The sequence below is a fragment of the Brevundimonas sp. genome, assembly GCF_031412435.1.
GTDB lineage: Bacteria > Pseudomonadota > Alphaproteobacteria > Caulobacterales > Caulobacteraceae > Brevundimonas.
Genome location: NZ_JANODA010000080.1, coordinates 1 through 56085 on the forward strand (window position 1 = coordinate 1; position 56085 = coordinate 56085).

Consider the following 56085-nt stretch of genomic DNA (forward strand, 5'->3'; position numbering starts at 1 on the left):
TCGAAGTCCGGCGTCCGCACCGGCACGCCGCGGGAGCCTTGGAACCGGTGCCCCTCGGTCATGTCCCCGGACGCCAGCCCGTCGATCTCGAACGGCGCGACCTCGCCGTCGAAGGTGCAGAGGATGCGCCGCAGCGGCCGCACCCAGCGCAGGCTGCCCGCGCCGGAGCGCATGGACTTGGGCCAGGGGAAGGCGCGGACGACCGCGGGCACGATCTCCGCGACGATCTCGGCGGTGGGCCGTCCGGGCCGGTGCAGCGTGGCGAAGAACACGCCGTCGCGCTCGGTCAACTGCTCGCGCGTCAGGCCGGTGGACCGCAGGAACCCCTGCAGCGCCTGCTCCGGCGCAGAGGCGCGCGGCCCCTTGCGCTCCTCGCTCCGGTCCGCCTGCGCGACGGGCAGCCCCTCGGCCACGAACGTCAACCGCCGCGGCCCCGCAAACGCCTTGGTCGCCTCCGGCAGCAGCCCCTGCTCCGCGAGCCGATCGAGCATCAGCCGCTCAAGATCCCGCCCCGCCTGCTGCTGCATGCGCGCGGGGATCTCTTCGGACAGCAGTTCGAGGAGAAGCTGGGGCAAAGCCTAGTGCTCCCCGCCTGGCTGCTCAAAAAACACTTGGAAACGCCAAGACGCAAAGAACGCCAAGGGCGCACCAAGACTTCGAGACTCCTTGGCGTTCTTTGCGCCTTGCCGTTTCAAAGTCCTTTTGAGCGGTTGGACAATCACAGCGCCGCCTCCGCCGAAACCCACGCTTCGGCGCACGCCTTACACAGGTCCCTGATCCGGCCGATGTAGCTTGCGCGCTCCGCCACCGCGATGGCGCCGCGGGCGTCGAGCAGGTTGAAGAGGTGCGACGCCTTCAGCACCTGATCGTAGGCGGGCAGCGCCAGCGGCTGGCCCTGCGGCCCGCGCAGAGCCAGCAGGCGCCCGACCTCCGCCTCCATGTCCGCGAACCGCCGCTGCAGACCCGCCACGTCGTAGCCGTCGAAGTTCGCCGCGGACTGCTGCCGCTCGTTCTCCAGGAACACCTCGCCGTAGGTCACGCCCGCGGCGTTGTAGGGCATGTCGTACACCCGGTCGTAGCCCAGCACGTACATCGCGAGGCGCTCCAGCCCGTAGGTCAGCTCCCCCGCCACGGGAGAGCAGTCCAGCCCGCCGACCTGCTGCATGTAGGTGTACTGGCTGATCTCCATGCCGTCGCACCAGACCTCCCAGCCCAGCCCCCAGGCGCCCACGGTGGGGTTCTCCCAGTCGTCCTCGACGAAGCGGATGTCGTGCAGTTTGGGATCAATGCCGATGGCCCGCAGCGAGCCCAGGTAGAGGTCTTGAAGGTCGTCTGGGTTCGGCTTCAGGATGACCTGAAACTGGTAATAGTGCTGGAGCCGGTTGGGGTTCTCGCCGTAGCGACCATCGCCGGGGCGGCGGCTGGGCTGGACATAGGCAGCCTTCCACGGGCGCGGGCCCAGGGCGCGCAGCACCGTGGCGGGGTGCAGGGTCCCGGCCCCGACCTGTTCGTCATAGGGCTGCAGGATCGCGCAGCCCCGGTCGCCCCAGTATTTCTGGAGGGTCAGGATCAGGTCCTGGAAGGCCAGGGGGCTGTCAGGCTTCTTGAACGGTGTGGCCACGGGGAGGTCAGTCTTTGGGCAAAGAGAAAGGCGGCGGACCCTAGGGTCTGCCGCCTCTCAACTCAACACGCGTGGGCCGCGATTACGACTGCGGCGTGGGCGTCGGCGTTTCGTCGGCGTCCTCCTCATCGACCTGGCCGTCGGTCGGGTTCGGGACCGTCGGCGAGGCTACGGTTGTGGTGGTCGCAGCCGGCTGGCCGTTCGGCGCATTCACCCCGGTCGCCGGACGCGTCGTGCCCGTCGTGCCCGTGGTGCTCGTCGGCGACGTCACCGCCGGAGTGGTCGGTTCCGCGGTGGTCGAAGCCGCAGGCGTGGTCGGCGGCGGGGCGACGGCGCCCTCGTCGGCGGCGCTGTCGGCGTCCATGGATTCGGCGGTGGCCGAATCGTCCGTGGTTACGGCGTCATCGGCGGGGGGCGGACCTTCAACAGCCTCATCGACGGGCGGGGTCTCGGTTGCGGTGTCGTCAGCGGCCGGGGCGGTGGCAGCCTCGGCGTCACCGGTGGCGACCAGCGACTCGGCCGGGTTCAGCACGCGGTCGATGATGAAGATCGCGCCGTTGCCCGCATCGACGTCGGCCGTCGTGACCGTGGCGTTGTCGACCTTGATGGCGTCGCCCGTGCCGTCCAGCTGGACTTCGGTCGTCGCGGCGGTCTGCACGCCGCCCTTGGCGCCTTCGAGCTGGCTCGAATCCACGTCGGCGACGATCACATGGTACAGCAGCACCTGACGCAGCTCATTGACGTTGGCCGGGTCCATCAAGCGCGTGCGATCCGCTTCCGGCAGGGCGGCGAAGGCCGCATCAGTCGGTGCGAAAATCGAGATCGCCGGCTGAGTGCTGAGCGTCTCGGTCAGCTGGGCCGCATCGAGCGCGGTCAGCAGGGTCGTGAACTGACCGTTGGCGCGCAGGACATCAACGACATTGTTTTCCACGACAGGGGCGCTCTGCGTCGGAGGGGCGGCGTTGGTCGCGGCCTGTGCCGCTGCGGCAGCCGGCGCCTCGACCGGATCTTCGGCGGCGACAGGCGGAGTCGTAGCGGGACCCACGGGGGCCGTCGGGGCGGTCTGTGCGAAGGCGGAGCCGGCGGCGAACAGGGCCACAGCGGCGGTTGCGGTCAGAAGACGAGTGCGAAGCATGACAGTATCCTTTTCAATGCTGCAGAGGCCGCCGGTGAGGATACGCTCGCGGCCCGTTACTCAGTGTTACGAAGCCAATGAAAGCGTCTGACACCGCACAGGTTCCACATCGTGTCGTTATTTACAGGGACAAGGTAAAACTTCGGGCAATCTCTGGGCCGTCTCTGGGCCTGCGACACTCCAGCGCCGTTACTTGGCCTTATTGTTTCGCATTCGCCGCATCGTCGCCCAACACCGCCGCCTCGACCCACCAATTGCCGTGGTTGCTGCGCAGGTTAGCGGCGGCGCCGGCCGCGGCCTCAGCGTCGTCGAACAGGCCGAAAACGGTCGCGCCCGATCCCGACATCCGCGTGAGGCGGGCGCCGGTCGCCGCCATGGCGGACATGGCCGCGCCGATCTCAGGCTCCAGAGACACGGCGGGCGCCTGAAGGTCGTTCCGCTGGCGAGCCAGCCAGTCGGTCACTGTCGCGGGCGACCAGTCTCGAGGCGGCGCGGGACGGTCGGCGGACTTCGACGCTCCGGCGTCATAGGCCCGGTAGACCGCCCCGGTCGGCGACGGGCGCGCGGGATTGGCGAGAACCGCATTCAGCGGCGGAAGCGCCGGCTCGAAGGTCACCCGGTCGCCGACGCCCTCCGCCCATGCGGAGCGGGCCGCGAGACACATGGGGCCGTCGGCGCCGACCACCCGCGAAATCCGCGCCAGCTCGGTGTCGGGCAGGGCGAGGCCCAACGCCCTGGCGGCCAGCCGCAAGGCGACCCCGGCGTCCGATGAACCGCCGCCCAGACCGGCAGCGATCGGAAGGGTCTTCTCCAGGGTGATCGCCAGAGACGGCTCGCCGATCCCCGCCACATGTCCGAGTTCGCGCACGACTCGCAGGATCAGGTTATCGTCCTCCCCTGCCAGCGCGCCCGCGAACAGGCCGGTGACCGTCAGGGACAGGCGATCCGCATGGGTCACCCAGACGCGGTCGCCGACGTCGGCGAAGGCCACGAGGCTGGACAGCGGGTGGTAGCCGTCGGAGGCGACCGCGCCGACATGGAGGAACAGATTGACCTTTGCCGGAGCGAGCGCCGAGAGCGTGTCGGGCCAGGGCGCGTTCAGAGCTCGAGCCCCTCGGTCAGCTTGCGCTCGACCTTGGCACGGCGTTCGTCGTCGGGATCGAGGGTCAGGACGCGGGTCCACTGGAAGCCTGCCTCGCGCCGACGCCCGACCTGCCAATAGGCATCGCCGAGGTGGTCGTTGATCTCGGCGTTGGCCGGTTCCTTGGCCACGGCCTGCTCCAGGGTCTCGACGGCGGTGTCGTACTGGCCCTGCCGATACTGGGCCCATCCGAGGCTGTCCTGGATGTTGCCGTCGCCGGGATCGGCGGCATGGGCGCGGGCGATCATCTCAGCCCCCTCCGCCACCCGCGTGCCGCTGTCGACCCAGAGGTAGCCGAGGTAGTTCAGGTAGGAGGGTTCGTTGGGTTGCGCCTGCAAGGCAGCCCACAACTGCGCCTCCGCCTCAGGGATACGGCCGAGTGACTCATAGGCGGCGCCGCGCAGGAAGCGGACGTTGGAGCCCTGTTCCACAGTGTCGAGAAGCGGGCTGTTCAGCAGGGTCAGCGCCTCTTCGTACCGCTCCATCTGCAGCAACTGGCCGGCCGTGACGAAGGCGATGGCCGGATCGGCGGGGCTGGCCTCACGGGCGGCCTGGAAGGCGGCAAGGGCTTCGTCCTGCCGCTGTTCGCCGGCCAGGCTGAGACCAATGGCGACCTGGGCGCCGGCATACAGGGGCGCGTCGCTTCGCGGCACCTGGGCCATGGCGGCCCGCGAGGCTGTATTCAGGTTCGCCTGGGCGAGGGTCTGGCCCAGCAGATACCGGGCTTCAGGCTCGGGTTTCAGGTTCAGCGACAGGCGCAGATAGACGACCGCGAACTCGTTTGCGTTCTCGCTCGACGCCTGACGCGCGGCGATGATCAGGGCGCGGGCCGCGCCGTCGCGGTAGTCGGCCAGCGCCGGGGGCCGGACCCGGGCGACGACACGCGCCCTTGCCGAGACGATGCCCGGGTCCTGCGACCCGGAGGCCAGGGTCGTGTCGTAGAAGGCGAGGGCCTCGGCGCGCTTGCCGCGACGTTCCAGAAACTCGCCATAGGCGGCACGGAACAGGGGCGCGGCCCGGGCGTCGAAGGCGAGGGCCTGAAGTTTGGCCTCCGCCTCGTCGAACCGACGGCGATGCTCCAGAAGCTGGGCATGGTGATATCGGCCGAACAGGACGGTCACCGGATCGCCAGTCGGATCGGGTTCGGCCAGGGCCGTGTCCCAGTCTCCGGCGGCGGCCGCGATCCACGGCCCGATCAGAGCGGCGGCGCGGGCGTGTGGGGCCAGGACGGGGCGGACCTTCAGAACCTCGTTGGCCGCGCGCGCCTCACCCCGGACGAAGGTCTGGACCACCGTCACGAGGGCTCCCGCCTCCGCGATCCCCGGCGAGGCCGTTGCGGGATCGGGCGCGATCCGGGCCACGAGGTCGAGGTCGCCGGCCAGCAGGGCGGCGATCAAGGCCTGCTCCCGGACCGTCGGCTGTTCCGGAGTCAGGCTCTCGACGGCGCTCAGATAGGCGGCGCCGGTCTCGGCTTCGCCCCGGCTCAGCGCGGATCGGCCGGAGAGATAGAGGCCGTAGGCCGTGCGCCCCTCTTCATCGCGGGGTGCGGGAGACCAGACCCGGGGGATGGCCTCGATGGTCGGCGCAGGCGCGTCCGCGTTCTCACCCACCACGATCAGAGGAGCGAGGGGCGGCGACAAGCTTGGAGGCGGCGAGAACACCGGTTCTGGCAGGACGTCCTGAATCCGCGGCGCGGGGTCGGCCACCGGAGGGGCCTCCTGCGCGAAGACAGGCGCCGCCGTCAGGGCGGTGAAGGCGACGAGGATCGAGCGGAGGGAAGCATGACGCATTCCCCAACATTCACCGGCTTATGCGGCCGGGACAAGGCCCAATCCTCCCCCGTCGGGCGAGGTGGATCGAGCGCAGCGAGAGACGGAGTGGGCCCGCTGAGAGCGATGGCATGTGCGGCTGGCCCCTCCACCACTTCGTGGCCCCCTCCTCCATGGGGGAGGACTCACATGTTCGGATAGTTCGGGCCGCCGCCGCCCTCCGGGGTGGTCCAGACGATGTTCTGCGATGGATCCTTGATGTCGCAGGTTTTGCAGTGGACGCAGTTCTGGGCGTTGATGACGAACTTCGGATCGGTCCGGGCGACCTCGTCGGCATAGACGACCTCGTAGACCCCGGCCGGGCAGTAGAGCCGCGCCGGCTCCCCGTATTTGGGCAGGTTGACCCGGATCGGAACGGTGGGATCCAGCAGCTTCAGATGCGCGGGCTGTTCCTCGGCATGGTTGGTGTTGGAGATGAACACCGACGACAGCTTGTCGAACGACAGCTTCCCGTCCGGCTTCGGATAGGCGATCGGCTTGTGCTTCGACGCCAGTTCGGTCGATTGAGCGTCGGTCTTGCCGTGCTTTTGGGTGCCGAACAGCGACAGGCCGGTCAGGTGGTTGGTCCACAGGTCGAACAGACCGGCGGCTCCACCCAGTGTCGTGCCCAGTTTCGACAGCAAGGGCTTGGCGTTGCGGACGGCCTTCAGCTCCTTGAATACCCAACTGGCCTCATAGGCGGCCTGATACTCGACCAGTTCGTCCCCGGACCGGCCGGCCATGACCGCCTCATAGGCTGCGTCGGCGGCCAGCATGCCGGTCTTCATGGCGTTGTGGCTGCCCTTGATGCGCGGCACATTCACGAACCCGGCCGAACAGCCGATCAGGGCCCCGCCGGGGAAGCTGAGTTTCGGCACCGACTGGAAGCCGCCCTCGGTGATCGCCCGGGCCCCGTAGGAGATGCGGGTGCCGCCCTCCAGATGTTCGGCGATGGCGGGGTGGTGCTTGAAGCGCTGGAACTCGTCGAACGGCGACAGGAACGGGTTCTTGTAGTTCAGGTGCACGACGTAGCCGATGGCCACGTAGTTGTCCCCAAAGTGGTACATGAAGGAGCCGCCGCCGGTGTGCTCGTCCAGCGGCCAGCCGGTGGTGTGCTGGGCCAGGCCCGGCTGGTGCTTTTCGGGCGGGACCTGCCACAGCTCCTTCAGCCCGATACCGTATTTCTGGGGTTGCTTGCCATCCTGCAGCTTGTGTCGGGCGGTGATGGTCTTGGCCAGCGAGCCGCGCACGCCCTCGGCGATGAAGACGTATTTGCCATGCAGCTCGATCCCGGGCTGGAAGTCGCCGGTCGGGGCGCCGTGCTTGTCGATGCCGAAGACGCCGGCGACGACGCCCTTCACCCGGCCTGACGGTTCGTCCCAGACGACATGGCTGGCGGCCATGCCGGGATAGACCTCGACGCCCATGCCCTCGGCCTGTTCGCCCAGCCAGCGCGTGACGTTGCCCAAGGAGGCGATGTAGCAGCCGTCGTTGTGCATCATGGGCGGCAGCATCGCCATCGGCAGGCTGATCTGGCCCATCGGCCCCAGAACCATGAACCGATCCTTCGTCACCGGCGTCTCCAGCGGCGCGCCCATTGCCTTCCAGTCCGGGAAGAGTTCGTTCAGCGCCTTGGGGTCGATCACGGCGCCCGACAGGATGTGGCCGCCGACCTCGGCGGACTTCTCCAGCACGGCGACACTGATGTCCTTGCCGTCCTTTTCCGCCCGCTGCTTCAGGCGGATGGCGGCGGCGAGGCCGGCCGGGCCGCCGCCGACGATCAGGACATCATACTCCATGACCTCGCGCTCGACGCCCTGAAGCGCCTCCAGCGGCGGCAGGTTGTCCAGGATGGCCTCCTGGGCCGCTGTTTCAACGCCGCCTTCGATCGCTTCCTCAGCCATGTCGTTTCTTGTTCCTCGCGCGTCGGATGGGCTTTGTTGTTTATGGACACTTATCGGAAGGTGACGCGAGGGCGGTCAAGGCCTATCCCTGCGAGCCACACGCATGAACGCCCAGCCCCCAGACATCGCCGCGATCGAAAGCCTGCTCGCCTTCTGGGCGGACGCAGGGGTGGACGCCTGTTTCGAAGAGGCGGCGGTCGATCGGACCCTCGTCGTCGCCCCTGCCCTCAAGGCCGTGACCAGGGCGACGGCGTCCGTGACGCCGGTCGTGGACATGGTCGATGCGACCTCAGACGCGCGCAGACTGGCGAACGGCGCGGACACCATGGAGGCGCTGGCCGAGGCGGCGGCGACCTTCAAGGGCTGCGAACTGGTCGGGATGGGAGCCAGGGGCTGCGTGTTCGGACGCGGTGATCCGCACGCCCCGATCCTGATCATCGGCGAGGCGCCCGGCGCTGAAGAAGACGCGGTGGGCGAACCGTTCGTCGGCCAGGCGGGCAAGCTGCTGGACAGGATGATCGCGGCGGCGGGGCTGACGGACCGGATCTACATCACCAACACCGTCTTCTGGCGTCCGCCGGGCAACCGGACCCCGACGCCCCAGGAACAGGCGGTCTGCGCCCCCTTCGTGGAGCGAGCCTTCTTTCTGATGAAGCCGAAAGCCGTACTGCTGCTGGGCGCGGCGGCGGCCAAGGGCGTGCTGAAGACCGACGAAGGCATCATGCGGATGCGCGGCCAGTGGCGCGAATGGCGGCTGGCCGAAGGCGACGTCTCGGCCCCGGTCATGCCGACGCTGCACCCCGCCTTCCTGCTGAGGCAGCCCCAGGCCAAGCGCCAGGTGTGGGCGGACCTGCTGGAACTGGCCGTCAAACTGGACGGACAGGAAAAGGCCCAGAACCAAAGTTAGAGGGTTCCATGCCGCTGATGTGATTGAGGGATTCACCGCATTACGGCATACTTATTGTTTGACGACCGATCGCAGAGCACGCGTCTCCTGAATCGAGACGGGAACGCGCAGCACGAGGGGGCCGCCGCCTTGTACAGTATCCGCCGCCGCGCCTTCCGGGCGCCGACGTTCGCCCTGGTGTTGGCCGGCCTGTCGGCCGCCGCCCTGCCCGCCCTCGCTGCGCCCGAACCCTACCTGTCGGTGGTCGCCTCAGAAGCTGAGGCTGACGGCGAACAGGGAATTCGCATCAGCACCAACGCCCTCTCGAATGCCGACCGGCTGAGCTACACCAGCGCCTTCGACGCCCTGCGTCGCGGCGATCTGGAAACGGCCCGCAACTCGGCGCGTCAGGCCGGCGACCGCGTCCTGCTGGGACAGGTCGAGTTCGAACGCCTGTTCCACCCCGACCACACCGCCACCTATGACGAGCTGGCGGCCTGGCTTCAGGACTATGCCGACCTGCCCAGCGCGCAAAGAGTCCATGCACTGGCGATGCGCCGTCGCCCCGACGGCGCCGAAGAGCCTCGCCGTCCGACCGGGACCTTCTTCAGCCGCGCCTGGGATCAGGTGGCGGCGGCCGGCGGCAACTCCGAGGCCGATCCCGCCAAGGCCGCCCGCGTCGCCCTGAACCGCGACGACCTGCAGGGCGCCGTGATGCAGGGCGAACAGATCGGCGACTGGTGGGTCGTGGGCCTGGCCGCCTGGCGGATGGGCGACTTCCCCCGCGCCTTCACGGCCTTTGAGCGCGTCGCCGTGGATCCGACGGAGGACGGCTGGACCCGAGCCGGGGCCGGCGTCTGGGCCGCCCGCGCCGCCGGTCAGATCGGTCGTCAGGACAAGATCCAGGAGTTCCTGAGCCTGTCCGCCCGCTGGCCCGCCACCTTCTACGGCCAGATCGCCCTGCGTCAGCTGGGCCAGGAGCCGACCATCGTCAACAGCGGCGGCCCGACCCCCTATGAGGCGGTGGCCCGCACGTCTTCGGTCAGCGACGGGCCCGTCGGGGTCAACCAGCGCGAGATGGACGAGTTCCTGAACAGCGACGCCCGCGCCCGCCGCACCGTCGCCTTCTTCGAGATCGGTCGCGCCGGCGACGCGCGCGACGAACTGAGAAATGGGCTGCGCACCGCCAGCGACCGGACACGCCGGCTTTGGACCGGTCTCGCCCGCGTGCTGGGTCCGCGCCTGGGCGGCGGCAACGGCGATGGGACGCGGATCGATGCGGCCAACTATCCGATGCCGGAGATCACGCCCGAGGGCGGCTGGACCCTTGAACGGTCGCTGGTCTATGCGATCGCCCGCAAGGAGAGCGCCTTCAACGCCTCCGCCCGTTCGCCGGTCGGCGCCTATGGCCTGATGCAGGTGATGCCATCGACGGCCGCCGAAATGACCGGCGACCGGGGCTTCGTCTCCAACCCGCAGCGCCTGTTCCAGCCGGCGACCAATGTCCGCCTGGGTCAGAACTATGTGAACCGCATGCTGGCCCGGCCCGAGTTCCAGGGCGACCTGCTGCGCGCCGTGGCCAGCTACAACGCCGGGCCGGGTCCGATGCTGGGCGCCCTGCGTCGGCTGGGTCCGAACCCCGATCCCTTGCTGCTGATCGAGACGATCGACGTGCCCCAGGCCCGCGAATACGTGGAGAAGGTCGTGGCCGCCTACTGGATCTATCAGCGGATGACCGGCGGGCCGCTGAACACTCTGGACGCGGTGGCGGCGGGGCAGACGCTGGCGCCGATCAGCCTGGACTATGTCGCCCCGCCGCCCGGACAACTGCCGACGCCGACCGAGCCGGTTCAGGTGGCGTCGATGCTGCCGGTCGGGACGCGCTGAGCCCCAAGCCGCTGGACCCGAATGGACTCGGTTTTTCCGAGTCCAGAGAGTGCAAGTCTTGGCTGCCCACGCCAGACAACGCCGACAAGTAGCTGATTTCCTGAGTATTTTAGGTATCGACCGCCTGCACGACCGCCGAACACCCTAGAGGATGCTGCCGACCAGCGAGGCGCAGAGGCAGCAACCGACCAGAATGAACACGCCATAGGTCATCAGCGTCGGGCGGCGCTGGGCCTCCGGCGGGGCGATGTTCGGAGCATTTGTCGGCTGTGCGGACATGGCGGCGCGGTCTCAGGTTCAATCGGGACCGTAACGCCGTTCCCTTAAGGGCTCGTTCGCAGGTCTCGTTAATCGGCTCTGATGCTCACCTGAGGCCGAACCGTGACGGCCAGTTGCACCCATTCGAGGAAGTCCGGCTGCTGTAGCAGCTCGGCAACATATGTAGCCGCCACGCCATCGACGTCGCCATGGTCCGCCAGGTCGATCTGATAGTGGCGGATGCGGGTGGCCAGGGGGGTGAAGAAGGCGTCCGGCATCGACCATTCACCGAACAGGTAAGGCCCGTCGGCTCCGAAGCGGGCCCGCATCTCGGTGACGATGGCGACGAACCGGCGGACGTCCGAAGCGACGGTCTCGCTGGTCGGGGTCGGAGCGCGGTCGGGGCCGACCATGGTGTGAATGACGCCGGCGGCGTCCGGGCCCATGGCGCATTCGTTGCGCATCGCGCCGAAGCCGGAATGCATCTCGCAGGCGACCGAGCGGGCCAGCCAACGGGCATGAGCGTCGGTCGGCCACAGCTTCGCGTCCGGGAACCGCTCCGTGGCGAAGACCGAGATCGCCATCGAATCCCAGATGGTCACGCCGTCGACCTTCAGCACAGGAACCTTGCCCGAGGGCGAGTGCTCGGCGAGGGCGGGAGCCGATTCGGGGCCGTAAAGAGGGATCTCCCGCACGGTGAACTCGGCCCCGCAGCGCTTGAGCACCAGCCAGGGCCGCAGCGACCAGGTCGAGAAGGCGATGTTGCCGACGATGAGTTCCACGGTCGCTCTCCCAGTGATGACGCCGACTTTCCTTGACAGATTCGGCCCGGAAAGCCTTTACCCGCGCCCATGATCAGCCGCTATTCCCGCCCCGAAGCCGTCGCCATCTGGTCCAGCGAGACCAAATACAAGATCTGGTTCGAGATCGAGGCCCATGCCGCCACGAAGATGGCCGAGCTGGGCGTGATCCCGACCGAGGCCGCCGAGGCCATCTGGGCCAAGGGCGAGAACGCCGCCTGGGACTCGGACCGGATCGACGAGATCGAGCGCACGACCAAGCATGATGTCATCGCCTTCCTGACCCATGTGTCGGAGACGGTCGGCGAGGAAGCCCGCTTCCTGCACCAGGGCATGACGTCCTCGGACGTGCTGGACACCTGTTTCGCCGTGCAGCTGGCGCGGGCCTCGGACCTGCTGATCGCGGGCGTCGACCGGGTGCTGGCCGCCCTCGAAGCGCGGGCCAAGGAGCACAAATACACCCCGACCGTCGGCCGCAGCCACGGAATCCATGCCGAGCCGGTGACGTTCGGCCTGAAGCTGGCCGGCTATCACGCCGAGTTCCAGCGGGCGAAACGCCGCCTGATCACGGCCAAGGAAGAGATCGCCACCTGCGCCATCTCGGGCGCCGTGGGGACCTTCGCCAATGTCGATCCGGCGGTTGAGGAATACGTGGCCCAGAAGATGGGCCTGCAGGTCGAGCCGGTCTCGACCCAGGTGATCCCGCGCGACCGCCATGCGGCCTTCTTCGCGGCCCTCGGGGTCGTCGCCTCCTCGATCGAGCGGCTGGCGGTCGAGATCCGCCACCTGCAGCGCACCGAGGTCCTCGAAGCCGAGGAGTTCTTCGACAAGGGGCAGAAGGGCTCGTCGGCCATGCCGCACAAGCGCAACCCCATCCTGACCGAGAACCTGACCGGCCTGGCCCGTCTGGTCCGCTCGTCGGTCGTGCCGGCGATGGAGAACGTCGCCCTGTGGCACGAGCGTGACATCAGCCATTCCTCGGTCGAGCGCGGCATCGGCCCGGATGCCACCATCCACCTCGACTTCGCCCTGAACCGTCTGGCCGGGGTGATGGAGCGGCTGTTGGTCTATCCCGAGAACATGCAGAAGAATCTCGACAAGCTGGGTGGCCTGGTTCACTCGCAGCGCGTGCTGCTGGCCCTGACCCAGCTGGGCCAGTCGCGCGAGGACAGCTATGCGGCCGTTCAACGCAACGCGATGAAGGTCTGGCGCGGCGAGGGGAACTTCCTCGACTTCCTCAAGGAAGACCCCGAGGTCATCGTGCCCGACGCCGAACTCGAGGCCCTGTTCGACCTCGGCTACCACACCAAGCATGTGGACACGGTGTTCAGGCGCGTGTTCGGATAGGGCGTGCCTGAATCCATCCGCCTGAACCCCGCACTGGACGCCCGCGAGTTCGCCGGGGCGTTCCAGCGCGACGGCATGGTTCAGGTGTCTGACTTCCTGACGCCAGACAGCGCCGACCGGCTGGAAGCGGCGCTGAAGACCGGGACGCCCTGGGGCCTTTCGCTGACCAATGCGGCCGGCAAGGGCGAATGGCTGTCGCCCGAGGCGATCCGGACCCTGGGTCGCGAGGGCGTGGCGGCGAAAGCGCGCGACGCGATGACCGGCGCGCGGACGGGGTTTGGCTTCTGCTTCCTGTCCTATCCGATCATCGACGCCCTGCTGGCCGGGAAAGAGCCGGGGCATCCGACACATGAACTGGTTCAGCTGTTGAACAGCCCGGAGGCGCGGGACTTCTGCGCCGCTGTGGCCGGCGAGACCGGGATCACCAAGATCGATGCACAGGCGACCCTGTTCCGGCCCGGCGACTATCTGACCCTGCACAACGACACCGGCGTCGGCGAACGGCGAGCGGCCTATACGCTGGGCCTGACGCGCGACTGGAGGACCGACTGGGGCGGCCAGCTGCTGTTCCACGACGAGGCCGGAGACGTGCCGCGAGGACTGATGCCGAGGTTCAATGTCCTGACCCTGTTCAGGACGCCGCAATGGCATACGGTCGCGACCGTGGCCCCCTACGCCGGGGCGCCGCGGCTGTCGATCACGGGCTGGCTGCGCGACGACAAGCCCTACGCCGAACAGGGGCGGTGACGGTCAAACGGGCCTTCGCGCCCCTCGCCGACGACCGGACCCGCGTCCTCGTCCTGGGCAGCCTCCCCGGCGACGCCTCGCTGAAGGCCGCCCAGTACTATGCCCATCCTCAGAACGGCTTCTGGCGGCTGATCGGCGTGGCCATCGGTCGAGACCTTCACGCCATGGCCTATTCCGATCGCGTCGAGGCCCTGAGGGTCGCCGGGGTCGGGCTGTGGGACGTGATCGCCTCGGCGGAACGGACGGGAAGTCTGGACGCCGCCATCCGGTCGCCCCAGGCGGCCGACCTGCGCGGCCTGATTTCCGGACTGCCGAATCTGAAGGTCGTCGCCTTCAACGGCGCGACGGCGGCGAAGGGCGGGCGCAAGATTCTGGCCGGCGTCGAGGGGCTGACCCTGATCGACCTGCCGTCGTCCAGCCCGGCCCATGCATCCCGGACCCTCGCGGAAAAAGCGGAAAACTGGGCCAGGCTGAAAGCCTTCCTCGCCGAAGACGCCTGAAGGCGCCTGCGGCGTATTGGTCACCGTGCATCCTTTCGCGCTCCCACCCGTCTTTGCTCAGACGCCGCCGATCACAGGCGGGTCCTCAGGAGAGACGACATGAACACCCGCATGCTCACCCTTACCGTCGCCTCGGCCGCCCTGCTGGGTCTGGCCGCGTGCAACAACGGAGCCGAAACCGAAGCCCCCGCCGCCGAAGCGACCCCGGCCCAGGCCGCGCCGGTCACGACCGATCCGATGGTCGGCGGCGCCTCGATGAGCCCCAACGAGACGATCGTCGCCAACGCCGCCAAGGCCTCGAACCTGACCACTCTGGTCAGCGCCGTCCAGGCCGCGGGTCTGGCCGAGACCCTGTCCGGACCCGGCCCGTTCACGGTCTTCGCGCCCGACAACGCTGCCTTCGAGAAGGTGCCGGTCGCCACACGCGAAGCCCTGATGGCGCCAGCCGGCAAGGCGGACCTGACCGAGATCCTGACCTATCACGTCGTCCCGGGCCGCCTGACCGCCGCCGATCTGGCCACACAGGCCCAGGCCAACGCCGGCAAGGTCGAGCTGACCACGGTCGAAGGCGATACCCTGACGGTCAATGTGAACCCGGACGGTTCGGTCACCCTGACCGACCAGAAGGGCGGAACCTCACGCGTGACCCAGGCCGACGTCCTGCAATCGAACGGCGTGGTTCACGTCATCGACACCGTCGTTATGCCGGGCTGAATTTTTCGGTGAACCTTTTGCGGAGTGCTGCATTTTTCAGATGCGCAAGACGCAAAAACATCGGGTGAGGCTATCCCCCCCAGCCCCCGATCAAGGAAGGGCCGCAGACCCCCCGCTGCGGCCCTTTTTCTTGCCCGATAGGCAACAGCCGTCACCCCCGGGACCTGGCCCAGGGGGACGGCCGACTCGAAGAAGCGGCTTTATTCGCCTGCGCGGACCTGGTCGCGGGCCATGGAGGCCAGTTCGTCCATCTTGGAGCGGATCTCGCCCTCGGAGACGGTCAGGCCGGAGCCTTTGAAATCGCCGGCGATCTTGCGGAAGACGTCTTCCTCGCCCGGCTGTTCGAAGTCGGCACGAACGACGGCCTTGCCGTACTCCTCGGCCGAATCGGGGCTCAGGCCCATTTTCTCGGCCGCCCACAGTCCCAGCAGCTTGTTGCGGCGGGCCATGGCCTTGAACTCTTGCTCCTGATCGAGCGCGAACTTGGACTCGTAGCCCTTTTCCCGATCATTGAAGGTCGTCATCAGTCGTCAGTCCATCCGTCGCGGGCCAGAGAAATGTGGCGGCGCCGCCGGGGAGGTCTATGACCCGGCGTCAACGAACGCAACGGATAACGCTCGCAGTGCGCCTCCCGTCCACGGACTTTTCGTCGCTGTGGCCTTGGACGGTCATTTGTGTCGCAGGGCGCATTCCGCTAAGGAGAGCTCGACCTATTTCCCGCTCAGCTCGAGACCGGATCGCGCCGCCCAGACGACACTCTGGCCGCGCGATTTTCGTTTTCAGGCGACAGCGCATCCCCGTCCGGGACCCAAGATGATGAATTCGAAGCGCAAGAAGATCTACGAAGGCAAGGCCAAGATCCTCTACGAGGGCCCGGAGCCCGGCACCCTGATCCAGTATTTCAAGGACGACGCCACGGCCTTCAACGCCCAGAAGAAGGCGACGCTGGAAGGCAAGGGCGTCATCAACAACCGCATCAGCGAGTTCGTGATGACCCGCCTGAACGGCATCGGCGTCACCAACCACTTCATCAAGCGGCTGAACCTGCGCGAGCAGTTGATCCGCGAGGTCGAGATCATTCCGCTGGAAGTCGTGTGCCGCAACATCGTGGCCGGCTCGCTGGCGACGCGCCTGGGCCAGGAAGAGGGCACGCCCCTGCCCCGCTCGATCATCGAATTCTACTACAAGAAGGATGAGCTCAACGACCCGATGGTCACCGAAGAGCACATCACGGCGTTCAACTGGGCCTCGACTCAGGAAATCGACGACATGCTGGCCATGACATTGCGCGTGAACGACTATCTGTCGGGCATGTTCGGCGCGGTCGGCATCACCCTGGTGGACTTCAAGATCGAGTTCGGCCGGGTGTGGGAGAACGACTTCGCCCGCGTCATCCTGGCCGACGAGATCAGTCCGGACAGCTGCCGCCTGTGGGACACGGCGACGGGCGAGAAGATGGACAAGGACCGGTTCCGTCGCGACCTGGGCAATGTCATCGAAAGCTATACCGAGGTCGCCAAACGCCTCGGCATCATGAAGGACATGCCGACCGTGATTCAGGGGGGACTGCACTGATGGCCAGGGTCAAGGTTCACGTCTTCCTGAAGCCCGGCGTGCTGGACGTTCAGGGCAAGGCCGTCGAAGGCGCCCTGAAGGGGCTGGGCTGGGCCGGCGTCGCCGACGCCCGGGTCGGCAAGCTGATCGAGTTCGATCTCGAAGGCGCGGAAGATCCCGCCGCCGAGGCGAAGAAGATGTGCGAGACCCTGCTGGCCAACACCGTGATCGAGAGCTACCGGGTCGAGGTCGCCTAGCAACCGTTTCCGCGGGGCGGTCGTTTCGGACGCCGAACGTAAGGGAGCGCACCATGGCCTTCACCCTGACCTCCAACGACTTCAAGGACGGCGACGTCCTGCCGGACGCCCAGGTCCAGGCGAGGGGGAACACCTCCCCGCATCTCACCTGGTCGGGCGCGCCGGCGGGGACGAAGTCGTTCGCCATTACCGTGTTCGATCCCGACGCGCCGACAGGTTCCGGGTTCTGGCACTGGACCGTGGCCAACATCCCCGCTGACGTCAGCGAGCTCCCTGCGGGCGGCCCCTTGCCTCAAGGCGTGGTCGAGGGTCGCACCGACTACGGCCATCCGGGATTCGGGGGAGCCGCGCCGCCTCCCGGCCACGGCCCGCATCGTTACATCTTCACCGTCTTCGCCGTGGATACGGAGGCGCTGGACGTGACGCCCGAAAACTCCGGCGCCGTGTTCGGCTTCAACCTGCACTTCCATACCCTGGCGCGGGCCTCGATCACGGCGACCTACGAGAACAGGGGCTGAGTTGGAGGCCATTGCGAACTCCGAGAGGTTTCGCCTCATGGCGATGCGACAAACGCCTTGATCAATGAGGTGCTCAAGGCCGTGCAAACGGATGTATCCGCCGTCCGCTCCGACATGTCCGATCTGAAGCAGCAGATGACCGCCGTTCGAGGCCACCTTGTCGCGATCCAGCAGGATGTGGGCAATATCTACAATCGTTTGGGCCATATGGACGACCGCGTGGATCGCATAGAGGTGCGTCTCGGACTCGTCGAACCCGCGCACTGACAAGCCGGACAAACCCTGCTAAACGCCCGCGCCATGAGCGCAGCCGTCATCGTCTTCCCCGGATCCAACTGTGACCGCGACTGCAAGGTCGCGATCGAGCGGTCGACGAACGAGCGGGTCGAGATGGTCTGGCACCAGGAGACCGAACTGCCTTCGGGCCTCGACCTGATCGTCCTGCCGGGCGGCTTTTCCTACGGCGACTACCTGCGCTGCGGCGCGATGGCGGCGCAGTCGCCGGTCATGCAGGCTGTGAAGAAGGCGGCCGACGACGGCGTCGCCGTGGTCGGTATCTGCAACGGCTTCCAGATTCTGTGCGAGGCCGGAATGCTGCCGGGCGCCTTGTTGCGAAACGCGGGCCTCAAATACGTCTGCAAGCCGATCACGCTCGAAGTGACCAACGGCCAGACCCGCTTCACCGCCGGCTATCAGGGCCAGCGCGAGGTCGTCATGACCCAGGGCAATGGCGACGGAAACTATTTCGCCGACGCCGAGACCCTCGCCCGGATCGAGGGCGAGGGCCAGGTCGTGTTCCGTTATGTCGACAATCCGAACGGCTCGGTCGCCGATATCGCCGGCATCCAGAACGCGCGCGGCAATGTTCTGGGCCTGATGCCCCACCCCGATCGCGCCTTCGAGGCCGAGCTGGGCTCCGCAGACGGCGCAACCCTGTTCCGGTCTATCTACGCGGCCGCCTAGGTTTCGTCGGACTCCTCGTCGCGTTCCAGGGTGCCCTCGGCGCCGGATTCGCCGATCGATGCGAGTTCCTTGGCGCCTACGCCGAGCCCCTGCTCCAGCGCAAGATTGGTCTCGACCTCTGCGGTGTCCGGATCGGGCATGTCGGCGGGAATTTTGGGATCGACCATGGTCGGTTCTCCTGTTCGGGGCTGTGACAACGATAGCGTATCCCGGAACGGCCGGTTCCGGCTGAACTTTGATACGTGATGTGCGTAGTGTCGGGTATGAGCACCTTGCCCCCCACGACTCTCGCTCCTGCCGACCCGTCCCGGCAGACCCGCAGGCTGGCTGTGTTCGCCAGCATGGTCTTCGCGCTGGCTACCGGCCAACTGCAACAACTGGTGAACCTCGGGCAATCGCCGGCCGAGTTCGCCGCTGACAGCGATGCGACCCTGAGGGTCGTCGGCTGGGCCTTCGCCATCTGGGGGCCGATCTATCTGGGTCTGATCATCTATGCCGTCCGCCAGTTGCTGCCGAAGACACGTGAGACCGAGATACTCCGCGCATTCGGCTGGCCGTCGGTGCTCGCGCTGCTCGGTATCGGCTGGTGGATCCTTGCGGCAGCGTGGGATCAGGAAGTCGCCACGATCGTACTGATCTTCGGGTCGCTGATCGTTCTGCTCATTGCGCTGTTGCAGAAAGCGGACGCCATCCGAAGCCTGGCGAAGGGCGACCGGGATCGATGGATGACGATCTGGCCGCTCGCTGCGCTGGCGGGATGGCTGACCGTGGCGGCGCCGGTGAACCTCTTGACCGTCGCCACAGGGAACGGCGACCTGCCGGCCATCCTTCCTCCGACCGCGTGGGCCCTGGTCGCTGTTGTCGTCGCGGCGGCGCTGGGCCTGTTCGTCACCTGGCGGACCCGACTGCTGGCCTATCCCCTGCCGATCGCCTGGGGATTGCTGGGCGTATTCGTCGCGGAGCAGGAGAAGGGCAATGCCGTCCTGGCGTTCGGGTCCCTGGCGGCGTCACTGGTGGTGCTGGGCGGCGGGCTGGTGATCGTGCTGGGGATACGGCGTGCCGCCTGATCCGTCGCGGAGGCGCCGGCGGCGATCTGACGCGCGTGGGTCTTGCGGATAGCGGTCCTTGTTCCGCCCGATCAGACGATCCAGTCGTGCGTTCCCGGATCGACAAGTGCAGAAAGCCGATCGGCGGCCCAGGAGTATACGCCCTCATCGACGGCGCGGAACGCGCCGTCGAAGCTGGCATACCCGTTGTCCGAAGCCCCGGGCAGCCAGTTGTCCAGATCGAAACCGTCTTCCCAGTCCGGCAAGATCAGGGGATGGCTATCCTTGCTTTCGGTGACCGGTGACGCCGTCGTCGGCAGTGGGTCGCTAAGCGAAACGCCGCCAATCCACGATGCGCGGGTCAAACTGACATGCTCGGCGCTTTCCGAGAAATTCAGCAGCATCTGGGCGCGACTGGTCCCTGCGCTAAGCTGCTCCGTCCAGGTTGCGAGCCCTGCAGCGTCCGGTTCCCGATTCAGGCAGAACTGATACATCTGACGGATAAATTGCTCGTTGGTGACCGCTCCGTAGCGTTGCTGAAACTCTGCAGAGCCTGCGAAGGCCGTAGCGATGTCGATCATGGACATTCCACCCTTGAGGGTCGAGGTCCAGACGCCGAGGCCGCCCGCATCCGGCAAACGGTCGAAGGTGGCGTCATACATCCGCGCGATCTTCAGGGCAGCCTCATCCGCCACCCACAGCCCCTGGGCCAGGGCCCCCTGCGTCAGGTTACGATGCTCAACGCTCTCGGAGAAGGTCACCAGCATCTCGGTGCGGCCAACACCGGAGTTCAGGACATTGACCCAGTTTTGAATGCCGGCGGCGTCCCCTTCGCGATTCAGACAGAAGCGGTAGAGCTGTTCGATGAACTGCTGATTGTTCAGCGCGCCGTAGCGCGACTGAAACTCCGGTGAAGCCAGAAAGATCGCGGCGACCTGCTGGAGAGACTGGCCGCTCTCAAGCCGATCCAGCACGGATTCGAACCCGTCCTGATCCGGCGCACGATCAAGGGCGGCGTCATACAGGCGCATGATCTGGGCGGCCTGGGAGTTGACGTCGAAAGTACGGACGCCGTCGACGAACCGAACCTCCTCGATGGCCGTGAGGGTGTCAGCCCCGCCCTCAGGTCCGCCAATGACTGTGTTGCCCACAATATTGTACCGCCGCGAGGCGCTGGAATAGGCAGCGGCATCGATGCCTTCGCCTCCGTTCAGAAAGTCCGAGCCCGCGCCTCCCATGAGGATGTCGTTGCCCGCTCCGCCGATGACATTGTCGGCTCCCGCGCCATTGGCCAGGGTGTCCGCCCCGGCCGTGCCGTTGACGAACCGTGCGGCCATCAGCCGGCCGTCGACGCCGACTTCAACGATCTGATCTGCAAACCGGACCGCCTCAATCCCGGAGTTGATCGTCGTGCGTATCCCGGCCGCAGTGATGATGATCTGGGAGCCTTGATAGGTCACCGCCACATCCGACTGACGCAGCCCGATCAGAAGCGTATCCAGACCCGCCCCGCCAACGACGAAATCCGTGCCTGAACCCGCATCGAGCGCGTCGTCGTTAGCGCCGCCGTCGATATAATCGTCGCCGGTCCCGCCCTCGACATAGTCATATCCCGCATCCCCCAGCAGGTAGTCGTTCCCGGCCCCCGCCAGGAGGATGTCATTGCCTCCATAGGCGTAGATGAAGTCGCGTTCTGCCGAACCGGTCAGCCGGTCGCCGCCCGAACTGCCGACCAGCAAAATCGTTTCCACATTGCGATAGGTCGAGCCTCCGGCCAGCGCTGCTTCAAGCGAGAAGGTCACTCCGCCGTTTGAATCCGCCGAGAACTGCAAAGTGTCTGAACCGGCACCCCCGTCAGCCGCGAAGGTGGACCCCATGGTGACGACGATGAAATCGTTTCCCTCTCCGCCGTCCATAATGTTGTGGCCCCGGCCTCCGTAAAGCGTGTCATTGCCTCCAAGACCTGTCAGTACATCATTGCCGTCATTGCCAAAGAGAACATCCGCGGTATCCGCCCCGGTCAGCCTGTCGTCGGCGCTGTTCCCGTTGATGGTGACGAACTCGACTCCCGTCAGCACCGATCCGGACGCGATCGCGGCAGCAAGCGAGAAAATCACCGGCTGATTGAAGACACCACCGGAAATGGTGAGCCGGTCGCTTCCCGCCCCGCCGTCGATGTTGAAGCCGTCGCCGAAGGAGTCGTTGAAGACGTCGTCGCCATCCCCACCGTCCATGACGTCCAGCCCGGCGCCTCCGTTCAGAATGTCCGCCCCGGCGCCGCCGCGCAGGATGTCCGCGCCGTCATTGCCGAACAACTGATCCGCCCCTTCGCCGCCTGTCAGGGTGTCCGCCTCGCCCGCGCCCGTAAGGCGATCGTCGCCCGCGCCGCCGTCGATGATGTTGCGAGCACCCATGCCTCGGATCGCATCCGCACCAGCGCCGCCACCTTGCGTCAGTGTGTAGGTCGCCGCATCTCAGGACCAGCTCGCGACCTGGGTGCCGTCCTGATCCGGACCGCCGTAAATGTAGCGGATTGCTTCAATGTCGATCGTGCCCAGGACGTTGCCCGGGTTCCCGCCCGACGTGTAGCTCATGACCGTGCTGGCCCAGTTGTCCAAAGCCCTCGGCAACACGGAAGCTCCGTCGAAGGAATGCCTGAGGCCGAGCGAATGTCCGATTTCGTGCAGGAACAGCTGGACCGAGGTGAAGTTCGTGCTGCCCACGAAAACGTCCCCGCCGAGCCCCGCCCCCGGGTAGTAGGCGTAGGCCGCAGCCCCGGACGGCGGATTGGGGCCTCCGAGGCTGAAATCGAAGTTGGCGAACCGGATATCGCCCATGCCGGAGGGAACCTCAAAGAAGGTAATGCCGCTCGCCTCGCCCCAGAGCCGCAGCGCGGTCCGGGCTGCTTCCGTCTGGGTCAGGGTCAGGGGCTGGAAGCTGTTGATGAACGCGGCGTTGAAAGTCGAGAACGCGCCGCCTTCCAGCACGCTGTTCTGCACGCTGGTCTGGAACGAGAAGCTGATGAAGGCGCCGCGCCCGTAGAGCGGCTGGAAGTTGCTCCCGATGTTCCAGCTGGACGACACGATAGCCCGATAGTCGTTGACCTCCGTCGCACCGAGGGGGCCGACCACGGGGGCGCCGTCCGCCGTATGGTCCAGCCAGCCCTGAGCGACAAACCCGCGGGGACCAGCCTGCAGGCCAGACGCGCAAACGATGCACATGATGAACTCCCCTCAGTCCGCCACCGTATCGCCGTTCTCCGGGCGACGTTACAACCTTTGATCGATAACATTCGCGCGAGCGCTCGCACAGGCGTAGGCGATACGGCGTGGGCTGACAGTGAGACGGATCACCGCTAGAAGCGCGCCCCATGAGCGCTTCCGAAAAGACCATGGCCGAGCTGGCCGCCGAATACGGCCTCAACCCCGCTGAATATCAGGTCGTCCTCGACCGGCTCGGTCGCGAGCCCAACCAGCTGGAGCTGGGGGTCTTCTCGGTCATGTGGTCCGAGCACTGCTCCTACAAGTCGTCGAAGATTCATCTGGGCAAGTTCCCGACCAAGGGCCCGCGCGTGATCTGCGGGCCGGGCGAGAACGCGGGTGTCATCGACATAGACGACGGCGACGCCTGCATCTTCAAGATGGAGAGCCACAACCACCCCTCCTACATCGAACCCTATCAGGGCGCGGCGACGGGCGTGGGCGGGATCATGCGCGACGTCTTCACCATGGGCGCGCGCCCGGTGGCCCTGCTCAACGCGCTGCGGTTCGGCGATATCGGGCACGAGAAGACGAAGCGTCTGGTCAAGGGGGTGGTGTCGGGCATCGGCGGATACGGCAACTGCGTCGGCGTGCCGACGGTGGCGGGCGAGACCAATTTTCACGCCGGCTACAACGGCAACATCCTGGTCAACGCCATGTGCGTGGGCCTGGCCAAGGCGGACGCCATCTTCTACTCGGCCGCGCCGGGGCCGAACATGTCGGTGGTCTATTTCGGCTCCAAGACCGGGCGCGACGGCATCCACGGCGCGACGATGTCTTCGACCGAATTCGACGACGAATCGGAATCCAAGCGCCCCACGGTCCAGGTCGGCGATCCCTTCGCGGAAAAGCTGCTGATTGAGGCGACCCTGGAGCTGATGGCCTCGGGCGCCGTGGCGGCGATCCAGGACATGGGCGCGGCGGGCCTGACCTCGTCGTCGGTCGAGATGGCCGGCAAGGGCGGCGTCGGCATCGAGCTCAACATGGACATGGTGCCCCAGCGGGAAACCGGCATGTCCGCCTATGAGATGATGCTGTCGGAAAGCCAGGAGCGGATGCTGGCCGTGCTGAAGCCGGGCCGCGAACAGGACGGCTACCGCATCTTCGAAAAATGGGGTCTGGACGCCGCCGTGATCGGCATGACCACCGAGACCGGCCGCCTGATCCTGAACCACCACGGCGAGGTCGTGTGCGACGTGCCGCTCGCGCCGCTGTTCGACGACGCCCCCCTGTACGACCGCCCGTGGGTCCAGCCTGAGCTGCATCCGCGTCTGTCGCCCGGCGAGGTGCCGGCGCCGACGGTCTGGGAAGACGCGGTGCTGAAGGTGCTGACCTGTCCCGACATGGCGTCCAAGCGCTGGATCTGGGAGCAGTACGACCGCCACGTGATGGCCGACACCCTGCAGGATTCGGCCACCGGCGCGGACGCCGGCGTGGTGCGGGTGCATGGGACGGACAAGGGTCTGGCGGTCACCTCGGACTGCACGCCGCGCTATGTCCAGAACGACCCCTACGAGGGCGGAAAACAGTGCGTCGCCGAGGCCTGGCGGAACCTGACGGCCGTCGGCTCCCTGCCCATCGCCATCACCGACAACCTGAACTTCGGCAACCCGCAACGGCCCGAGATCATGGGGCAGATCGTTCGCGCCATCGACGGCATGGCCGAGGCTTGCCGCGAGCTGGACTTCCCCGTCGTGAGCGGGAACGTCAGCCTCTACAACGAGACCAATGGCGTCGCGATCCCGCCGACCCCGACTGTCGGGGCCGTGGGCCTGCTGACCAACTACGACGTGGTGACCGGGTTCTCGACCATGGAGACGGGAGACTCGCTGGTGCTGATCGGCGAGACCAACGGCGAGCTGGGCGCGTCGATCTATCTGCGCGAGGTTCTGGGCCGCGAGGACGGTGCGCCGCCGGCGGTGGACCTGAAGCTGGAACGCAAGACTGGCGACTTCGTGCGCGGAATGATCGAGAGCGGCCGCCTGACCTGCGTGCACGACCTGTCGGATGGCGGTCTGATCGGTGCGGCGGCGGACCTGGCCCTGGCGTCGGATTGCGGCGTGGTGCTGGACGCGTCGAGCGCCACCCACGCCCATGTCCTGCTGTTCGCCGAGGACCAGGCCCGCTACCTGGTCGCAGTCCCGAACCCGCAGGAGGTGCTGGCGGCGGCGCGCGATGCGGGTCTGCACGCCTCGGTCGTCGGTCAGGCCAAGGGCGACGCCTTCGCCTCGACGGATCTCTTCAGCATCCCGCTGAAACACCTGAGGGAAATCCACGAGGGGTGGATGCCCGGCTGGATCGAGGGCTGAGCCCTACTCCATGAATGCGACGACGACCGGGACACCCTGGGCGCTGGAGCTGACCGCGCCGACACGGACATTGTAAACGCCGCTCTGCGCCCTGTTCCAGCGGACCTGCGGGTTCAATCCCTCGGTGTCGTCATTGCAATACCAGCGGCCATCCGGTCCGTTGACGACCAGACTGGTGTCGGCTTCCGAATAGGCGGTGATGATCAGGGGGCCGCCATAGGCGGTGAAGGACAGGGTGACCTGGTCACTCTCGCCCACCATGCCGACGCAGCCGCCGGCGATCGTCGAGGCGTCGATATCGCCGCCGGCATAGGCAGTGACATTGTGGGAATCGGGGCCGAAGCCGCCGGTCAGCTCGACGTATTCCTGGGCCGAAGCCGCGCTTGCGAGTGCTACAGTGCAAAGAGCGGCCAAGGCCGACAAGCGGGTAAGCATGGGCGGGTCTCCTGAGACGCCGGTGAAACGCAAGGCCGGGATTCTGCTGGCAGGGCCGGGCCGCCTTTTCCGACGGCCCGTTTCAGTCGTTGCGATGGACTAGTTAGACTCGGAGATCAGCAGGGTCGCGGACGCGGCCTCGCCCACGGCGCCGACCCATACGTCGTAGGACCCGCTCGCCGGGCGGCCCCAGGTCAGGACAGGGTTCAGACCCTCGGCGTCGTCGTTGCAATACCAGCGGCCATCCGGGCCGTTGATGACCAGGCTGGTGTCGCCGTCCGAGACGACGCCGAAGCTCAGCGGGAACGAGCCGGCCGTATAGGTGAACTCATAGTCCGGAGCGCTGGCGATCATGCCGACGCAGGCGCCGCCGAGGCGGGAGGCGTCGACCGAACCGCCCGAATAGATGCTGACCCGGATCGGATCGGGGGTGAAGCCGGCGCGGGCGCGCATGCCGCCCGAGGTGGCTGCGGCGCTGGGGTTCTGGGCGGCGACGGACGTGGCGGCGCAGGCCATCAGGGCGGCCGCCACGGCGGAGGCAAGAAGCACGGTACGCATGGGCTGTTTCCTTCGATTTTTTGGTTCGTTGATGGATTGGCGTGACGCAGGCTGGCGGGAGTCCGGGCGCTCTCGCTCAGGCGGGCGTCATCAGTCCGGATGAAAGATCAGTAGTCGAGGCTGCCTTCGGTGATGATCAAGGTCGCAGGACCCGCGTCGCCGACGGCGCCAACCCAGATGTCGTACTGGCCGCTGGGGGCCTGACCCCAGACCAGACCCGGGTTGAGGCCGCTGTTGTCATCGTTGCAGTAGAAGCGGCCGTCGGGTCCGTTGATCACCAGGCTGGTGTCGCTTCCGGACAGGACGCCGATGGCAAGGCGACCGCCGGCCGAGCTGAAGTTCAGCACGACATCCGGACTGCTGGCGACCGTTCCGACGCAGGAACTTCCCAGATCGGAGGCCTGCTCGCCGCCGCCCGAATAGAGTTCGACCGTCACCGGATCGGGCACGAAACCGGCGGAAAGCGAAACGCGCTGTTGCGCCGAGGCGCCCATAGCAAAAAGGGCCGCAGCACAGAGCGACGCCGTGAAGATCACTGTTTTCATTTCTGGGCCCCTTATCGTGCGCCAACAGCCCCGCTGTCGGAGGAGAACATGACTCCTCGAAGCGTGGCCTTACAACCCTCTTATTTCTGACGGGATCGCACGGGCTGTCACACAGATGCAGTATGCCCATCCGCCGTTGGAGGTCGTCATGTCCCTGTTTCTGTCCCGCCGCCTGCTCCTGACCGGTCTCGGCGCCGGTTCGGCCGCCGCCACATTGCCGCGCGAGGGCCTGGCCCAGGCGGTGTTCGACGAGAATCCGTTCCAGCTGGGTGTCGCCGCCGGCGATCCCCTGCCCGACGGGTTCGTGATCTGGACACGCGTGGCGCCCCGACCGATGGAGCCCGGCTACGGCATGCCGCGCCAGGCGATGGCCGTGACCTGGGAGGTCGCCGCCGACGCCGGGTTCGGGACGATCGTGCGTTCCGGCGAAGCCATCGCCCGGCCGGAGCTGGGTCACTCGGTCCATGTCGAGGTCGAGGGCCTGGAGCCCGGCCGGCCGTATTTCTACCGCTTCCGCGTCGGGTCCGAGCGGTCCGGCGTCGGACGGGCCAAGACCGCGCCGGTCGTGGGCGCACCCCTGGCCCAGGTGAAGTTCGGCGTCGCCGGCTGCCAGGCGATCGAGAGCGGCTACTACACGGCCCACCGCAAGATGGCGGCTGAGGACCTGGATTTCGTCTTCTTCTACGGGGACTACATCTACGAGGGGCGCGGCAACCGCATCTATGGCGGGACTTCGACCCAGGAAAACCTGCGCGTCCACCAGGGCGGGGAGGTCTATTCCGTCGACGACTACCGGCGGCGCTACGCCCAGTACACGATGGATTCGGACCTCCAGTCCGCGCGCCAGTCGGCGGCCTGGTTCGTGGTCTGGGACGACCACGAGATCGACAACAACTGGGTCTCGGACATCGATCAGGAAGGATCGCCGGCGGAGGTCTTCGCCCTGCGCAAGGCGGCGGCGATGCAGGCCTTCTACGAGCATATGCCGATGCGGCGGTCGTCTTTCCCGCGCGGCTCCCAGATGCAGCTGTATCGCAAGGCGACCTACGGCGATCTGCTGGACGTGCACCTGCTGGATACCCGCCAGTATCGCTCGGACCAGCCCTGCGGCGACCGCTGGAACGCCGGCTGTTCGGACATCGATTCGCGGGAGGCGGAGGTTCTGGGCGAGGCGCAGCAGGCCTGGCTGTTCAACGGGCTGGAGAGCTCCAGGGCGAAGTGGAACACCCTGGCGCAGCAGATCATGGTCATGGATCTGGATCGGAACGCCGGCGACGACTACGGGGTCAATCCGGACAGCTGGGCCGGGTATCGCGTGCCGCGGGCGAGATTGCTGAACCATATCAAGGAGCGGCGGATCGACAACGTCGTCGTCCTGACCGGCGACGAGCATCAGAACTATGCGGGCGAGCTGTTCGTCGACGGCCGCAATCCCGAAGGCGAGCCGATCGCGGCCGAGTTCGTGGCCACTTCGATCAGCTCAGGCGGCGACGGGGTCGATCAGCGGCCGGACATGGCGGCGATCCAGTCGGCGAACCCGCAGCTGAAGTTCAACAACGCGCAGCGGGGCTATGTCGTCTGCGAGGTGACGCCGGAGCGCTGGCGCACGGACTTCAAGGTGCTGGACCAGGTTCAGGATCGTCGCGGCGCCCTGACAACACGCAAGTCGATGGTCGTCGAGGGCGGCAGCGCGCGGCTTCACGACGCCTGACGGTTTGAAGTCAAAACCCCGGCTCCCGAATTCAGAGTCTGGATAGTCCACTGAGTCCGGATCGACCTGAACAAAATCAAGGCGTTGAGATTTTGACTGTGGTGGAATTCGACTATCTTGCAGGGTAGGCGAGCGCGTCGCCAGCGGCTGGATGGGACGATTTCAAAGACCTCCACGCGACGTGGGGGAGCGCGCAGCGGACGGCAAGGCCTGACAAGGATTTTATTCTCTTGCCGTTTTCGCCTGCGGCGCCGTGAGGCGAGACGGCGGCGGGTTTTTGCAGCAAGCTGACGGCGACCGAACCCAGCAAAGGCCCTCCATGATCCGTCCTCCGCTCATCGTCGCAGCCGTCCTCCCCCTGTTGCTCATCGCCTGTGACGGCGGCGGGGATCCCGTGCAGCAGGCGATGCGCGAAGCCGCGACCACCAACCATGCCGCGACGGTGACGGCCGGTGAAGTTTCCGGGCCTCATGGCGGGGATCATGAGGCGGGGGGCAATCAGGCCTTCGCCGCCTCCGAAGCGGAGATGCACCGCCTGATGGCGGCGGCCTCGGGCGAAACGGTCGATCAGGCCTATATCGCCAAGATGATCGCCCACCATCAGGGGGCGGTGGCCATGGCCGAGATCGCTCTTGGCGACAGCCGCGATCCCGAGGTGCGGCGCATGGCCCGGGCGGTCATCGACACCCAGACCCGGGAAATCGCGGAGATGCGCGCCTGGCGACCCGCCGCCGCGAGCTGAGGTTCGGGCCTCGGTGACGGCGCTGCGCGCCACCTCAGGCCCTGAGGACGGCGCGATCAACCCGGGCCTCGACGGCCCAGTGACAGATGACCGCGACCACGCCGACGATCAGGCCCATGACGACGAGGAAGGTCGCCTCGGCCAGGCCGGGGGCCAGGACGTTGATCGGCTGGGGTCCGAACTTCGCCAGGGCGACGAACATCATCAGCCCGTTGAAGGCGGCGCCCAGCAGGCCGAGCAGGGGCGCGCCGAGGCGCAGCGCGGAGAGATAGGCCGAGCCGCCCGACAGATGGGGACCCGACGCGATCTTCTTCACCGTCACGACGACGGCGGCGACGGCGGCGACGATCAGGGCGACGACGATGACCTGCACGGGCAAGGCGGCGTCGAAGACGATGGTGACAGGCGTCATGAAGGGCTCCTTGGACTACGTTTGTAGACCACGGAGATTACATATGTAATTTCTCTGGTCAACAGCCTTGCGTCAGGCGGCCTGCGGGATGTGCTGGCTGAGGCGGCCACCGACGCGGATGGGTTCGACGCGGGTCGCGAGGCCGGTCTTGTCGTCGGTCTCGACATAGACGCCGCAGACGGTCGCGGGCCCATGGGCGGGGACGTAGCGGCCGCCGGAGATACGGGTGGTGAAGCGCCGCAGCGGCTCTTCCTTCTCGTTGCCGATGACGCTGTCGTAGTCGCAGCAGCCGCCCGCATCGGTCTGGTAGGCCGTGCCGCCGGGCAGGATCTGGCAGTCGGCCGTCGGGACGTGGGTGTGGGTGCCGACGACCAGCGAGGCGCGGCCGTCGCAGAAATGGCCCATGGCCATCTTTTCGGAGGTCGCCTCGGCATGCATGTCGACGATGACGGCGTCGGCGACGTGGCCCAGGGGGGCGGCGTTCAGTTCGCGGTCCACGGCGCTGAAGGGGTCGTCGTTCGGGTCCATGTGGATGCGACCCAGGACGTTCATGACCAGGACGGTGCGGCCGCTGTCCGTCTCGAACAGGTTGGCGCCGGCGCCGGGCGCATCCATCAGCCGGGGATAGTTGGCGGGGCGGATCAGCCGCGGCTCGCGCACGATATAGGTCAGGGCCTCGCGCTGGTCCCACGAGTGGTTGCCCAAGGTCAGGCAGTCCGCGCCGGCCATGAACAGTTCCTTGGCCGTGTTCTCGGTGATGCCGAAGCCGCCGGCGGCGTTCTCCGCATTGACCACCACGAAGTCGAGCTTGAGCACCCGCTTCAGGCCGGGCAGATGGTCGGACAGGCCGTCGCGACCGGACTTGCCGATCACGTCGCCGAAGAAGGCAAGACGCATGAGGAGTTAGACCTTTCGGGCGGCGGTATAGCCGACCTCGGTCAGAACGCCATGCAGGGCGATGTCGTGCGGGTCCATCGGCAGGCGGGCGACGCGCTGACCGTCGAAGGCGAAGCCGATGCGGATGGCGACGGGCCGGGCTGCGAAGGTCCGGTCGTAGTAGCCCCCGCCCTGCCCCAGCCGCCCGCCGAAATCGTCGAAGGCCAGCAGGGGCGTGACGATGAGGTCGGGATCGACGACCTCGGCCAGGGGGAGGGGCGCGGGACAGCCGGCGGCGTCAATCTCCAGCGGCTCGCCCGGCGACCAGCGGCGGAAGATCATGGGGGCGTCGCGTTCCAGGGCGACGGGCAGGCAGACCTGTGCTCCGGCCGAGATCAGGGCGCGTGCCAGCGGTTCCGGATCGAGCTCCGAACCTATGGCGCGATAGACGGCGACGAGGGCGCCGGAGGGAAGGTCGGCGAGGTGAGACGCGGCGCGTTCGGCCGCGAGCGGCTGGATCGAGGCGAGCCGGCGTCGGGCTGCGCGGGCCTCTGCGCGCAGTGCTGGCTTGTCCGGGTGGGTCAGACGTGGGTCCGGGCGTTCTTGTCGTAGGTCAGGATCACCACGACGAAGAGGATCGCGATCTCGGCCAGCATCAGGGCCCAGACCCAGGCCAGGTCCCGGAGAAGGTTGCCGGTCAAGAGCATGGCCACAATGAAAACACCGGTGACAGCCCAGCCTTCCCAGCTGGCGGGAGATGCGCCCCAGCCGAAGCGTTTCGGTCCAAACCAGACGGGTTTCATGGCCTGCTCCTCAAGCGGACGCTTGTTGCGCTGGTGTCTACGCCTCGACCGCACCGCGCTCAAGCAGCGAGCGATAGCGCACGAATGAAGGGAGAAAGGTTGGCGGCGCCGTAAGAGCCGTGAAGGACGGTTGAATCCTCTCGAGCCTGGGTAGCCAGGTGGGCTCCGCGTACCCGACCCCACGAGGTCGGACAGGGGCAGATCCCTTCGAGTGAATTAAGGCCGCGAGGATATGTTGCCTTCGACGAGAGCCACAGCATGACCCGCCGTGGAGGAAGATAGTCGTTCACCGGGGGCGGAACAATGGCCGCCTTACAAGAGGGACGCGATCTTCTCGATCCGGGCGGCGACGGCGTTGAGGGCTTCCGCGACGCCGGTGTCTGAAAGCGGGACCGAGGCGGCGTCGGCGGAGACCACGCCCGCCCCACCGTTCATCCGCACCTCGTGCAGTTCGTCGGCCAGGACCAGGGCGGCCATGAGGAACAGGCGGATGTCGCCGACATGGCCGACATCGCCCGCGACCTGGCGCACATGGACGTCGAATTGTTTGGCGAGGATGCGGACGCGCTCCTCCTGACCGTCGGCGCAGCCTACGGCGTAGGGGCGTCCGTTGATCTCGACCGTGACCGTGGCCATCAGGCGTCGTCCCGGGCGAGGATGTCGCGCACAGCCATGGCGGCGGCGGCGAGGGCGGCAGACGCTTCGCGCCCGGCGGCCTCGAGTTCTGCGATACGGCGGTGCTCGTCCGGCCCGGCGGGTGTGGGAATGGTGAACAGGTCGTCGTCGGCTCCGCGCGGGGCCGGGACGGGACGCGCCTTCAGCTCCAGCACCTTGCGTTCCAGCAGGGCCAGGGCCTTGTCGATCCTGTCGCGCGCAACTGTCGAGGCGTCGGCCATCGTTTCCTCCAGATTTCTTATAGAACCCGCCGTGACGCCGGGGTAAAGCGGCCCACCTCCCTTTTCCGCCTCCAGACGAAAGGTCCGCCCGTGGCCCAGCCCCCGCACACCCCCATCGGCGCACCCGAAAAAGCGACCCTCAAGATGATGGCGGACGCCATTCGCGTCCTGGCGATGGACGGCGTGGAGAAGGCCAACAGCGGCCACCCCGGCATGCCGATGGGTATGGCCGATGTGGCGACGGTGCTATTCTCGAAGTTTCTGAAGTTCGACGCGAGCCGTCCGGACTGGGCCGATCGCGACCGCTTCATCCTGTCCGCGGGTCACGGCTCGATGCTGATCTACGCCCTGCTGCACCTGACGGGCTACAAGGCGGCGACCGCCGAGCAGCTGTCGAACTTCCGGCAGTGGGGCTCCAAGACGGCGGGTCACCCCGAGTACGGCCATATGCCGGGCGTCGAGACGACCACGGGCCCGCTGGGCCAGGGTCTGGCCAACTCGATCGGCTTCGCCATGGCCGAGCGGCACCTGGCCGCCAAATACGGCGACGACCTGGTCGACCACCGCACCTGGGTCATCGCCGGGGACGGCTGCCTGATGGAGGGCGTGTCGCAGGAGGCCATCGCCCTCGCCGGTCGGTACAGGCTGAACAAGCTCACGGTGCTGTGGGACGACAACGAGATCACCATCGACGGCAAGGTCAGCCTGTCGGACGCGGTGGACCAGAAGGCGCGGTTCAAGGCCTCGGGCTGGGCCGTGAAGGCCGTCGACGGCCACGACATGAAGGCGATCAAGTCGGCGCTGCAGTGGGCGACGCGTCAGGACAAGCCGACGCTGATCGCCTGCAAGACCAAGATCGGCAAGGGCGCCGCCACCATGGAAGGCAGCCACAAGACCCACGGCGCGGCCTTGGGCGCGGCCGAGATCGCGGCGACGCGCCTCGGCCTGGCCTGGAACCACGAGCCTTTCGTCATCCCGGAGACTATCGACAAGGCCTGGAAGAAGGCCGGCAAGCGTGGCTCGAAGGATCGCAAGGCGTGGGAAGCGCGTCTGGCCGCCTCGGCGCAGGCCGCCGACTTCACACGCGCCATGAAGGGCGACCTGCCGGAAGCGGCGTTCGACGCCCTGAACGCCGGCATCGCCCGGCTGGTCGTGGACAAGCCGGCCCAGGCGACGCGTCAGGCCTCGGGCGCTGCGCTGGAGACCCTGTTCGGCGTCGTGCCGGAAATGATCGGCGGCTCGGCCGACCTGACCGGATCGAACAACACCTTCGTCAAGGGCACGCCCATCTTCGATGCGCCGACCTATGAGGGTCGCTACGTCAACTGGGGCATCCGCGAGTTCGGCATGGCCGCCGCCATGACCGGGATGGCGCTGCACGGCGGGGTCATCCCCTATGGCGGCACCTTCATGGTGTTCTCGGACTATAGCCGGAACGCCATCCGCATGGCGGCCCTGATGGGCATCCGGGTGATCCACGTCCTGACCCACGACTCGATCGGTCTGGGCGAAGACGGTCCGACGCACCAGCCGGTCGAGCATCTGGCGGCGCTGCGGGCGATCCCGAATCTGCTGGTCTTCCGCCCCGCCGACACGGTCGAGGCTTTCGAATGCTGGCAGCTGGCCCTGCAGCACAAGGCGACGCCGTCGGCCATGGCCCTGTCGCGCCAGAAGACGGCGGCGGTGCGCGTCACGGCGTCCGACGAGAATCTGTCGGCCAAGGGCGCCTATGAGCTGAAGGCCGCGAACGGTGACGCAAAGGTCACCCTGTTCGCCACGGGCACGGAAATGCCGCTGGCGCTCAAGGCGGCCGAAACCCTGGAGGGCGAAGGCACGCCGACGCGGGTCGTTTCGGTCCCCTGTTTCGAACTGTTCGAACAGCAGGACGCCGCCTACCAGGCCTCGGTCATCGGCCGGGGCACGGTGCGCGTCGCCTGCGAGGCCGCGATCAAACAGGGCTGGGAGCGGTTCATCGGCGAGGACGGCGCTTTCATCGGCATGACCGGCTTCGGCGCGTCGGCCCCGGCGGAGGTGCTGTACCGCGAGTTCGGGATCACCTCGGACGCCATCGTGGCGGCGGCGAAGGCCCGGCTCTAGGCGATGGCCGAGGTCCCCAGCCTTTACGACTGGCTGGGTGGCCGGGAGGTCCTGTTGACGCTGACGACCGAATTCTATCGCCGGGTGGCGCTGGACGAAATCCTGTCGCCGGTCTTCGCCCATATGGACGCCGACCACCCGGCGCATGTCGCAGACTTCATCGGCGAGGTGCTGGGCGGGCCCGTGCTCTACGATCCCTCGGGCGACGGCCATGTGCGGATGATCGGCCATCACCTGAACAAGCACCTCGGCGAGACTCAGCGGCGGCGATGGTTCGACCTGTTGCTGACCACCGCCGACGACGTCGGCCTGGCCGACGACCCGGAATTCCGCTCGGCCTTCGTCGGCTATCTGGAATGGGGGTCGCGGCTGGCGGTGATCAACTCCCAGCCGGGCGTGGCCCTGCCGCCCTCCTCGCCCATGCCGAAATGGAGCTGGGGCGCGCCGGGCGGGCCCTTTATTTCGGACACCTCGGCCTGAATCATTTTCAGTGGCTGGCGAGACCGACGGATCGGGAGCAGGCTGGCCATGATTTCAAGGGGGTTTTGCAGATGAAGACGATCACGAGTGTGGCGGTAGCGGCGCTGCTGCTGGGACTGGCGGCCTGCAATCAAGGCTCGACCGCCAAGACTGACGAGGACGTCGCCAGCGCGGCCGGCGCCGTGAACCTGGTCGAGAAGCCGAGGCTGTCCGCCGATATCGAGGCCCTGCCCCGGCTGTCCGGGGACAGCCCGGCCATCGTGCGCATCAATGCCGAGTTTGACCGGCTGGACGCAGCAGCCACGGCCAGCGCGACCGAGTGCGCCGAGATGGCCGGTGACGGACCGGGGGGCGGCTGGAGCCGCACGATCACACGCCCGATGACCGGTCCGGCCTATGTGACCCTGCGCGAGAGTCTCGATGTCTACTGCGGCGGCGCCTATCCCTCGACGTCACAGACGGCCATCACCTACGACCTGTCGACCGGCGACCGGGCGAACTGGGTCGCCCTGCTACCGGGCCTGACCCTGGTTCAGGACCAGCCGGAAGAAGGCATGCCGGCGGACTATGTCTACAACGTCCGCTCGGCCCGGCTGGAGGCGCTCTACGAGCGCAAGATGAACGCCGAGGCCACCGACGCCGAGTGGCGCGACCAGTGCAAGGACGTCTGGAAGCCCCAGCCGGACGCCGAGCTGGGCCAAGGGTTCAGGATCTGGGCGGACGCCGAACACGGAGGGGTGGCGATCGACGCCGACTATGCGCACGCGGTCCAGGCCTGCGGCGGAGCGGTCTATCTGACCGCAGACGAGATGCGGGAGGCCGGCGCGCCTGCGGTGCTGATCGACGCCCTCGCCGCCGCCAGGGCCGCCGGCAACTGGGCGCCCAAGGAAGACGCCGAACCGGCTGCATAAGGATCGACTGATGAAACTCGGCACTCCTCTTTCGGACACCGCCGTCCGCGTCATGCTGCTCGGCGGCGGCGAGCTGGGCAAGGAGGTTGCGATCGAGCTGCAGCGGCTGGGGTGCGAGGTGATCGTCGTCGATCGCTACGCCAATGCCCCGGCCATGCAGGTGGCGCACCGGTCGCACGTCATCCCGATGACGGACCCGCAGGTGCTGAACGGCGTCATCATGGCCGAGGCTCCGCACATCATCGTGCCGGAGATCGAGGCCATCGCCACCGAGGTCCTGGCGGATATCGAGGCGGCGGGGATGGCGCGGGTCATCCCGACGGCGCGCGCGACCCAACTGACCATGAACCGGGAGGGCATCCGCCGGCTGGCGGCCGAGGCGCTGGGTGTGCCGACCAGCCCCTATGCCTTCGCCGGGTCGGCGGCTGAACTGGCGGCGGCCGCGCACGACATCGGCCTGCCGGTCTTCGTCAAGCCGGTCATGTCGTCGTCGGGCAAGGGCCAGTCCTTCATCGACGCCTATGAGGACGCCGCCAACGCCTGGGCCTATGCGCAGTCGTCAGGCCGGGTCGAGACGGCGCGCGTCATCGTCGAGGGCCGGATCGATTTCGATTTCGAGATCACCCTGCTGACCGTGCGTTCGATGCGCGACGGCGTGGTGGTCACCGACTTCTGCGCGCCCATCGGCCATCGCCAGGTCAAGGGCGACTATGTCGAAAGCTGGCAACCGCAGGCGATGAGCGCGGCGTCTCTCGCCACCGCGCAGGACATCGCGGGCAAGGTTACGGAGGCCCTGGGCGGGCTGGGCGTCTTCGGCGTCGAGCTGTTCGTGAAGGGCGACGACGTCTGGTTCTCGGAGGTCTCGCCGCGACCGCACGACACCGGGCTGGTGACCCTGGCGACCCAGACGATGAGCGAGTTCGCCCTGCACGCCCGCGCCATCCTGGGCCTGCCCGTCGATGTATCGCAGCGCGAGGTCGGCGCCAGCGCGGTCATCTATGGCGGCATGGATGCGGAGGGAATCGCGTTCGAAGGCGTCGCCGAGGCCCTGTCGGTGCCGACCGCTGACCTGCGTCTGTTCGGCAAACCTGAAGCGTTCGAGCGGCGGCGTATGGGCGTGGCCCTGGCGCGCGGCGAGACGACGGATCAGGCGCGCGAGCGGGCAGCGCTGTCCGCGAGCCTGGTGAGGCCGGTGCGCGGGTAAAACTCCGTCACCTTGTCATCCCGGCCGAAGCGCAGCGAAGAGCCGGGATGGTCCAGCTATCACCACATCTCGCGGTCGGCCCGCAGGGACGAACCGGGAGCCGCGCACCGCCACACTGCTGTCTCAGATATCAGCCCGGCTCGAAGGCCGGGCCTGCCGCGGGGAAATGCCCTCCGTCCCGGCTCTTCGCTGCGCTTCGGCCGGGATGACAAATCAGAAGATCGAGCGTCGCGCAGCTGATTGGGCGCGCTGGTCCTCGGGATCCAGAGCCAGGACGGCGATGGCGGCGTCCAGGGCGGGGTCCAATCCGGCGCGGCGTTCCTCGGCCGTGGGGACCACCACGATGTCAGGCTCCACGCCGCGCTTCTCCAGACGCACGCCGCCGGCCGTGACGTAGTCGGCGCGGCTGAGGGTCAGACGACCGCCGTCCGGCAAGGGACTGTCCTGCGAGATCAGCACGGCTCCGGCCGTATGTTGGCCGATCACCAGCGCACGGCCGGACTCCTGCAGGGCGGCGGGCGTCAGTTCGGCGGCGCTGCGGCTTGATCCGTCCACCAGCAGGGCCACGTCGTTGGTCACCGGGCCGCTCAGGTTCCCGCAACCGGGCATGATCGCCAGCGTCATCGGCCGACCATTGCGCGACACCCGCGTCGCCCATTCCTGACGTTCCGGAAGGAAGCAGGACAGGGTCGCGTCCGCCTCGAGCAGCAGACCGCCGGGATTGCCGCGGAGGTCCAGGATCACATCGGTCTCGGGTGACACCTCGGCGAGGCGTTGTCCCAGCCAACGGCCGAGACCGGACTCGAAGCCTTCGACCCGCAGCACGACGACGCCGGGTCGCGACGCGTCGGCGCTGAAGGCCGGGATCGGGTCCATGACGCGTGGAACCACCGACACCCGCTGCAGGGCGCCGGCCTCATCCGTCAGATCCAGTTGCAACGGCCGGCCTTCCTCGACGTCGAAATCGACGCCCCAGGACTGGCCGTCGATGGCCTGAAGCACCCAGCCCGGCTGGAGGCCCGCTTCCGCCGCCGGGGACCCGGCACGGACGTTCTCGATACGCCACTGGTCGCCGTCCTGACGGGCCAGGGAGACGCCCATGACCGCACGCCGGGTGCGCTGCTGGTCCTGACGGCGGGCGACGGCGGGAGAGATGGCGCCGGCGTGGTCGTCGTCGAGCAGATCCAGCATGGCGCTGAGCGCCCGGTACAGATCACGGTCGTCGGCGGCGGCGATGGCCTGCGGCCGATACGTCTCGCGGGCGGCGTTCCAGTCGAGGCCGTGCAGGTTCGGGTCGTAGTACTGCCGACGAACGAGGTTCCAGACCGTGTCGAACACCCGCGTGTTCATACGGGCGCGGTCGCGGGACGGCGTCGGGCCGCGATCAAACGTCTGGACCGCCTGGGCCGCGGCGATCGGGGGGGCGAACGCCGTCCCCGTGAGCAGGACGGCGCTTGCGATCAGGGAAAGGAAGGCGCGGCGGGCGGGGAGAACCATCCCGTCCAGCCTAGACCAGCGAACCGCCGCGCCTCAAGTCACGAAACCGATGGCCCAGGGACGGGTCAATCGGCGGACGGTGGCGTGGGCCGGCCTTCGCCGTCGTCAAGGAAGCCGTCGCTGTCGGCATCCATGCGGCCGAAGGCTTCGCGCAGAGGAGCCAGGAACTCTTCCTGCGAGACCTTGCCGTCGCCGTCCTTGTCCATCTCGCCGGGACCGTCGGGGCCGCCGAAGCGACGCACGAAGACCTGATGCGAGCCGGGGCCCTGCGGTTCCATATGGGCCGGACCGCCCACTGGGCCGCCGCTGCGGAAGGTGAAGACCTGCACATCGCCGCCCGGACCGCCGGGACCATCCGGTCCGCCGAACATCATCACGCCGGGCGCGCCATGGCCGCCCGGTCCGCCTTCGCGCGTGATGATATGGACCCCCGGTCCGCCGGGACCGCCCATCATCATCATGCGATGGCCGGGGCCGCCTTCGCCGTGTCCGGCGGCCAGCTCTTCGGTCGACAGGCGGCCGTCGTTGTCCGCATCGAGGCGGTCGAACGCATTGCCCAAGGGGGTCGTGAACTCCTCACGTGTCACCATGCCGTCGCCGTCCGCGTCAAGCCGGCCGGGACCTTCGCCGCCCGCAGTGACGATGCGGATTTCGGAGCGGGTCTCGACCCGGGGGGCGGCCTGATCCTGGGGTGCGGCGCCGTTCAGGGCGGCCAGCAGGGCGATGGCGATGACGGACATGACGTCTTTTCCTTCAAGTTTCTGATGCGTCCTTGGACCATGTGGGACTTGCCGGGGCATTTCAGGCTCAGGATCAATTGTTTCGACCGTGAAATGTTACGGTCCATCTGTCAGGGCATGTAGGCGGCCATGAGCGATCCCTCCCCTCGCATCCTCGTCGTCGACGACGACCCCGGCATTCGGGAAGTCCTGTGCGACTACCTGGGCCAGCACGGCTACCAGGCGCGCGGCGCGGCCTCGGCGACCGAGATGGACCGCGCCCTGGCCGAGGGTCCGACCGACCTGATCGTGCTGGACCTGATGATGCCGGGCGAGGACGGGCTGTCCGTCGTGCGCCGGCTGTCGGGCACGCCGCCGGTCGTCATGCTGTCGGCCATGGGCGAGGATACCGACCGCATCGTCGGGCTGGAGCTCGGCGCCGACGACTATCTGGCCAAGCCCTGCAATCCGCGTGAGTTGCTGGCCCGTATCAGGGCGGTCCTGCGTCGTCCGCGCGAGGATGAGGCGCCGGCGGGCGCGGCCCTGATGTTCGACGGCTGGCGGCTGGATCTCGTGCGGCGCGAACTCTCGCAGCCCGGCGGAGAGGTCGTGACCCTGTCGGCCGGGGAGTTCGGCCTGCTGCGCGCCTTCGCCGAGCGACCGGGCCGGGTCCTGACGCGCGACCAGTTGCTGGAGGCCGCGCGAGGATCAGAGACCGACGTCTTCGATCGCGCCATGGACGTCCAGATCAGCCGGCTGAGAAAAAAACTCGATGACGGCTCGGGTCGCGAGCTGATCGCCACCGTCCGGGGCGAGGGCTATCGCTTCGACGCCCGCGTGCGGCGTGCGGACCGGGCCGGCGCCCGGGCATGAAATCCCGATCTTCGCCCTTTGGCTCCATGTCGGTCCTGATGCAGGTCGCCCTGCTGGCCGTGTTCGCGGTCGTGGCGTCACAGATCGTCGTCTTCGCCGTCGTCCTGACCGCGCCGCCGCCGCGCCCCGCCGGGTTCAGCATCCCGGCCGCTGCGGACGCCCTCGCCGGACGGCCCGCCGGGACGTCCGACGGCCGGGCCCTGGTACGCCGCATCTCGGACGAGCCGCCCCCGCAAGAGGTCGGCGCCGGGCCGGTGGAGCACGCCATCAGCATGGGTCTGGCCCAGCGTCTGGGCCGTCCGCCGGGCGACGTGCGGGTGTGGTTGGCCCCCGAACGCGCCCACTGGCTTCCCGGGCTGCCGCGCGGATCTCGCCCGTCGGATCAGGGACCGGTCGTCACCGGCGCCCGCATCACCGAAAGCAGCTCCACCATCGTTTTCAGCCGGCGAACCGAGCCGGGCGAAGGCCAGCGGGCGGACCACGACGCCATCATGGCCGAGGTCGGCGAGGTGCTGGCGCGGCGTGGCGTGCCCGCACCGACGGGCTCGACTGACTTGCGCATCGTCGCGGCCGGCGGCGGGCCGCAGCGGTTCACCGTCATGGCGGACCGGCTGACTTTCGCCCCCTTCTCGGCCTCGGTGCGGATGGAGGACGGGCGCTGGGCCACGGTCGAGCCGCCCCACGGCCTGATCGACCCATGGCAGATGCGGCTGCTGATCGCCCTGGGCATCACCGCCCTGTTGCTGGCGCCGCTGGTCTGGCTGATGGCGCGGCGTCTGACGCGGCCGATCCGCCAGTTCGCCGAGGCCGCCGAACGGCTGGGCGCCGATCCGGACGCCGAGCCCCTGACGCCGTCCGGGCCGTCGGAGGTGCGCACCGCCATTGCCGCCTTCAACGACATGCAGGCCTCGATCCGGGGCCATATGCGCCAGCGCACCCAGACCATCGCCGCCATCGCCCATGACCTGCGGACGCCCCTGACGCGGCTGCGGTTCCGCGCCGAGCAGGCGCCCGAGGCCCTGCGTGACCGGATGGCCGGTGATGTCGAGGAGATGGACGCCCTGATCGGTCAGGCCATGGCCTTCGTGCGCGGCGAGGTCCAGGCCGAGCGCCGCGAACGGCTGGACCTCGCGACTCTGGCGGCGGACTGCGCGACAGGCTTCGCCGAGACCGGGGCGGAGGTGAGCTTCGCGGGCGAGACGGGCCTGTCGGTCGAGGGCGATCCGGCCGCCCTGCGACGCGCGGTCGCCAACCTGATCGACAACGGCCTGAAGTATGGCGGCGGCGCGAAGGTGACGGCCGCCTCCGAGGGATCCCTCGCGGTGATCACCGTCGCCGACGACGGGCCCGGCCTGTCCGACGACGAGCTCGAGCGCGCTTTCGAGCCCTTCCACCGCGGCGAACGCTCGCGCAGCCGGGAGACGGGCGGCGCGGGGCTGGGACTGGCCGTGGCGCGTCAGGCGGCGCGGGCGGCGGGCGGCGACGTGACCCTGACCAACCGGGCCGGCGGTGGGCTGGAGGCCCGGCTGAGCCTGCCTCTGGCAAGCTGAGCCGTTACATCCGATCACGCCTTGTGACGCTCCCGGGGTTGATCCCCGGCGCGCCCGGTCCCATTGAAGCGCCAACCACAAAACGCCGCTTCAGGAGCTCGCCCCCATGACCGTTCGCGTCGCCATCAACGGCTTCGGCCGCATCGGCCGCCTCGTCCTCCGTTCGATCGTCGAACATGGCCGCCGCGACATCGAGGTGGTGGCGATCAACGACCTGGGGCCGGTGTCCACCAACGCTCACCTGCTGAAGTACGATTCGGTCCACGGCCGCTTCCCCGGCACCATCGAGCACGGCGACGACTGGATCGACGTGGGCCTGGGCAAGATCAAGGTCACGGCCGAGCGCGACCCGGCGAACCTGCCGCACAAGGACCTGAACGTCGACATCGCCTTTGAATGCACCGGCATCTTCACCGCCCGGGACAAGGCCGAGGCGCACCTGAAGGCCGGCGCCAAGCGCGTGCTGATCTCGGCGCCCGGCGACAACGCCGACAAGACCATCGTCTACAAGGTCAACCACGAGACCCTGACCGCCGACGACATCATCGTGTCGAACGGCAGCTGCACCACCAACGCCCTGGCCCCGGTAGCCAAGGTGCTGCACGACCTGTTCGGGATCGAGCGCGGCTATATGACGACCATCCACTCCTACACCGGCGACCAGCCGACGCTGGATACGATGCACAAGGATCTGTACCGGGGCCGCGCCGCCGCCCTGTCGATGATCCCGACCTCGACCGGCGCCGCCAAGGCGCTCGGTCTGGTCCTGCCGGCGCTCAAGGGCAAGCTGGACGGATCGTCGATCCGCGTCCCGACCCCGAACGTCTCGGTTGTCGACCTGAAGGTCGTCGCCGGTCGCGAGGTCACGGTGGAAGAGATCAACGCCGCGCTTCAGGCCGCTGCCGACGGGCCGATGAAGGGCGTCCTGGCGACGACCACCGAGCCGCTGGTCTCCACCGACCTGAACCATATTGCCGCCTCCAGCACCGCCGCCCTGCCCCAGACCCAGGTGGTCGACGGCAAGCTGGCCCGCGTCCTGACCTGGTATGACAACGAGTGGGGCTTCGCGACGCGGATGGCCGACACGGCGCTGGTGATGTCGAAGTTCCTCTGACCTGACCGCCCTCTCCCAATGGGAGAGGGCTTGAGCGCCCGGGAGCCGTGAGGCGATCGGACTTGCGCGAAAGGGTGAGGGTCGTGCCTCACCGGTAGAATCCGACCCTCACCCTTTCGGTTTGCGGATCGCTACGCTCTCCGAACCTCAAGCCCTCTCCCAACGGGAGAGGGAATGGAGATCAAGATGACCTTCCGCACCCTCGACGACGCCGGTTCCCTCGCCGGCCAGACCGCCCTCGTTCGGGTGGATTTCAACGTCCCGATGGAAGGCGGCAAGGTCACCGACGACACCCGTCTGCGCGTCGCCCTGCCGACGATCAACAAGCTGCGCGACGCCGGGGCCAAGGTCGCCCTGCTGGCTCACTTCGACCGGCCCAAGGGCAAGGTGGTCCCGTCGATGAGCCTGCAGCCGGTGGTCGATGATCTGGAGCACCTGCTGGGCGCCCCCGTCCGCTTCGCCACCGACTGCGTGGGCGTCGAGGCCCGCGCCGCCATCGCCGACCTCGACGCGGGCGGCGTGGTCCTGCTCGAGAATGTCCGCTTCCACGCGGGCGAGGAAGCCAACGATCCCGCCTTCGCGCAGAAGCTGGCCGAGCTCGGCGACCTGTATGTCAATGACGCCTTCTCCGCCGCCCACCGCGCCCACGCCTCGACCGAGGGCCTCGCCCGCCTGCTTCCCGCCTATGCCGGCGAGTCTATGCGGCGCGAGCTCGACGCGCTCGATGCCGCCCTGGGCAATCCGAAGAAACCCGTCATCGGCATCGTCGGCGGGGCCAAGGTCTCGACCAAGCTGGACCTGCTGAAGAACCTGGTCGGCAAGCTGGACCGGCTCGCCATCGGCGGCGGCATGGCCAACACCTTCCTGTTCGCGCAAGGGATCGACATCGGCGGATCGCTGGCCGAACGCGACATGGCCGATACGGCCCGCGAGATCATGGATGAGGCGAAGGCGCGGGGTTGCGAACTGCTGTTGCCCGTCGACTTCGTCGTGGCGACCGAGGTCAAGCCGGGCGTCGCCGCCCGCCCCGTCGTCGCCGGACAGCCACTGTCAGCCGACGACAAGATCCTCGACGCCGGCCCGGCCACGGTCGCGCGTCTGGTCGAGGCGATCACGGCGTCCAAGACCCTCATATGGAACGGCCCCCTCGGCGTGTTCGAGGTTCCGCCCTTCGACACGGCCACCGTCTCGGTCGCGCATCACGCCGCCGCGCTGGCCAGGGCGGGGGTGCTGATCGCAGTCGGCGGCGGCGGCGACACGGTCTCGGCGCTGAACCATGCGGGCGTAGTCGACGACATGACCTTCGTCTCCACGGCCGGCGGCGCCTTCCTGGAGTGGATGGAGGGCAAGGCCCTGCCTGGCGTCGAGGCGCTGAAGGCCTGAAACAGCTGTAACACGGCGTGACTTGAGGGACCGCCCCGGCTAAACCGGGAAAAAACAAGACCTCAGGAGCATACCCAATGGCGCGCATCACGCTGCGACAGCTTCTCGACCATGCGGCCGAGAACGACTACGGCCTGCCGGCCTACAACATCAACAACATGGAACAGGGTCTGGCGATCATGGAGGCGGCGGAAGCCGTCAACGCGCCGGTCATCATCCAGGCCTCGCGGGGCGCCCGCTCCTACGCCAACGACATCGTTCTGGCCAAGCTGATCGACGCTTTGGCCGAACTCTATCCGCACATCCCGGTCTGCATGCACCAGGACCACGGCAACGGCCCGGCGACCTGCGCCACCGCCATCCAGTACGGCTTCACCTCGGTGATGATGGACGGATCGCTGATGGAAGACGGCAAGACGCCCGCCGACTACGACTACAACGTCGACGTCACCCGCCGCGTCACCGAGATGGCCCACAGCTGCGGCGTCTCGGTCGAGGGCGAGCTTGGCGTGCTGGGTTCGCTGGAAACCGGCATGGGCGAGGCCGAGGATGGGCACGGCTTCGAGGGCAAGCTGGACCACGCGGCCCTGCTGACCGATCCGGACCAGGCCGTCGACTTCGTCAGCCGCACCAAGGTCGACGCCCTGGCGATCGCCATGGGCACCTCGCACGGCGCCTATAAATTCTCTCGCAAGCCCGATGGCGAGGTCCTGGCCATGCATGTGATCGAGGAGATCCACCGCCGCCTGCCCGACACCCATCTGGTCATGCACGGCTCGTCGAGCGTGCCGCAGGACCAGCAGGACATCATCAACCAGTACGGCGGCCAGATGCCCCAGACCTGGGGCGTGCCGGTCGAGGAGATCCAGCGCGGCATCAAGCACGGCGTGCGCAAGATCAACATCGACACCGACAACCGCATGGCCATGACCGGCGCGATCCGGAAGGTGCTGGCCGAAAAGCCGGGCGAGTTCGATCCGCGCGCCTATCTGAAGCCGGCCAAGGAAGCGATGCGGAAGCTCTGCATCGAGCGCTACCAGCAGTTCGGCTGCGAGGGTCAGGCCTCGTCGATCCGCCCGATGTCCACCGCCCAGATGGCCAAGCGCTATGCCAAGGGTGACCTCGACCCGGTCTACGGCCGCGAGATGAAGGCTGCGTCGTAGAGCGCGACCTGGCTGCCGGCCTGCATCAGATCGCGCCCGACCTCGGAGGAATTTCAAGAGCGGCGGCCAAGCCGCAAAGCGACCCCGCACCCTGCTTCGGCGGGGCCGTTGCCCGCCCGTCCATCCTATTGATCTGGATCAAGGACGCTCCCTGCCCGGATGAAAGACATTGATGATCCGGATGGACCGATCAGGCCCATCCGGATTGCAGCAGACCTCATCTCGCGTGCGGCGACCAGAACGGCGCGTCAACAGGGGAGACAAAAGTGGCCAGCAACATCAATCGCCGGTCCTTCATGGCAAGGATCGTCGGCGGAGCAGCGATTTCGGGGAGCGCACTGTCTCTCGTAACGGGTCAGGCTGGGGCGCAAACCTATACCGGTCGATCGGATTCCGATCCCGGGGATGCGTCCGGCTACGGCCGCAACCAGACGGGTCACTCCGACCACGACAGCACCGATCGCGCCAATCAGGGACGACCCCCGACCGGCTACTCGGATAACGACAGCGGGCCACAGGCCGATCCAGCGAATCAGGGGCGAGGTCGGGACCGACCGCCCCCGAGCGGCGTCTCCGACCGTGACAGCACCGATGCGGCCGGACAGGGACGGAACCAGACCGGTCGCTCCGATAGCGACAGCACGGATCTCGCCAACCAGGGACGGGGTACGGGCTGTTCGGACAGCGACAGCGGGGAAGGTCACGATCGGGTCGGCTATGGCCGCTGTCCCGATGGACAGAAACTCTAGCGCGCCTCATCGGGGCCGGAAATCGAGCTCATGCACAACCGGCTGAAGGACCCGCTCGGGTGGCTCCTGGGGGACGCGGCGGGGCGGTTCCTCGACACCTGTTTCGAAATGGAGCCGGTGGTCATTCATCACGGGGATGCCGAACGCTTCCGGCCGCTGCTGTCGATCGCCGCCGTTGACCGGAAGATCGCCGAGCTGGACTTGCGCGAAGGCATATTGTCGATGGCCAACGCGAAGGAGCCGATCCAGAGTTCGGACTTCGTCGCCGCCAATGGCGTGGTCGATCGCGTCGCGGTGGCCCGTCTGTACCGTCGCGGCGGGACAGTCATTCTCAACCAGCTCCACCAGTCCGATATCACCCTGGCGGCCTTTTGCCGGGCAGTGGAGAGGGTTTTCAGCTGCCACGTCCAGACAAACATCTATCTGACGCCGGCCGGATCGCAGGGATTCCACACCCACTACGACAGCCATGATGTCTTCATCCTCCAGATCGAGGGTGAAAAGGCCTGGCGCCTCTATGACAGACCGGTCGACGCCCCCTATCGAGGAGAGTCCTTCGAACCCGGCAAACATCCGGTCGGCGAGCCCCGCCAAAGCTTCACGCTGAAGGCCGGGGATTGCGCCTATGTGCCTCGTGGCCTGATGCATGACGCCTCCACCTCTGGCGAATGCGCCTCGCTGCACATCACCTGTGGTCTTCTGGTGAAGACGTGGGCTGACCTCATGCTGGAAGCGGTGTCTCAGGTCTGCGTCGAGGATCCCCGATTCCGACGGAGCCTCCCGCCTGGCTTCGCCAATACCGGATTCGACCGGGGCCAGGCCCAACAGCGGTTCTCGGAGCTGGTCGCCAGCCTTCCCGGCCTGGTCGAAATGGGCCCGTCTCTGGATGTCATCACCGATCTTTTCATTCGATCGCGCGAGCCCGATGTCCGCGGCGCGATCGAGGGAGCCTCAAAGCCGCTGGCCGCGCGCTATCGTGCCCGCCCGGCGCTCTGGAAACTCGAGGATGCCGATCCGGGACTGCGCCTTGTCGTTCCGGGCGGGGACATGACCTTCGCTCGAGCGCCCCGGGCCGTCCTCGAGCGGGCGCTCGATGGCGAGCCGTTCGGGCCGCACGACCTGGAATGGGAGGAGGCGGAGGATGTGATCCGGCGCCTCGCCACGACCGGATTGATCGAAGCTATCGACTGAACGGCCCCAAAGGCAGTAGTCCGTGCGAGGCGTGAGCACCTGGCTCATTCGCCCCGTCAGATATGTGACCGGCGCATCGCTGGCGGCCTGCAGATCCGTACGGCGCTTGAGGGGAAGTGGGGCCATTCCTATGCTCGAAGCTCGCATCGAAGCGACCGGAGAGCGGCTCGACAAGGCTCTTGCCCTCGCATTTCCGGAACTCTCCCGGGCGCGCCTTCAGGCGCTGCTGCTGCAGGGAGCCGTTTCCGTCGATGGTCAGGTCATCACCGGCGGGTCGGGCCGGGCCGGGCCGGGGCTCTATCGCGTCGACCTCCCGCCGGTCGCCTCCGCGACCCCGTTGCCGCAGGCCATTGCGCTGACCGTTCTCTATGAGGACGCGGACCTGATCGTCATCGACAAGCCCGCCGGCATGGCGGCTCACCCTGCGCCGGGGACGCCGGACGGGACGCTGGTCAACGCCCTGCTGCATCACTGCGGCGCATCCCTGTCGGGTATCGGCGGGGTAGCGCGGCCTGGCATCGTCCACCGGCTCGACAAGGACACCTCCGGCGTCATGGTCGCGGCCAAGTCTGATCGCGCCCATGCGGGTCTTTCAAAGCTGTTCGCCGCCCACGACATCGAACGCACCTATATCGCCCTGACACGCGGCGCGCCCTCGCCCGAGCGCGGCCGGATCGAGACGCAGATCGGCCGCTCGTCGTCGGACCGGAAGAAGATGGCGGTGCTGAGGGCCGGCGGGCGTAGCGCGATCACGGACTATGTCGTTCAGGCCCGCTATGCGGCGCCCGCCAAGGCCGGGGCCGCGCCTCTGGCTGCGCGCGTCGCCTGCACCCTGCACACCGGGCGGACCCACCAGATCCGGGTGCATATGGCGTCGAAGGGTTCGCCGATCCTGGGGGACGCCGTCTACGGCTCGGGCAGCCCGGCGACGTCCGTGAAGGCCGCCCTCGCCGTAGCCGGCCTGACGCGTCAGGCGCTGCACGCCTCCGTGCTGGGGTTCGTCCATCCGGTGACGGGGGAGGCGTTGCGGTTCGAGACGGCGCTCCCACCTGATATGCAGGCGCTGGAAGACCTTCTCGCCGCCCTCTAGAGGCCCGCCATGTTCGACGCCGAAATCCGCGACAACATCGACCTGCACCGCTACGAACTGCCGGTCGGAGATGAGGTCGCCGTCGTTACCTACAACCTGTCAGAACCCAATCTGATGATCACCGAGACCCTGGTGCCCGCGGCGCTGGAGGGTCAGGGCATCGCAAGCCGCCTGGCCAAACACGTTCTCGCCGACGCCAAAAGCCGGGGTCTGCTGATCCTGCCGGTCTGCACGTTCTTCTCGGCCTATCTGCAGAAGCACCCGGAGCATGCTGACGTGGTTCACCCGAGATATCGCGACATCCTGGGCATCTGAACGCTGTCGCAACGGTCGGTCTTGATAAAGGACTGACTATCCGCTACACACCCCGTCATCGGCGCGAGTGGCGCCAGGGTCACGGTCACGCTGTCGTGTGACGATCCGCCTCTGACAAAGACGGCAACCCATAGCTACTTGTCCGGTTGAGGGGTGAGGAGACGGCGCACATCCGGTGGCCGTCTGCGCTGAGCCTGCTCTTATCGAGGTTCGGAGGGACCAAATGGCTGCACTGAAATCACTCGCGGTGATGTCGCCTGAACAGGGACTGTCGCGATATCTGACGGAAATCCGCAAGTTTCCGATGCTCACCAAGGACGAGGAGTTCATGCTCGCCAAGCGGTGGACCGAGCATCAGGACTCCGAGAGCGCGCACCGCCTCGTGACGTCCCACCTTCGCCTCGTGGCCAAGATCGCCATGGGTTATCGCGGCTATGGCCTGCCCATCGGCGAAGTGATCTCGGAAGGCAACGTCGGCCTGATGCAGGCCGTCAAGAAATTCGATCCGGACAAGGGCTTCCGCCTGGCGACCTACGCCATGTGGTGGATCCGCGCCTCGATCCAGGAATACATCCTGCGCAGCTGGTCGCTCGTGAAAATGGGCACCACGGCGGCGCAGAAAAAGCTGTTCTTCAACCTGCGCAAGGCCAAGAGCCAGATCTCGGCCTTCGAGGAAGGCGACCTGCATCCGGAACACCTCTCCGCCATCGCCACCAAGCTGGGCGTGTCGGAAGAGGAGGTCACCAACATGAACCGCCGTCTCGGCGGCGACGCCTCGCTGAACGCGCCACTGCGCGTGGACGGTGAGAGCGAGTGGCAGGACTGGTTGTCGGATGACAACGCGGTGTCCCAGGAGACGGCGCTGGCCGATTCTGAAGAGAAGTCGCTGCGCATGGGCCTGCTTCAGGAAGCCATGGGCGAGCTAACCGATCGGGAGAAGCACATCCTGACCGAGCGTCGCCTGAAGGACGATCCGGTCACCCTGGAAGAGCTGGCCGGTCAGTACGGAGTCTCTCGCGAGCGCGTGCGCCAGATCGAGGTCCGCGCGTTTGAGAAGCTGCAGAAGGCCATGCGCGCCGCCGCCGAGGAACGGAACCTCGTCGACGCGTAACCCGCTCCACGACGGATACAACGAAACAGGCGCACGAGATCCTCGCGCGCCTGTTTTGCTATTCGATTTGGGGGATCAGCTGGCTCGGGCCAGCTCCGCAGCCGGGTCCGCCAAGGCCAGGACCGCGCCGATCGGGCCGGCCAGGCTAGCCTTGGTCGGCGCTCCGACGGACAGGCAGCCTTCCAAGCCCGCTGCCGCGACGGCCAGCCGGGCGTCGGAGGTCTTGATCGCCAGCGCCTTCAGCGTTTCCGCCTGCTGTTTCACCGCGCGCACGGCCTGCATCGGATCGCTGTCGAACTGGGCCAGCGATGCGGCGAGGATCCGCAGCGCCTGATCCTTGACCGCCGCAGCGGCCGCGGCAGCCGTCGCTGGCTTGTCGGCCTTGCGCTTCTGCGGTCCCGCATATTCGCCAGAGTTGAACCGGCGTCGGTCCGGACCGACGTAGCCCACCGCTTCGATCCAGTCGCGGGGCTTGAGGGCCACGTTCTCGACCCGACGGAACAGGTCCGCCGAGGTGAAGGGCTTTCTGAGGAATTCGTGGATGCCCGAGTCGCGCGCGCCCTTGATCGAGGACGCCGTCGCGTCGGCCGTCATCATGATGATCGGCGCCCGGCGGCACGCCAGGTTCGACCGGCGGATGCTTCTGGCCAGACGCTCGCCGTCCAGCCGGGGGCCGGCCCGTTCCGTGAAGATCAGGCCCGGCTCCATCTCGCGCGCATGATCCAGCACGCGGTGTTCGTCGGACTCGGTCACGACTTCGCGCGCGCCCAGGCTCTTCATGATGTCCAGCAGCAGCCGAGCCGACGCCAGGTTCGGGTCAGCGATCAACACACGTCGAACAACCGGTTCGATGCGGTTCAATGTCTTGGCGTCGGCTGCAAACACGCGGGCACTCCGGGGAGAGAGGCGTTATCCCTAACCGCCCGCCGGTTAAGGCCACGTTGAACAGAAACAGATCTTTTCGGTCCTGCGCCTCAGCCCTGGAACGGATCCCGCATCAGGATGGTGTCGTCGCGCTCCGGGCTGGTCGACAGCAGGGCCACCGGCGCGCCGATCAACTCCTCGATCCGCCGCACGTATTTGATGGCGTTGGCGTTGATGTCCTTGAAGCTGCGGGTTCCGGCCGTGCTCTCGGTCCAGCCCGGCAGTTCCTCAAACACCGGTTCGGCGGCCGCCTGGTCCTTGAGGCTGGAGGGCAGATAGTCGAGCACCTCGCCATTCACGCGGTAGCCGACGCAGATTTTCAGCGTCTCGAGGCCGTCCAGCACATCCAGCTTGGTCAGGGCGATGCCGTCGATGCCATTGATCGCCACCGACTGGCGCACCAGCACCGCGTCGAACCAGCCGCAGCGCCGCGCCCGGCCTGTGTTCACCCCGACCTCGCGCCCGACGGTCGCCAGATGCTCGCCGACCGCATCGTTGAGCTCACAGGCGAACGGCCCCTCTCCGACGCGGGTGGTGTAGGCCTTCACGATCCCCAGCACATAGCCGACGCCGCGCGGGCCCAGCCCCGAACCCGCCGCCGCCTGACCGGCGACAGTGTTGGACGAGGTGACATAGGGATAGGTGCCGTGATCGACATCCAGGAAAGCGCCCTGCGCACCCTCGAACAGGATCCGCTTGCCCGCTTTCTGGGCCTGATCCAGCACCCGCCAGGCCGGCTTCACATAGGGCAGTATCTTGGGCGCGATCTCCAGCAACTGAGCCAGCAGCGCATCCGGATCGATCGGCTCAAGTCCCAGGCCCGCACGCAGCGGGTCATGGTGAGAGCGCAGGCGCTCGATCTTGACCTTCAGGTCGTCCTCGTTGGCCAGGTCGCAAACACGGATGGCGCGACGCCCGACCTTGTCCTCATAGGCCGGTCCGATGCCGCGTCCGGTGGTGCCAATCTTTGCGCCGGGCGCGCTGGCGGCCGACTCCCGCGCCACGTCCAGCGCCGGATGGATAGGCAGGATCAGACAGGCGTTGTCCGCAATGGTCAGGATGTCGGGATTGATGGCCACGCCCTGGGCCTCGATCTTCGCGATCTCGCCGACCAGATGCCAGGGATCGACCACGACGCCGTTGCCGATGATCGAGGGCTTGCCCTGCACCACGCCGCTCGGGAGCAAAGCGAGCTTGTAGACCTTGCCGTCCACGACCAGCGTATGGCCGGCGTTATGGCCGCCCTGGAACCGCACGATGATATCGGCGCGGTTCGACAGCCAGTCGACGATCTTGCCCTTGCCCTCGTCGCCCCACTGGGCTCCGACTACCGCTACGTTCGCCAAGGCACGTCTCCCGCTAATGCGGGCGCAGCCTATAGCGGGGGAATCGGGGAATGTCGTCCCGACCGGGACGAATTTGGCTCAGAGTTCGCCGACGGCAGTCTCGAACGCCCAGTCCAGCCATGGCGTGCTGGCGACGATATCGTCGGTCTCGACGGTACAACCGCACCAGATGCGCAGGCCCGCCGGCGCGTTCCGGTGGCTTTCGACGTCAAAGGCGGCCTCCTCTGTCTCCAACAGGGTCTTCATCCCCTTGACGAAGGCCTGACGTCCGTTGGCATCCAGCGCCGTCACCCGAGGATCGACAATTCTCAGACACACCGAGGTCGTCGACCGGATCGAGACTTCCTCGGCCAGATAGTCGACCCAGTTCGTCCGCCCGACCCATTCGCTGAGCGCCGCTGCATTGGCGTCGGTCCGCCGGATCAGCTCCTCCAGTCCGCCCACGCCCTTCGCCCACTCCAGGGCGTCGATCCAATCCTCCAGCGTCCATACCGAGAAGGTGTTGATCATCGTGCCCGTGGCCAGGTCCCGGTCGAACCCCTTGCCGTCGCGCAGGCGCAGCACCTTGGGGACCGCACGCGGCGGCTCATAACCGTCCAGCCGGGCCACGGCGCGCGGCGACAAGGCCGCGACCCCGATCCCCGCCTCGCCGCCCAGCGCTTTCTGGAATGAGAAGGTCACCACATCCAGCTTGGTGAAATCCATGGGCATGGCGAAGGCCGCCGAGGTCGCGTCGCAGATCACGATCCCCTCGCGGTCATCTGCGATCCAGGCCGCACCCGGCGTCTTAACGCCCGCAGTCGTGCCGTTCCACGGGAAGACCAGGTCCTTGGCCGGATCGACCTTCGATACGTCCGGGAATTGGCCCCAAGGCGCCTCGATGATTTCCAGCTCGTCGAGCTTGAGGTGATCCTTCGCGTCGATCGCCCACTGCTTGCCGAAATTCTCGAAGGCCATGACCTGCACGGGTCGCTGCCCCAGCATGTTCCACATGGCCGCCTCGACCGCCCCGGTGTCGGATCCTGGCACATAGGCCAGCACCCAGTCCTCCGGAATTTCCAGGACCTCTTTCGTCAACCGCAGGCCGTAAGCGAACCGCTCAACTACCTCCGGCGCCCGGATGCCTCGGCCCAGCAGGTCGTGCGGCAGGGCCTGCGACGACCATCCCGGCCGCTTGGCCGTCGGCCCTGCCGCGAACCAGGGCCGCGCCGGTTTCACGCTCGGCGTAGAGATCATCAGCTTCGTCCCGGCTTGTAGGGACGGTTGGCGCGCCAGTCCCCGGCGACCCTCTCGAGGATCGGATCAATGGCGTCGGGCAGGGTCACGATCAGCCGCGCCTTCAGGTCGCCCCGCGCCCCGCCTGCGAAGGCGCCGCGGCCTTTCAACCTCAGCGTCTGGCCGGAGTTCGAACCTTTCGGCACGGTCACGGAGACCGTCCCATCCGGCGTCGAACACTCGACCTTGCCGCCCAGAATCGCATCCGGAACCGAAATCGGCAGGTCCATGGTCAGGTCAGGCCCGTCCACCTTGAACACCGGATGCGGCGCAATGCGGAGCTCAATCAGGGCGTCGCCCGGCTCGGTTCGTCCCGGCGTTCCCTGTCCGCGCAACCGGATCGTCTGGCCGTTGGTCGCGCCCTTCGGGATCGTGACGTCCAGGGTGCGGCCATCCGAGAATTGGATACGCCGGGTTGCCCCGCCGATGGAGTCCTCCAGGCTGATCTCGAGCGTGGCCCGCACATCCTGCCCGCGACCGAAACCCGTGGCCCGGCCTCGCCCTCCTCCGCCGAACCGGCCGAAGATGTCGTCCAGGTCCAGGTCCTCGAACGCGGCGCGACCGCCAGGACCGCCCGCGGGATTGAAACCGAATCCGCCGGCGCTCGCCCCTGTTCCGCCGGGTTGCCCACCGAACCCGCGATACTGAGGCTGGCCGTCGGCATCGATCTGACCCGAGTCGTATTTCGACTTCTTGTCCGGATCGTTCAGCAGGTCGAACGCTGCCGAGACGCGCTTGAATCGTTCCTCGGTCGCGGTGTCGCCCCGGTTCTTGTCCGGGTGCAGTTCCTTGGCCAGCTTGCGGAACGCGGCCTTGATGTCGGCGGCGCTCGCCCCTCTGGACACGCCCAGTTCCTTGTAGGGATCACCCGCCACGCCGTTCGCTGCTCCGTCACGCTTCGTTGAATCCGGCTCGCGCGTCGCAACCCGATCTTCGCTTTCGTCAGTTAAGGCATGCGGTGTGCGGTGCAACGTTTTTTCAGACGATCAGCCGCGCCTGCGCCTCCACGCCCCACCCGAAGGCGGGTCCGTACTGCGCCACGGCGACCATGGCGTCCGCCCCGATCCCCTCTGGGAAGTCCTCGACCAGATCCTCCGCCGCATAGAGCGCCGACGTCGCCTCGACCTCGAACGCCCGCCGCTCGACCCCGCCGTCCAGCAACCGAACCCGGAACCGTCGCGGATCGACCTCGACCGGTTCCAGATCCCAGACGTCCCCGACCCTGACCCTCGGCGTCCAGGTCAGTCGACGCCCGCCGGCCTCGTTCTCCACGTTCAGGACCGGGCTCCACGGCCGCGCGTGCAGGTGCATGGGCGTGAACGCCAGCTCCGCGAACCCGGCCCCTCCCGGCGTCCGGCCGCTCGGACCGACCCGCACGATTCGCTCCAACCCCCGCTCCCCAACCGCCGTCACGAACCGGCCACTCCCTACGTCCAGCAGCACGATGACCCCGCCGGCCGCCGCCCCGGCGGCCATCTCGCCCTCCGTGCCCTGCTGGCCCCGCAACAATCCGCTCAGGCGCCAGACGCCGTCGCCCAGCAGGGCCGCCTGCCGATACTGCACGATCTCCCACCCCGTCGCCGTCTCGACCGCCGCCAGGTTTGCTCCCCCCAGCACCGCCGCCTCGGACAGACTGGCCGGCGCCGCGCCCTCCAGCCGCACGACTACCGTGTTCGTCTCGTCCCACCGGTGCAGCACCCCCGGAGCAATGGCCTCCGTCAGCCGCCCGACCATCGCCGGTGACCCAATCTCACCCCGCGCCGTCAGGGTCTCCACATCCTCCCCGACATGCACCGTCATCCCCCGCCACGGATCGCCCGACACCGCAGCGATCAGTCGCTCGTCCGTCTCCGCGCCCGGCAGCAGCGGCAGATCGAGGATCCGCACGAACGGCGTCCCTGTAACCTCGACACCGTCGCCCGGCCGCCAGACGACCGGTTCCCGCTCCACGCATTCCCCGCTGACCCGCGCCAGCACCGCCGTCGGCGTCTCATCCAGCGTCACCTGCTGGACCCGCCACTCCCCCGTCTGCCCCTCGACCGCCGCCGTATCCCCGGCCTCGATCCACACCGCTTCCAGCGGCCCCAGAGCGACCGTCAGCCGATCCTCGCCCTCTCCTTTCAGCAGTCGCCCTGCCAGCGCCTTGGCCAGACCCGCGTCGCAGACCGCGGGCAGATCGGCGTCCACACCTCCAGCCTCGCCTTCGCCACGCACCACCGTCGTCCCTGTCTGATAGTCCGCCCCCTCATCGATGAACCGTACCCGCGCCGTGCCTGGCCGGGCCTCCAGCGACCGCACCGGCACCGGCCCCATGCCGCTAGCCGTCACCGCCATCGCGTCCAGCGCCAACGTTCCGCCCGCTGCCTCGGCGCCGAACAGCGACACTCGCCCGCCACGCTCGGCCGCCGTCATGTCGAAGGCCTGCAAGAGCGGCTCCAGCGCATCGCGCGTTCGCATGGGCCGGTCGATCACATAGCCCGACACGGCGCCCGCCGGCTGACCGATCTTGAAATCCTCCACTGCGCCGCGTCTCAGGATCGCAGCCAGCAACGAAGTCGCCTCGCCGCCCAGCCGCCCATTCAGCCAGTGCCCGGCCGCCCATGCGCCCGCATCGGCCCAGACCTCTGCCAGCGCTGGAAACGCCGGATAGGGTCTTGCGTCCCAGCACCAGGCGTCTGCCGCCTCCAGCATCGGCCGGCCGTACACGGCCGAGATCGGATTGTTCGACGGCGACTCGAAATGTGTCAGCACCGACTCCAGCGCCCGTCGTTGCATCCGGTCGTCGCGCGCGCCGGTCGAGAATGGTGGCAGAAAACTCTCGGAGGACTTCGGATCCTGGAACAGGTTCGGCGCATTGCCACCCCGGTCCACCGCCGCGCAACCAAACTCGGTCAACCGGATTGGCTTCATGCTTGGAATCCAGGCTGTCGGCGTCACGCTCCTGACGCCGGCGGGTCGATCATGGTGGGCGTGCGACCACCAGCCGACCAGGTCCTTGGATCGAAACACCCAGTCCTCGCCGTGTGCGCTATCGACGATCGCCGTCCGCACCTGCCCCGCCCGATCGTCCTCCTCGGCATAGAACCAGTCGAATCCGTCCCCGCCCGCGACCTGGTTGGCCAGGTAGGCCGGATCGTCCGGTCCCTCGAACAGCGCCGCGTCAATCCCGCCGTCCACCTCGCGCCAGTCGCCCAGCGGCGCATACCAGTCGATGCCGACATAGGTGATCGTCTCTTCCGCCCACAGCGGATCCAGATGGAAGATCACATCCCCCGACCCGTCGCCCGGTCGATGTCCCGAATACTCCGACCAGTCCGCCGCATATGACAGCGCCATATCCGGTCCGACTACAGCCCGGCAATCCACCGCCAGGGTCCGATACGCTCCGACCGCCGGGTATCCGCCCGCCGCATCCCGCGTCCAGGTCAGCCCCCGCATCTCCGACCCGATCAACAGGCCG

The 56085-nt window shown here is 67.5% G+C and carries 56 protein-coding genes and 1 other RNA gene (1 of these 57 only partly in view); 28 read left to right on the top strand and 29 right to left on the bottom strand.

Features of this window, described 5'->3' with window-relative positions; translation table 11 throughout:
- The 6 genes from RMO01_RS15475 to RMO01_RS15500 all read right to left on the bottom strand — a co-directional run.
- Positions 1–575: glycine--tRNA ligase subunit beta (locus tag RMO01_RS15475; RefSeq protein ID WP_309629961.1), on the bottom strand; the 575-nt coding region annotated here is incomplete at its 3' end.
- A 143-nt stretch (positions 576–718) separates the two neighbouring features.
- Positions 719–1621, bottom strand: a complete 903-nt coding sequence (locus RMO01_RS15480; RefSeq protein ID WP_309629962.1) for a glycine--tRNA ligase subunit alpha — start codon at positions 1619–1621, stop codon at positions 719–721.
- Between the two features lie 82 nt (positions 1622–1703).
- On the bottom strand, positions 1704–2756 hold the full coding sequence (locus tag RMO01_RS15485; protein ID WP_309629963.1) for a fasciclin domain-containing protein: 1053 nt from the start codon (positions 2754–2756) through the stop codon (positions 1704–1706).
- Positions 2757–2955: 199 nt separating this feature from the next.
- Positions 2956–3858, bottom strand: a complete 903-nt coding sequence (locus RMO01_RS15490) for a 4-(cytidine 5'-diphospho)-2-C-methyl-D-erythritol kinase (RefSeq protein ID WP_309630035.1) — start codon at positions 3856–3858, stop codon at positions 2956–2958.
- The gene (locus RMO01_RS15495; RefSeq protein ID WP_309629964.1) at positions 3855–5687 is read right to left on the bottom strand and encodes a tetratricopeptide repeat protein; all 1833 of its coding nucleotides are present in this window, start codon (positions 5685–5687) and stop codon (positions 3855–3857) included. The genes RMO01_RS15490 and RMO01_RS15495 overlap by 4 nt, the downstream gene beginning before the upstream one ends.
- Before the next feature lie 164 nt (positions 5688–5851).
- Positions 5852–7504, bottom strand: coding sequence for an electron transfer flavoprotein-ubiquinone oxidoreductase (locus RMO01_RS15500; RefSeq protein WP_309630036.1), 1653 nt, complete (start codon positions 7502–7504; stop codon positions 5852–5854).
- A gap of 208 nt (positions 7505–7712) precedes the next feature.
- Between RMO01_RS15500 and RMO01_RS15505 the strand changes: the two genes are divergently transcribed.
- Both RMO01_RS15505 and RMO01_RS15510 read left to right on the top strand, forming a co-directional pair.
- Positions 7713–8516, top strand: coding sequence for a uracil-DNA glycosylase (locus RMO01_RS15505; protein WP_309629965.1), 804 nt, complete (start codon positions 7713–7715; stop codon positions 8514–8516).
- 129 nt (positions 8517–8645) lie between these two features.
- Positions 8646–10382 carry a lytic transglycosylase domain-containing protein gene (locus tag RMO01_RS15510; RefSeq protein ID WP_309629966.1) on the top strand — a complete coding sequence of 579 codons (1737 nt, stop codon included), beginning with the start codon at positions 8646–8648 and terminating at the stop codon, positions 10380–10382.
- A 144-nt stretch (positions 10383–10526) separates the two neighbouring features.
- Here the strand turns inward: RMO01_RS15510 and RMO01_RS15515 are convergent, their stop codons facing one another.
- Together RMO01_RS15515 and RMO01_RS15520 are read right to left on the bottom strand one after the other, a co-directional pair.
- Positions 10527–10661 (bottom strand): hypothetical protein, encoded by a 135-nt coding sequence (locus RMO01_RS15515; RefSeq protein ID WP_309629967.1) that lies wholly within the window; start codon positions 10659–10661, stop codon positions 10527–10529.
- A gap of 68 nt (positions 10662–10729) precedes the next feature.
- On the bottom strand, positions 10730–11422 hold the full coding sequence (locus tag RMO01_RS15520) for a glutathione S-transferase family protein (RefSeq protein WP_309629968.1): 693 nt from the start codon (positions 11420–11422) through the stop codon (positions 10730–10732).
- A gap of 69 nt (positions 11423–11491) precedes the next feature.
- Between RMO01_RS15520 and purB the strand changes: the two genes are divergently transcribed.
- The 4 genes from purB (at position 11492) to RMO01_RS15540 (ending at position 14748) form a co-directional block, all read left to right on the top strand.
- Positions 11492–12787, top strand: a complete 1296-nt coding sequence (gene purB, locus RMO01_RS15525) for an adenylosuccinate lyase (RefSeq protein WP_309629969.1) — start codon at positions 11492–11494, stop codon at positions 12785–12787.
- 3 nt (positions 12788–12790) lie between these two features.
- Positions 12791–13534 (top strand): 2OG-Fe(II) oxygenase family protein, encoded by a 744-nt coding sequence (locus tag RMO01_RS15530; RefSeq protein ID WP_309629970.1) that lies wholly within the window; start codon positions 12791–12793, stop codon positions 13532–13534.
- Positions 13531–14034, top strand: a complete 504-nt coding sequence (locus RMO01_RS15535; protein WP_309629971.1) for a DNA-deoxyinosine glycosylase — start codon at positions 13531–13533, stop codon at positions 14032–14034. The genes RMO01_RS15530 and RMO01_RS15535 overlap by 4 nt, the downstream gene beginning before the upstream one ends.
- A gap of 99 nt (positions 14035–14133) precedes the next feature.
- Positions 14134–14748 (top strand): fasciclin domain-containing protein, encoded by a 615-nt coding sequence (locus tag RMO01_RS15540; protein ID WP_309629972.1) that lies wholly within the window; start codon positions 14134–14136, stop codon positions 14746–14748.
- A gap of 200 nt (positions 14749–14948) precedes the next feature.
- Here RMO01_RS15540 and RMO01_RS15545 read toward each other — a convergent pair whose 3' ends face one another.
- Positions 14949–15272 (bottom strand): DUF1476 domain-containing protein, encoded by a 324-nt coding sequence (locus RMO01_RS15545; RefSeq protein ID WP_309629973.1) that lies wholly within the window; start codon positions 15270–15272, stop codon positions 14949–14951.
- A gap of 292 nt (positions 15273–15564) precedes the next feature.
- Here RMO01_RS15545 and purC point away from each other — a divergent pair, with 292 nt between their 5' ends.
- Genes purC through purQ form a run of 5 tightly spaced genes read left to right on the top strand, consistent with a single transcriptional unit; the run spans position 15565 to position 18040 of the window.
- Positions 15565–16323 carry a phosphoribosylaminoimidazolesuccinocarboxamide synthase gene (purC, locus tag RMO01_RS15550; protein WP_309630037.1) on the top strand — a complete coding sequence of 253 codons (759 nt, stop codon included), beginning with the start codon at positions 15565–15567 and terminating at the stop codon, positions 16321–16323.
- Positions 16323–16559 carry a phosphoribosylformylglycinamidine synthase subunit PurS gene (gene purS, locus RMO01_RS15555; protein ID WP_309629974.1) on the top strand — a complete coding sequence of 79 codons (237 nt, stop codon included), beginning with the start codon at positions 16323–16325 and terminating at the stop codon, positions 16557–16559. Before purC ends, purS begins: the two co-directional genes overlap by 1 nt.
- Before the next feature lie 53 nt (positions 16560–16612).
- Complete coding sequence (locus RMO01_RS15560; protein WP_309629975.1) at positions 16613–17077, top strand: YbhB/YbcL family Raf kinase inhibitor-like protein; 465 nt, start codon at positions 16613–16615, stop codon at positions 17075–17077.
- 57 nt (positions 17078–17134) lie between these two features.
- Positions 17135–17344, top strand: coding sequence for a hypothetical protein (locus tag RMO01_RS15565; protein WP_309629976.1), 210 nt, complete (start codon positions 17135–17137; stop codon positions 17342–17344).
- A 33-nt stretch (positions 17345–17377) separates the two neighbouring features.
- On the top strand, positions 17378–18040 hold the full coding sequence (gene purQ, locus RMO01_RS15570; RefSeq protein WP_309629977.1) for a phosphoribosylformylglycinamidine synthase subunit PurQ: 663 nt from the start codon (positions 17378–17380) through the stop codon (positions 18038–18040).
- Here the strand turns inward: purQ and RMO01_RS15575 are convergent.
- On the bottom strand, positions 18037–18207 hold the full coding sequence (locus tag RMO01_RS15575; protein WP_309629978.1) for a hypothetical protein: 171 nt from the start codon (positions 18205–18207) through the stop codon (positions 18037–18039). The genes purQ and RMO01_RS15575 overlap by 4 nt on opposite strands.
- Before the next feature lie 96 nt (positions 18208–18303).
- On the opposite strand from RMO01_RS15575, the gene RMO01_RS15580 reads away from it, so the two are divergent.
- The gene (locus RMO01_RS15580; protein ID WP_309629979.1) at positions 18304–19107 is read left to right on the top strand and encodes a hypothetical protein; all 804 of its coding nucleotides are present in this window, start codon (positions 18304–18306) and stop codon (positions 19105–19107) included.
- A gap of 71 nt (positions 19108–19178) precedes the next feature.
- On the opposite strand, the gene RMO01_RS15585 is transcribed toward RMO01_RS15580, so the two are convergent.
- Positions 19179–21542: a DUF4214 domain-containing protein gene (locus RMO01_RS15585; protein WP_309630038.1), complete on the bottom strand. Its 2364-nt coding sequence runs from the start codon at positions 21540–21542 to the stop codon at positions 19179–19181.
- Between the two features lie 18 nt (positions 21543–21560).
- Positions 21561–22307 (bottom strand): matrixin family metalloprotease, encoded by a 747-nt coding sequence (locus tag RMO01_RS15590; protein ID WP_309629980.1) that lies wholly within the window; start codon positions 22305–22307, stop codon positions 21561–21563.
- A gap of 149 nt (positions 22308–22456) precedes the next feature.
- Here RMO01_RS15590 and purL point away from each other — a divergent pair, with 149 nt between their 5' ends.
- Entirely contained in the window at positions 22457–24655 is a 2199-nt protein-coding gene (gene purL, locus RMO01_RS15595) for a phosphoribosylformylglycinamidine synthase subunit PurL (protein WP_309629981.1), read from the top strand.
- Positions 24656–24658: 3 nt separating this feature from the next.
- On the opposite strand, the gene RMO01_RS15600 is transcribed toward purL, so the two are convergent.
- The 3 genes from RMO01_RS15600 to RMO01_RS15610 form a co-directional block, all read right to left on the bottom strand.
- Positions 24659–25090, bottom strand: a complete 432-nt coding sequence (locus RMO01_RS15600) for a peptidase S1 (protein WP_309629982.1) — start codon at positions 25088–25090, stop codon at positions 24659–24661.
- A 99-nt stretch (positions 25091–25189) separates the two neighbouring features.
- Positions 25190–25648, bottom strand: a complete 459-nt coding sequence (locus RMO01_RS15605) for a peptidase S1 (protein ID WP_309629983.1) — start codon at positions 25646–25648, stop codon at positions 25190–25192.
- Between the two features lie 107 nt (positions 25649–25755).
- Positions 25756–26193, bottom strand: coding sequence for a peptidase S1 (locus tag RMO01_RS15610; protein WP_309629984.1), 438 nt, complete (start codon positions 26191–26193; stop codon positions 25756–25758).
- Between the two features lie 148 nt (positions 26194–26341).
- Between RMO01_RS15610 and RMO01_RS15615 the strand changes: the two genes are divergently transcribed.
- Positions 26342–27904 (top strand): alkaline phosphatase D family protein, encoded by a 1563-nt coding sequence (locus RMO01_RS15615; RefSeq protein ID WP_309629985.1) that lies wholly within the window; start codon positions 26342–26344, stop codon positions 27902–27904.
- A 319-nt stretch (positions 27905–28223) separates the two neighbouring features.
- Positions 28224–28646 carry a DUF305 domain-containing protein gene (locus RMO01_RS15620; RefSeq protein ID WP_309629986.1) on the top strand — a complete coding sequence of 141 codons (423 nt, stop codon included), beginning with the start codon at positions 28224–28226 and terminating at the stop codon, positions 28644–28646.
- Between the two features lie 34 nt (positions 28647–28680).
- On the opposite strand, the gene RMO01_RS15625 is transcribed toward RMO01_RS15620, so the two are convergent.
- The 7 genes from RMO01_RS15625 to RMO01_RS15655 all read right to left on the bottom strand — a co-directional run bounded on the left by RMO01_RS15625 (position 28681) and on the right by RMO01_RS15655 (position 31633).
- Positions 28681–29058, bottom strand: a complete 378-nt coding sequence (locus RMO01_RS15625) for a MotA/TolQ/ExbB proton channel family protein (protein WP_309629987.1) — start codon at positions 29056–29058, stop codon at positions 28681–28683.
- A gap of 72 nt (positions 29059–29130) precedes the next feature.
- On the bottom strand, positions 29131–29955 hold the full coding sequence (locus RMO01_RS15630) for a TIGR00282 family metallophosphoesterase (RefSeq protein ID WP_309629988.1): 825 nt from the start codon (positions 29953–29955) through the stop codon (positions 29131–29133).
- A 6-nt stretch (positions 29956–29961) separates the two neighbouring features.
- Positions 29962–30606 carry a 5-formyltetrahydrofolate cyclo-ligase gene (locus tag RMO01_RS15635; RefSeq protein WP_309630039.1) on the bottom strand — a complete coding sequence of 215 codons (645 nt, stop codon included), beginning with the start codon at positions 30604–30606 and terminating at the stop codon, positions 29962–29964.
- Positions 30516–30737: a hypothetical protein gene (locus RMO01_RS15640; protein ID WP_309629989.1), complete on the bottom strand. Its 222-nt coding sequence runs from the start codon at positions 30735–30737 to the stop codon at positions 30516–30518. Before RMO01_RS15640 ends, RMO01_RS15635 begins: the two co-directional genes overlap by 91 nt.
- A 101-nt stretch (positions 30738–30838) precedes the next feature.
- Positions 30839–31000, bottom strand: a non-coding RNA gene (gene ssrS / locus RMO01_RS15645) — 6S RNA.
- A gap of 49 nt (positions 31001–31049) precedes the next feature.
- Positions 31050–31373, bottom strand: coding sequence for a cell division protein ZapA (locus RMO01_RS15650; RefSeq protein ID WP_309629990.1), 324 nt, complete (start codon positions 31371–31373; stop codon positions 31050–31052).
- Entirely contained in the window at positions 31373–31633 is a 261-nt protein-coding gene (locus RMO01_RS15655) for a hypothetical protein (RefSeq protein ID WP_309629991.1), read from the bottom strand. The genes RMO01_RS15650 and RMO01_RS15655 overlap by 1 nt, the downstream gene beginning before the upstream one ends.
- A gap of 90 nt (positions 31634–31723) precedes the next feature.
- On the opposite strand from RMO01_RS15655, the gene tkt reads away from it, so the two are divergent.
- The 4 genes from tkt (at position 31724) to purT (ending at position 36325) form a co-directional block, all read left to right on the top strand.
- Positions 31724–33730 (top strand): transketolase, encoded by a 2007-nt coding sequence (gene tkt, locus RMO01_RS15660; RefSeq protein WP_309629992.1) that lies wholly within the window; start codon positions 31724–31726, stop codon positions 33728–33730.
- Positions 33731–33733: 3 nt separating this feature from the next.
- Positions 33734–34210 carry a group II truncated hemoglobin gene (locus RMO01_RS15665; RefSeq protein ID WP_309629993.1) on the top strand — a complete coding sequence of 159 codons (477 nt, stop codon included), beginning with the start codon at positions 33734–33736 and terminating at the stop codon, positions 34208–34210.
- A gap of 71 nt (positions 34211–34281) precedes the next feature.
- Complete coding sequence (locus RMO01_RS15670) at positions 34282–35121, top strand: hypothetical protein (RefSeq protein WP_309629994.1); 840 nt, start codon at positions 34282–34284, stop codon at positions 35119–35121.
- Positions 35122–35131: 10 nt separating this feature from the next.
- Positions 35132–36325, top strand: a complete 1194-nt coding sequence (gene purT / locus RMO01_RS15675; protein WP_309629995.1) for a formate-dependent phosphoribosylglycinamide formyltransferase — start codon at positions 35132–35134, stop codon at positions 36323–36325.
- Positions 36326–36538: 213 nt separating this feature from the next.
- Here the strand turns inward: purT and RMO01_RS15680 are convergent, their stop codons facing one another.
- Both RMO01_RS15680 and RMO01_RS15685 read right to left on the bottom strand, forming a co-directional pair.
- Positions 36539–37822 carry a S41 family peptidase gene (locus RMO01_RS15680; protein ID WP_309629996.1) on the bottom strand — a complete coding sequence of 428 codons (1284 nt, stop codon included), beginning with the start codon at positions 37820–37822 and terminating at the stop codon, positions 36539–36541.
- Between the two features lie 65 nt (positions 37823–37887).
- Positions 37888–38562, bottom strand: a complete 675-nt coding sequence (locus tag RMO01_RS15685) for an EF-hand domain-containing protein (RefSeq protein WP_309629997.1) — start codon at positions 38560–38562, stop codon at positions 37888–37890.
- Between the two features lie 129 nt (positions 38563–38691).
- Here RMO01_RS15685 and RMO01_RS15690 point away from each other — a divergent pair, with 129 nt between their 5' ends.
- The 9 genes from RMO01_RS15690 (at position 38692) to rpoH (ending at position 49080) form a co-directional block, all read left to right on the top strand.
- Positions 38692–39414: a response regulator gene (locus RMO01_RS15690; RefSeq protein ID WP_309629998.1), complete on the top strand. Its 723-nt coding sequence runs from the start codon at positions 38692–38694 to the stop codon at positions 39412–39414.
- Positions 39411–40964, top strand: a complete 1554-nt coding sequence (locus tag RMO01_RS15695; RefSeq protein WP_309629999.1) for an ATP-binding protein — start codon at positions 39411–39413, stop codon at positions 40962–40964. The genes RMO01_RS15690 and RMO01_RS15695 overlap by 4 nt, the downstream gene beginning before the upstream one ends.
- Before the next feature lie 106 nt (positions 40965–41070).
- Entirely contained in the window at positions 41071–42078 is a 1008-nt protein-coding gene (gene gap / locus RMO01_RS15700) for a type I glyceraldehyde-3-phosphate dehydrogenase (protein ID WP_309630000.1), read from the top strand.
- 186 nt (positions 42079–42264) lie between these two features.
- Positions 42265–43461, top strand: coding sequence for a phosphoglycerate kinase (locus RMO01_RS15705; RefSeq protein ID WP_309630001.1), 1197 nt, complete (start codon positions 42265–42267; stop codon positions 43459–43461).
- 77 nt (positions 43462–43538) lie between these two features.
- Positions 43539–44624: a class II fructose-bisphosphate aldolase gene (gene fba, locus RMO01_RS15710; protein ID WP_309630002.1), complete on the top strand. Its 1086-nt coding sequence runs from the start codon at positions 43539–43541 to the stop codon at positions 44622–44624.
- A gap of 779 nt (positions 44625–45403) precedes the next feature.
- Positions 45404–46564, top strand: a complete 1161-nt coding sequence (locus RMO01_RS15715) for a JmjC domain-containing protein (protein WP_309630003.1) — start codon at positions 45404–45406, stop codon at positions 46562–46564.
- 130 nt (positions 46565–46694) lie between these two features.
- Entirely contained in the window at positions 46695–47654 is a 960-nt protein-coding gene (locus RMO01_RS15720; RefSeq protein ID WP_309630004.1) for an RluA family pseudouridine synthase, read from the top strand.
- A 9-nt stretch (positions 47655–47663) separates the two neighbouring features.
- Positions 47664–47969 carry a GNAT family N-acetyltransferase gene (locus RMO01_RS15725; RefSeq protein ID WP_309630005.1) on the top strand — a complete coding sequence of 102 codons (306 nt, stop codon included), beginning with the start codon at positions 47664–47666 and terminating at the stop codon, positions 47967–47969.
- 223 nt (positions 47970–48192) lie between these two features.
- Positions 48193–49080 carry an RNA polymerase sigma factor RpoH gene (gene rpoH / locus RMO01_RS15730; protein WP_303695256.1) on the top strand — a complete coding sequence of 296 codons (888 nt, stop codon included), beginning with the start codon at positions 48193–48195 and terminating at the stop codon, positions 49078–49080.
- A 75-nt stretch (positions 49081–49155) separates the two neighbouring features.
- Here rpoH and RMO01_RS15735 read toward each other — a convergent pair whose 3' ends face one another.
- The 5 genes from RMO01_RS15735 to RMO01_RS15755 all read right to left on the bottom strand — a co-directional run.
- On the bottom strand, positions 49156–49965 hold the full coding sequence (locus RMO01_RS15735; protein ID WP_309630006.1) for a response regulator: 810 nt from the start codon (positions 49963–49965) through the stop codon (positions 49156–49158).
- An 89-nt stretch (positions 49966–50054) separates the two neighbouring features.
- Positions 50055–51350 carry an adenylosuccinate synthase gene (locus RMO01_RS15740; protein ID WP_309630007.1) on the bottom strand — a complete coding sequence of 432 codons (1296 nt, stop codon included), beginning with the start codon at positions 51348–51350 and terminating at the stop codon, positions 50055–50057.
- Positions 51351–51428: 78 nt separating this feature from the next.
- Positions 51429–52586 (bottom strand): phosphoserine transaminase, encoded by a 1158-nt coding sequence (locus RMO01_RS15745; RefSeq protein WP_309630008.1) that lies wholly within the window; start codon positions 52584–52586, stop codon positions 51429–51431.
- Positions 52586–53500, bottom strand: coding sequence for a DnaJ C-terminal domain-containing protein (locus RMO01_RS15750; protein ID WP_309630009.1), 915 nt, complete (start codon positions 53498–53500; stop codon positions 52586–52588). Before RMO01_RS15750 ends, RMO01_RS15745 begins: the two co-directional genes overlap by 1 nt.
- Before the next feature lie 103 nt (positions 53501–53603).
- Positions 53604–56085, bottom strand: partial view of a glycoside hydrolase/phage tail family protein gene (locus RMO01_RS15755; RefSeq protein WP_309630010.1) — the 3' portion only. 1262 nt of this gene lie beyond the right edge of the window; only the last 2482 of its 3744 coding nucleotides appear in the window; the start codon falls outside the window, past its right edge; its stop codon occupies positions 53604–53606.

What these genes read in the sequence shown, in the direction of transcription:
- RMO01_RS15485 (WP_309629963.1), bottom strand. Translation starts at nt 2,756, where the DNA reads ATGCTTCGCACTCGTCTTCTGACCGCAACCGCCGCTGTGGCCCTGTTC.
- RMO01_RS15495 (WP_309629964.1), bottom strand. Translation starts at nt 5,687, where the DNA reads ATGCGTCATGCTTCCCTCCGCTCGATCCTCGTCGCCTTCACCGCCCTG.
- RMO01_RS15500 (WP_309630036.1), bottom strand. Translation starts at nt 7,504, where the DNA reads ATGGAGTATGATGTCCTGATCGTCGGCGGCGGCCCGGCCGGCCTCGCC.
- RMO01_RS15505 (WP_309629965.1), top strand. Translation starts at nt 7,713, where the DNA reads ATGAACGCCCAGCCCCCAGACATCGCCGCGATCGAAAGCCTGCTCGCC.
- RMO01_RS15515 (WP_309629967.1), bottom strand. Translation starts at nt 10,661, where the DNA reads ATGTCCGCACAGCCGACAAATGCTCCGAACATCGCCCCGCCGGAGGCC.
- purB (WP_309629969.1), top strand. Translation starts at nt 11,492, where the DNA reads ATGATCAGCCGCTATTCCCGCCCCGAAGCCGTCGCCATCTGGTCCAGC.
- RMO01_RS15540 (WP_309629972.1), top strand. Translation starts at nt 14,134, where the DNA reads ATGAACACCCGCATGCTCACCCTTACCGTCGCCTCGGCCGCCCTGCTG.
- RMO01_RS15545 (WP_309629973.1), bottom strand. Translation starts at nt 15,272, where the DNA reads ATGACGACCTTCAATGATCGGGAAAAGGGCTACGAGTCCAAGTTCGCG.
- purC (WP_309630037.1), top strand. Translation starts at nt 15,565, where the DNA reads ATGAATTCGAAGCGCAAGAAGATCTACGAAGGCAAGGCCAAGATCCTC.
- purS (WP_309629974.1), top strand. Translation starts at nt 16,323, where the DNA reads ATGGCCAGGGTCAAGGTTCACGTCTTCCTGAAGCCCGGCGTGCTGGAC.
- RMO01_RS15560 (WP_309629975.1), top strand. Translation starts at nt 16,613, where the DNA reads ATGGCCTTCACCCTGACCTCCAACGACTTCAAGGACGGCGACGTCCTG.
- purQ (WP_309629977.1), top strand. Translation starts at nt 17,378, where the DNA reads ATGAGCGCAGCCGTCATCGTCTTCCCCGGATCCAACTGTGACCGCGAC.
- RMO01_RS15575 (WP_309629978.1), bottom strand. Translation starts at nt 18,207, where the DNA reads ATGGTCGATCCCAAAATTCCCGCCGACATGCCCGATCCGGACACCGCA.
- RMO01_RS15580 (WP_309629979.1), top strand. Translation starts at nt 18,304, where the DNA reads ATGAGCACCTTGCCCCCCACGACTCTCGCTCCTGCCGACCCGTCCCGG.
- RMO01_RS15590 (WP_309629980.1), bottom strand. Translation starts at nt 22,307, where the DNA reads ATGTGCATCGTTTGCGCGTCTGGCCTGCAGGCTGGTCCCCGCGGGTTT.
- purL (WP_309629981.1), top strand. Translation starts at nt 22,457, where the DNA reads ATGAGCGCTTCCGAAAAGACCATGGCCGAGCTGGCCGCCGAATACGGC.
- RMO01_RS15600 (WP_309629982.1), bottom strand. Translation starts at nt 25,090, where the DNA reads ATGCTTACCCGCTTGTCGGCCTTGGCCGCTCTTTGCACTGTAGCACTC.
- RMO01_RS15605 (WP_309629983.1), bottom strand. Translation starts at nt 25,648, where the DNA reads ATGCGTACCGTGCTTCTTGCCTCCGCCGTGGCGGCCGCCCTGATGGCC.
- RMO01_RS15610 (WP_309629984.1), bottom strand. Translation starts at nt 26,193, where the DNA reads ATGAAAACAGTGATCTTCACGGCGTCGCTCTGTGCTGCGGCCCTTTTT.
- RMO01_RS15615 (WP_309629985.1), top strand. Translation starts at nt 26,342, where the DNA reads ATGTCCCTGTTTCTGTCCCGCCGCCTGCTCCTGACCGGTCTCGGCGCC.
- RMO01_RS15620 (WP_309629986.1), top strand. Translation starts at nt 28,224, where the DNA reads ATGATCCGTCCTCCGCTCATCGTCGCAGCCGTCCTCCCCCTGTTGCTC.
- RMO01_RS15625 (WP_309629987.1), bottom strand. Translation starts at nt 29,058, where the DNA reads ATGACGCCTGTCACCATCGTCTTCGACGCCGCCTTGCCCGTGCAGGTC.
- RMO01_RS15630 (WP_309629988.1), bottom strand. Translation starts at nt 29,955, where the DNA reads ATGCGTCTTGCCTTCTTCGGCGACGTGATCGGCAAGTCCGGTCGCGAC.
- RMO01_RS15640 (WP_309629989.1), bottom strand. Translation starts at nt 30,737, where the DNA reads ATGAAACCCGTCTGGTTTGGACCGAAACGCTTCGGCTGGGGCGCATCT.
- RMO01_RS15650 (WP_309629990.1), bottom strand. Translation starts at nt 31,373, where the DNA reads ATGGCCACGGTCACGGTCGAGATCAACGGACGCCCCTACGCCGTAGGC.
- RMO01_RS15655 (WP_309629991.1), bottom strand. Translation starts at nt 31,633, where the DNA reads ATGGCCGACGCCTCGACAGTTGCGCGCGACAGGATCGACAAGGCCCTG.
- RMO01_RS15665 (WP_309629993.1), top strand. Translation starts at nt 33,734, where the DNA reads ATGGCCGAGGTCCCCAGCCTTTACGACTGGCTGGGTGGCCGGGAGGTC.
- RMO01_RS15670 (WP_309629994.1), top strand. Translation starts at nt 34,282, where the DNA reads ATGAAGACGATCACGAGTGTGGCGGTAGCGGCGCTGCTGCTGGGACTG.
- purT (WP_309629995.1), top strand. Translation starts at nt 35,132, where the DNA reads ATGAAACTCGGCACTCCTCTTTCGGACACCGCCGTCCGCGTCATGCTG.
- RMO01_RS15680 (WP_309629996.1), bottom strand. Translation starts at nt 37,822, where the DNA reads ATGGTTCTCCCCGCCCGCCGCGCCTTCCTTTCCCTGATCGCAAGCGCC.
- RMO01_RS15685 (WP_309629997.1), bottom strand. Translation starts at nt 38,562, where the DNA reads ATGTCCGTCATCGCCATCGCCCTGCTGGCCGCCCTGAACGGCGCCGCA.
- RMO01_RS15690 (WP_309629998.1), top strand. Translation starts at nt 38,692, where the DNA reads ATGAGCGATCCCTCCCCTCGCATCCTCGTCGTCGACGACGACCCCGGC.
- RMO01_RS15695 (WP_309629999.1), top strand. Translation starts at nt 39,411, where the DNA reads ATGAAATCCCGATCTTCGCCCTTTGGCTCCATGTCGGTCCTGATGCAG.
- gap (WP_309630000.1), top strand. Translation starts at nt 41,071, where the DNA reads ATGACCGTTCGCGTCGCCATCAACGGCTTCGGCCGCATCGGCCGCCTC.
- RMO01_RS15705 (WP_309630001.1), top strand. Translation starts at nt 42,265, where the DNA reads ATGACCTTCCGCACCCTCGACGACGCCGGTTCCCTCGCCGGCCAGACC.
- fba (WP_309630002.1), top strand. Translation starts at nt 43,539, where the DNA reads ATGGCGCGCATCACGCTGCGACAGCTTCTCGACCATGCGGCCGAGAAC.
- RMO01_RS15715 (WP_309630003.1), top strand. Translation starts at nt 45,404, where the DNA reads ATGCACAACCGGCTGAAGGACCCGCTCGGGTGGCTCCTGGGGGACGCG.
- RMO01_RS15720 (WP_309630004.1), top strand. Translation starts at nt 46,695, where the DNA reads ATGCTCGAAGCTCGCATCGAAGCGACCGGAGAGCGGCTCGACAAGGCT.
- RMO01_RS15725 (WP_309630005.1), top strand. Translation starts at nt 47,664, where the DNA reads ATGTTCGACGCCGAAATCCGCGACAACATCGACCTGCACCGCTACGAA.
- rpoH (WP_303695256.1), top strand. Translation starts at nt 48,193, where the DNA reads ATGGCTGCACTGAAATCACTCGCGGTGATGTCGCCTGAACAGGGACTG.
- RMO01_RS15745 (WP_309630008.1), bottom strand. Translation starts at nt 52,586, where the DNA reads ATGATCTCTACGCCGAGCGTGAAACCGGCGCGGCCCTGGTTCGCGGCA.